46 protein-coding genes and 1 pseudogene (1 of these 47 running past the window's edge) are annotated in these 57671 nt (G+C 59.9%); 15 read left to right on the top strand and 32 right to left on the bottom strand.

Translation table 11 applies throughout. The annotated features are described in order from the left end of the window. The 4 genes in view from ACIQ17_RS02025 to ACIQ17_RS02010 are tightly spaced (at most 44 nt apart) and all read right to left on the bottom strand, a layout consistent with a single transcriptional unit that may run on beyond the window. A protein-coding gene (locus ACIQ17_RS02025; RefSeq protein WP_398464841.1) for an ABC transporter ATP-binding protein crosses the window boundary here: on the bottom strand, positions 1-741 show its 5' portion. Its footprint begins 27 nt before the window's first position; the window shows 741 of its 768 coding nt (coding positions 1-741); the start codon lies at positions 739-741; its stop codon lies off the left edge, out of view. Next, the gene (locus ACIQ17_RS02020; protein WP_398464839.1) at positions 738-1733 is read right to left on the bottom strand and encodes a branched-chain amino acid ABC transporter permease; all 996 of its coding nucleotides are present in this window, start codon (positions 1731-1733) and stop codon (positions 738-740) included. The genes ACIQ17_RS02025 and ACIQ17_RS02020 overlap by 4 nt, the downstream gene beginning before the upstream one ends. After that, positions 1730-2581, bottom strand: coding sequence for a branched-chain amino acid ABC transporter permease (locus tag ACIQ17_RS02015; protein WP_398464837.1), 852 nt, complete (start codon positions 2579-2581; stop codon positions 1730-1732). Before ACIQ17_RS02015 ends, ACIQ17_RS02020 begins: the two co-directional genes overlap by 4 nt. A 44-nt stretch (positions 2582-2625) precedes the next feature. After that, a complete protein-coding gene (locus ACIQ17_RS02010) occupies positions 2626-3657 on the bottom strand; it encodes a glycoside hydrolase family 88 protein (RefSeq protein ID WP_398464835.1) in 1032 nt (343 codons plus the stop codon). Positions 3658-4076: 419 nt separating this feature from the next. On the opposite strand from ACIQ17_RS02010, the gene ACIQ17_RS02005 reads away from it, so the two are divergent. Genes ACIQ17_RS02005 through ACIQ17_RS01995 form a run of 3 tightly spaced genes read left to right on the top strand, consistent with a single transcriptional unit; the run spans position 4077 to position 7103 of the window. Continuing rightward, positions 4077-5231: a CaiB/BaiF CoA transferase family protein gene (locus ACIQ17_RS02005; protein ID WP_398464833.1), complete on the top strand. Its 1155-nt coding sequence runs from the start codon at positions 4077-4079 to the stop codon at positions 5229-5231. Further along, positions 5207-6385, top strand: coding sequence for an acyl-CoA dehydrogenase family protein (locus ACIQ17_RS02000; RefSeq protein ID WP_398464831.1), 1179 nt, complete (start codon positions 5207-5209; stop codon positions 6383-6385). Before ACIQ17_RS02005 ends, ACIQ17_RS02000 begins: the two co-directional genes overlap by 25 nt. Further along, on the top strand, positions 6372-7103 hold the full coding sequence (locus ACIQ17_RS01995; RefSeq protein WP_398464829.1) for a TetR/AcrR family transcriptional regulator: 732 nt from the start codon (positions 6372-6374) through the stop codon (positions 7101-7103). Before ACIQ17_RS02000 ends, ACIQ17_RS01995 begins: the two co-directional genes overlap by 14 nt. 23 nt (positions 7104-7126) lie before the next feature. On the opposite strand, the gene ACIQ17_RS01990 is transcribed toward ACIQ17_RS01995, so the two are convergent. The 4 genes from ACIQ17_RS01990 to ACIQ17_RS01975 form a co-directional block, all read right to left on the bottom strand. Next, the gene (locus ACIQ17_RS01990) at positions 7127-10636 is read right to left on the bottom strand and encodes an indolepyruvate ferredoxin oxidoreductase family protein (protein WP_398464827.1); all 3510 of its coding nucleotides are present in this window, start codon (positions 10634-10636) and stop codon (positions 7127-7129) included. Between the two features lie 46 nt (positions 10637-10682). Then, positions 10683-11876 carry a CaiB/BaiF CoA transferase family protein gene (locus ACIQ17_RS01985; protein WP_398464825.1) on the bottom strand — a complete coding sequence of 398 codons (1194 nt, stop codon included), beginning with the start codon at positions 11874-11876 and terminating at the stop codon, positions 10683-10685. Between the two features lie 39 nt (positions 11877-11915). Beyond that, positions 11916-13079, bottom strand: a complete 1164-nt coding sequence (locus ACIQ17_RS01980) for an acyl-CoA dehydrogenase family protein (RefSeq protein ID WP_398464823.1) — start codon at positions 13077-13079, stop codon at positions 11916-11918. An 88-nt stretch (positions 13080-13167) separates the two neighbouring features. Next, complete coding sequence (locus ACIQ17_RS01975; RefSeq protein WP_398464821.1) at positions 13168-13974, bottom strand: enoyl-CoA hydratase/isomerase family protein; 807 nt, start codon at positions 13972-13974, stop codon at positions 13168-13170. Positions 13975-14157: 183 nt separating this feature from the next. Between ACIQ17_RS01975 and ACIQ17_RS01970 the strand changes: the two genes are divergently transcribed. The 3 genes from ACIQ17_RS01970 (at position 14158) to ACIQ17_RS01960 (ending at position 16178) form a co-directional block, all read left to right on the top strand. Further along, positions 14158-14445 (top strand): DUF1330 domain-containing protein, encoded by a 288-nt coding sequence (locus ACIQ17_RS01970; protein WP_398464819.1) that lies wholly within the window; start codon positions 14158-14160, stop codon positions 14443-14445. A gap of 36 nt (positions 14446-14481) precedes the next feature. Next, complete coding sequence (locus ACIQ17_RS01965; RefSeq protein ID WP_398464817.1) at positions 14482-15435, top strand: dihydrodipicolinate synthase family protein; 954 nt, start codon at positions 14482-14484, stop codon at positions 15433-15435. A 95-nt stretch (positions 15436-15530) separates the two neighbouring features. Further along, the gene (locus tag ACIQ17_RS01960; protein ID WP_398464815.1) at positions 15531-16178 is read left to right on the top strand and encodes a TetR/AcrR family transcriptional regulator; all 648 of its coding nucleotides are present in this window, start codon (positions 15531-15533) and stop codon (positions 16176-16178) included. A gap of 20 nt (positions 16179-16198) precedes the next feature. On the opposite strand, the gene ACIQ17_RS01955 is transcribed toward ACIQ17_RS01960, so the two are convergent. The 9 genes from ACIQ17_RS01955 to ACIQ17_RS01915 form a co-directional block, all read right to left on the bottom strand. Then, complete coding sequence (locus ACIQ17_RS01955) at positions 16199-17845, bottom strand: AMP-binding protein (protein ID WP_398464813.1); 1647 nt, start codon at positions 17843-17845, stop codon at positions 16199-16201. Between the two features lie 56 nt (positions 17846-17901). Beyond that, positions 17902-19053: an ABC transporter substrate-binding protein gene (locus ACIQ17_RS01950; protein WP_398464811.1), complete on the bottom strand. Its 1152-nt coding sequence runs from the start codon at positions 19051-19053 to the stop codon at positions 17902-17904. A 35-nt stretch (positions 19054-19088) separates the two neighbouring features. Further along, positions 19089-19835, bottom strand: a complete 747-nt coding sequence (locus ACIQ17_RS01945) for an ABC transporter ATP-binding protein (RefSeq protein ID WP_398464809.1) — start codon at positions 19833-19835, stop codon at positions 19089-19091. 10 nt (positions 19836-19845) lie between these two features. After that, positions 19846-20607 carry an ABC transporter ATP-binding protein gene (locus tag ACIQ17_RS01940; RefSeq protein ID WP_398464807.1) on the bottom strand — a complete coding sequence of 254 codons (762 nt, stop codon included), beginning with the start codon at positions 20605-20607 and terminating at the stop codon, positions 19846-19848. Then, positions 20604-21590, bottom strand: a complete 987-nt coding sequence (locus ACIQ17_RS01935) for a branched-chain amino acid ABC transporter permease (RefSeq protein ID WP_398464805.1) — start codon at positions 21588-21590, stop codon at positions 20604-20606. The genes ACIQ17_RS01940 and ACIQ17_RS01935 overlap by 4 nt, the downstream gene beginning before the upstream one ends. Continuing rightward, a complete protein-coding gene (locus ACIQ17_RS01930; protein WP_398464803.1) occupies positions 21590-22444 on the bottom strand; it encodes a branched-chain amino acid ABC transporter permease in 855 nt (284 codons plus the stop codon). The genes ACIQ17_RS01935 and ACIQ17_RS01930 overlap by 1 nt, the downstream gene beginning before the upstream one ends. Positions 22445-22561: 117 nt before the next feature. Continuing rightward, on the bottom strand, positions 22562-23332 hold the full coding sequence (locus ACIQ17_RS01925; RefSeq protein ID WP_398464801.1) for an SDR family NAD(P)-dependent oxidoreductase: 771 nt from the start codon (positions 23330-23332) through the stop codon (positions 22562-22564). Positions 23333-23388: 56 nt separating this feature from the next. After that, entirely contained in the window at positions 23389-24180 is a 792-nt protein-coding gene (locus ACIQ17_RS01920) for a 3-ketoacyl-ACP reductase (RefSeq protein ID WP_398464799.1), read from the bottom strand. A gap of 8 nt (positions 24181-24188) precedes the next feature. Further along, a complete protein-coding gene (locus ACIQ17_RS01915) occupies positions 24189-24653 on the bottom strand; it encodes a MaoC family dehydratase (RefSeq protein WP_398464797.1) in 465 nt (154 codons plus the stop codon). A 121-nt stretch (positions 24654-24774) separates the two neighbouring features. Here ACIQ17_RS01915 and ACIQ17_RS01910 point away from each other — a divergent pair, with 121 nt between their 5' ends. Further along, positions 24775-25602 (top strand): shikimate dehydrogenase family protein, encoded by an 828-nt coding sequence (locus tag ACIQ17_RS01910; RefSeq protein WP_398464795.1) that lies wholly within the window; start codon positions 24775-24777, stop codon positions 25600-25602. A 4-nt stretch (positions 25603-25606) separates the two neighbouring features. On the opposite strand, the gene ACIQ17_RS01905 is transcribed toward ACIQ17_RS01910, so the two are convergent. Next, complete coding sequence (locus ACIQ17_RS01905) at positions 25607-26629, bottom strand: NADP-dependent oxidoreductase (RefSeq protein WP_398464793.1); 1023 nt, start codon at positions 26627-26629, stop codon at positions 25607-25609. A 528-nt stretch (positions 26630-27157) separates the two neighbouring features. Here ACIQ17_RS01905 and ACIQ17_RS01900 point away from each other — a divergent pair. Beyond that, the gene (locus tag ACIQ17_RS01900) at positions 27158-27442 is read left to right on the top strand and encodes a hypothetical protein (RefSeq protein WP_398464791.1); all 285 of its coding nucleotides are present in this window, start codon (positions 27158-27160) and stop codon (positions 27440-27442) included. A gap of 276 nt (positions 27443-27718) precedes the next feature. Here ACIQ17_RS01900 and ACIQ17_RS01895 read toward each other — a convergent pair whose 3' ends face one another. The 3 genes from ACIQ17_RS01895 to ACIQ17_RS01885 form a co-directional block, all read right to left on the bottom strand. Beyond that, complete coding sequence (locus tag ACIQ17_RS01895; protein WP_398464789.1) at positions 27719-28009, bottom strand: phosphatase PAP2 family protein; 291 nt, start codon at positions 28007-28009, stop codon at positions 27719-27721. 23 nt (positions 28010-28032) lie between these two features. Continuing rightward, a complete protein-coding gene (locus tag ACIQ17_RS01890; protein WP_398464787.1) occupies positions 28033-28476 on the bottom strand; it encodes a phosphatase PAP2 family protein in 444 nt (147 codons plus the stop codon). Positions 28477-28779: 303 nt separating this feature from the next. Continuing rightward, on the bottom strand, positions 28780-29754 hold the full coding sequence (locus ACIQ17_RS01885) for a phosphatase PAP2 family protein (protein WP_398464785.1): 975 nt from the start codon (positions 29752-29754) through the stop codon (positions 28780-28782). Positions 29755-30012: 258 nt separating this feature from the next. Between ACIQ17_RS01885 and ACIQ17_RS01880 the strand changes: the two are divergent. Then, positions 30013-30796: pseudogene (locus ACIQ17_RS01880) on the top strand (IS3 family transposase); the annotation flags it as partial. A gap of 120 nt (positions 30797-30916) precedes the next feature. Here the strand turns inward: ACIQ17_RS01880 and ACIQ17_RS01875 are convergent. The 4 genes from ACIQ17_RS01875 to ACIQ17_RS01860 all read right to left on the bottom strand — a co-directional run bounded on the left by ACIQ17_RS01875 (position 30917) and on the right by ACIQ17_RS01860 (position 34480). Beyond that, positions 30917-31264, bottom strand: coding sequence for a flagellar biosynthesis repressor FlbT (locus ACIQ17_RS01875; RefSeq protein WP_398464783.1), 348 nt, complete (start codon positions 31262-31264; stop codon positions 30917-30919). 107 nt (positions 31265-31371) lie between these two features. Further along, a complete protein-coding gene (locus ACIQ17_RS01870) occupies positions 31372-32967 on the bottom strand; it encodes a flagellin (RefSeq protein ID WP_398464781.1) in 1596 nt (531 codons plus the stop codon). 631 nt (positions 32968-33598) lie between these two features. Next, positions 33599-34060 (bottom strand): hypothetical protein, encoded by a 462-nt coding sequence (locus tag ACIQ17_RS01865; RefSeq protein ID WP_398464779.1) that lies wholly within the window; start codon positions 34058-34060, stop codon positions 33599-33601. A gap of 48 nt (positions 34061-34108) precedes the next feature. Next, positions 34109-34480, bottom strand: a complete 372-nt coding sequence (locus ACIQ17_RS01860) for a hypothetical protein (RefSeq protein ID WP_398464777.1) — start codon at positions 34478-34480, stop codon at positions 34109-34111. Between the two features lie 154 nt (positions 34481-34634). Here ACIQ17_RS01860 and ACIQ17_RS01855 point away from each other — a divergent pair, with 154 nt between their 5' ends. After that, a complete protein-coding gene (locus ACIQ17_RS01855) occupies positions 34635-36329 on the top strand; it encodes a type IV secretory system conjugative DNA transfer family protein (protein ID WP_398464775.1) in 1695 nt (564 codons plus the stop codon). Positions 36330-36345: 16 nt separating this feature from the next. On the opposite strand, the gene ACIQ17_RS01850 is transcribed toward ACIQ17_RS01855, so the two are convergent. The 3 genes from ACIQ17_RS01850 to ACIQ17_RS01840 are packed head-to-tail and all read right to left on the bottom strand — an operon-like array spanning position 36346 to position 38076. Further along, on the bottom strand, positions 36346-36894 hold the full coding sequence (locus ACIQ17_RS01850; protein ID WP_398464773.1) for a hypothetical protein: 549 nt from the start codon (positions 36892-36894) through the stop codon (positions 36346-36348). After that, entirely contained in the window at positions 36891-37610 is a 720-nt protein-coding gene (locus tag ACIQ17_RS01845) for a hypothetical protein (protein ID WP_398464771.1), read from the bottom strand. The genes ACIQ17_RS01850 and ACIQ17_RS01845 overlap by 4 nt, the downstream gene beginning before the upstream one ends. A 4-nt stretch (positions 37611-37614) precedes the next feature. Then, on the bottom strand, positions 37615-38076 hold the full coding sequence (locus ACIQ17_RS01840; RefSeq protein WP_398464769.1) for a hypothetical protein: 462 nt from the start codon (positions 38074-38076) through the stop codon (positions 37615-37617). A gap of 117 nt (positions 38077-38193) precedes the next feature. Here ACIQ17_RS01840 and ACIQ17_RS01835 point away from each other — a divergent pair, with 117 nt between their 5' ends. The 4 genes from ACIQ17_RS01835 to ACIQ17_RS01820 all read left to right on the top strand — a co-directional run bounded on the left by ACIQ17_RS01835 (position 38194) and on the right by ACIQ17_RS01820 (position 45763). Next, positions 38194-38562 carry a hypothetical protein gene (locus ACIQ17_RS01835; RefSeq protein WP_398464767.1) on the top strand — a complete coding sequence of 123 codons (369 nt, stop codon included), beginning with the start codon at positions 38194-38196 and terminating at the stop codon, positions 38560-38562. Beyond that, on the top strand, positions 38562-41417 hold the full coding sequence (mobF, locus tag ACIQ17_RS01830; protein WP_398464765.1) for a MobF family relaxase: 2856 nt from the start codon (positions 38562-38564) through the stop codon (positions 41415-41417). Before ACIQ17_RS01835 ends, mobF begins: the two co-directional genes overlap by 1 nt. A gap of 1983 nt (positions 41418-43400) precedes the next feature. Then, complete coding sequence (locus ACIQ17_RS01825) at positions 43401-44807, top strand: cytochrome P450 (RefSeq protein ID WP_398464763.1); 1407 nt, start codon at positions 43401-43403, stop codon at positions 44805-44807. After that, positions 44804-45763, top strand: coding sequence for a lysophospholipid acyltransferase family protein (locus ACIQ17_RS01820; protein WP_398464761.1), 960 nt, complete (start codon positions 44804-44806; stop codon positions 45761-45763). The genes ACIQ17_RS01825 and ACIQ17_RS01820 overlap by 4 nt, the downstream gene beginning before the upstream one ends. A gap of 8 nt (positions 45764-45771) precedes the next feature. Here ACIQ17_RS01820 and ACIQ17_RS01815 read toward each other — a convergent pair whose 3' ends face one another. From ACIQ17_RS01815 to ACIQ17_RS01800, 4 genes are all read right to left on the bottom strand, one after another. Next, positions 45772-46527: an SDR family NAD(P)-dependent oxidoreductase gene (locus ACIQ17_RS01815; RefSeq protein ID WP_398464759.1), complete on the bottom strand. Its 756-nt coding sequence runs from the start codon at positions 46525-46527 to the stop codon at positions 45772-45774. Positions 46528-46571: 44 nt separating this feature from the next. After that, positions 46572-47840 carry an aminotransferase class I/II-fold pyridoxal phosphate-dependent enzyme gene (locus tag ACIQ17_RS01810; protein ID WP_398464757.1) on the bottom strand — a complete coding sequence of 423 codons (1269 nt, stop codon included), beginning with the start codon at positions 47838-47840 and terminating at the stop codon, positions 46572-46574. Positions 47841-47926: 86 nt separating this feature from the next. Next, on the bottom strand, positions 47927-55348 hold the full coding sequence (locus ACIQ17_RS01805; RefSeq protein WP_398464755.1) for an SDR family NAD(P)-dependent oxidoreductase: 7422 nt from the start codon (positions 55346-55348) through the stop codon (positions 47927-47929). A gap of 608 nt (positions 55349-55956) precedes the next feature. Next, positions 55957-57030, bottom strand: coding sequence for a polysaccharide biosynthesis/export family protein (locus ACIQ17_RS01800; protein WP_398464753.1), 1074 nt, complete (start codon positions 57028-57030; stop codon positions 55957-55959). Between the two features lie 382 nt (positions 57031-57412). Between ACIQ17_RS01800 and ACIQ17_RS01795 the strand changes: the two genes are divergently transcribed. After that, positions 57413-57671 (top strand): hypothetical protein (locus ACIQ17_RS01795; RefSeq protein ID WP_398464751.1); only part of this gene is annotated, 259 nt, incomplete at its 3' end.

Here is a 57671-nt window from a genome sequence, read left to right as displayed (position 1 = left end):
ATAAGCCGTGACCACCTCTTCGTCCTGCACGACATCCTGCGGATCGCCCTCGGCCACGATCTGGCCGCGCACCAGCGCCACCATGTGATGGCTGAGCTCGGCGACGAATCCGACATTGTGTTCGACAAGCAGGACGCCGATCTGATCCGAAGCGGCGTGGCGGATGGCGCGCGCCAGCAGCGCACGGTCATGTTCGTCGATTCCGGCAGCCGGCTCGTCGAGAAGCAGATATCTGGGGCTGCTTGCCAGAGCCCGGGCCACCTCCAGCAGACGCAAACGACCGAGCGAAAGCGCTCCCGAACGCTGATGCGGATCCGTCGTCAGCTCGAACTGCGCAATTAATCGTTCCGCCTGCGCCCGCAACTCCCTGTCACGCTTCTGCCGCGCCGGCATCGAGACAAAGCTGCTGAGCAGCAACGGCTTGTTGCGGCTGTAGAAGCCCATCATCACGGCATCCAGCACACTGGCATCAAGGTCGAGCCGCGGCGTCTGGAAGCTGCGGGAGACACCGAGCTGGATGCGCTGATGCAGTGGGAAGCTTGAAATGTCCGCGCCGTCGATCTGCACCGTCCCCTCCTGCGGCCGGGCGACCCCGGTGAGGCAGTTGAACAGCGTGGTCTTGCCGGCGCCGTTGGGTCCGACAAGCCCGGTGATGACGCCAGGACGAACCGACACACTCACGTCTTTCAGGACCTTAAGTCCTCCGAAGGCGATACTGATGTTCTGTGCATCGAAGCTCATCGCACCGCTCCCGTCGTCTGCACGGCCGGACGCACCTCCGGCGATACCGATGCCGGGACTCTCGGGCGTCGCTGCCACCGGCGCGGCACCAGCGTCATCAATCCATCAGGAGAGAACAGCAGCACCAGTATGAGAATGCCGCCAAAGAAGATGCCCTGGCTCTCGGTCCCCGGCAGGAAATCGCTCGCCAGCGTGAAGATCGCCGCGCCGATGATCGGCCCCAGAACCGACTTGCGCCCGCCAAGCACCACCATGAACAACACATTGGCGGACACGGCGATCGACAGCGAGTCGGGTGCGACGTAACCGAGTGTATGGGCGTAGAACCAGCCGCCCAGCCCGGCCACACCGGCCGTGATCGCAAACAGCAGCGACAGATCGAGCGCAACATTGACACCCATGGCTTCGGCCAGCAGATGGTCGGTGCGCACCGCATTCAATGCGCGTCCCCGCAGGCTCGACATGAAATTCACATAGGCGATGACCAGCAGCAGCACCACCGTCCAGATCACGAAATGCGCGCGGATGCGTGACGTGCCGACGAATGGCAAAGTCGGAATGCCATTGATGCCGTTGAAGCTACCGGTGAAGTCGCCGCCTCGCTGCAGCGCCACTTCGACCACCGTGCCGATCGACAGGGTCACGAGAGCGAGGGACAGTTCGGGCAGGCGCAGGATCGGCTTGGCGATGATGAACGCGACCAGCGCCGGGAGGACGACGGCAGGCAGCAGCGACATCATGGGTGACAGGCTGTACCGCGTGGTGATGATCGCAGTCGTATAGGCGCCGATGGCGGCAAAGGCGCCTTGCGCCAGCGACACCGTTCCACCCTGGCCATAGAGCAGTCCGAGCGGGAGAGCCAGCAGCGCAAAAATACCGACCGTAGTGGAGGTGGAATAGATCGAACTACGGAACTCAGCGAGCAGCGACACGCCGGCAATAGCCAATATCAGGACGCCGACGCTGCCAAACCATTTGAAGCTGTCGTTCATGGGCGAGCTCCCGAGAATGCGGCCGATGGCAGACGACCGGATGCCAGGATGATGATGATCAGCGCCGCAGGAACGGCATGGGCCCAGCCATTGGGAAGAAAGGTCTGACTGAACGACTCGGCGAGCCCGATCAGCAGCCCGCCCAAAAATGCCGGCAGCGGACCGCGCTGTCCGAGGACTACGGCACTGCTGAATGCGATCGTGGTGAACGTGAATGCGCTCGCATAGGTCATGCCGATCGACATGGACGCCAGAACGCCGCCGATCCCGGCAATGGCCGCGCAGAGCAGGAAGGTCAGAAACTGGGTGCGCTTGACGGCGATGCCGGCCAGGGCGGCATTCTTGGCGGAAATCGCGCAGGCCTTCATGCGCAGCCCGGCCGGTGACCACTTCAAAGCCGCGGTCAAAGCCAGCATCAGCACGACACTGAGCGCGAGATTGAACAGGCCCTGATACCCGATTACGGAATCTCCGAGCAGAACGATCCCGGGAATGCGGTCGACAAACTGGTTGTCGGTACCGACAACCACCAGCACTGCGGATTCGACCAGGAGCATGAAGGCAAAGGTCGCCAGCACGATCGGCATGGCATCTTTCATGGCGCGCAAGGCGTGAAAGCCGAGAAAGATCGTCCCGGTGACCACGCCGAGCGCGACCGCCGCGGCGACGCCGAGCACGCCGCCATACGGCAAGCCAAATGCTGCCGCCACGACGCCGGCAACGACGGCGTATGCGCCCACCGAGACGTCGATGACGTCGGTTGTCACCCAGATGACGCTCATCGGCACCGCAAACAGTGCGTAGATGGCGCCCAAAAAGAGACCGTTGGCGAAGATTTCAAGATACACGTCGTTGCCCGTCCGTTGTGTTGTTGCAGGACCAGTCGCGTCGCTCAGTTCAGGCGATGTTTGAGTTCGGCCGCCGCCTGCAGGAAGAAGCCCTGCCCATACAATGCGGCGGCGAAAGGCACGCCGGGTCCTCCCGGTGGCACCTGAACGCCTGGCACGGCGCCGTCCGGCTCGACGGAGCCGGCCACGATGCGGAAAGCGCGCTCCGCCTTGTCCAGATATTCAGCGTCGAGCCAGCCCATATTCACCGCGCGCGCCGCGCTGTAGGCGAACATCAGCGTCCCCGATGCTTCAAACTTGGAATGCCGGTCATCGAGAATGTTGCGGAAGAAGCCGCTGCGGTCTTGATGCGCGGCAATGGCAGCGAACACCTTTCGTCCAAGCTCACGCAACGGCTCCGCGCGCGGATGGTCGCCGATCTCGGCAAGCAGATCGACCAGGCAGCACGTCAGCCAGCCATTGCCGCGGCACCAGAATGTCGATTGAAGAAAATGATTGGGGCTTTCGCTCCAAGCATGACGAGCCAGATGCTCATCCTTGTCGACGAGATGGTGAACATAGACATCGACCTGGTCGAGGGCCTCGTCGATCAACTTGCTGTCGCCGGTGAGACGGCCGAGGCGGGCCAGAAACGGGCACATCAGATAGATGAAGTCGATCCACAGTTCCGGACCTTCATCGCGCACCCAGAAGCCGCCGCGACGCGTGCGCGGCGCGGCCAGCAGCGCCTTCGCCTGCAAGTGCGCGGCCTCGAGCAGACGCGCTTCCTTGTTGCGCTCGTGATAAGCGAGCACGCAGTACCCCAAAGCGGATGACAGTGCAGCGGTTGGCGAGAACACGCCGACATGCCCCTTGGCGAGCTCAATCTGCTCGTCATAGCTCAGGAAGCCACGCGTCGACTGCACGTCGACAGCGCGATCGACCCAGGCCTTGGCGCCGTCGATCGCCTTGCTGTCTTCCCAGCGCAAGATGCCGGTGATCGCCGGCGCCTTCTCCCAGACATCACGTTCATAAGGATGCGCAAGGATATAGCTCGTGACCTGCTTGACCAGGGCATCGAGATCGAGACGGCTCATGGACTTCTCCTGACAATCAAACGAACAAGCAGTGACGGCGTCCATCTCCAGACGAACGCTCAGGTGAGGGAAATCGGTCAGCGCGGCTTGCGCTGTTGACGACGATCCAGTGCATCAGCGTCTTGCGACATGCAGGATGCGGACGCTTCACGCGCGCAATGGATGTGAGATGGTTGGATCGGGCGCCGCAGCGCGCCCCTCATGCAATCAGCAAAGCGGCAAAACATTTGCTGCCGTCCTCCCTTGCGTTTGTCCCTGGGTCCGACCAATACTATCCAGCCGGTATTTTTTATTTGATCGGATCGTACATAGCGGATTTCGAGGACGCAAGAGGTCTTCTAAATCTCGATGCAACAAATTGAAGCGATCGATTTGCGCATGCAGTGCGCGTTCGCATCGCAACAGTCAGGATCAAGATGATGCGTTCATCAGCCCAGCGCCCTCTCTCGGGAATTCGCGTGGTGGATCTCACACGGCTTGCACCAGGGCCTTACGGCACGATGCTGCTGTGCGATCTCGGCGCGGAAGTTATCGTTGCCGGCGGCGGCCGTGCCGGCCCGCCTGTCTCGACCTTCGCGCGCGGCAAGACGTTCATCACGCTGGACCTCAAGTCGTCGGAGGGGCGGGATGCGCTGCAGCGGCTCGTCAGCACAGCCGACGTTCTGATCGAGGGATTCCGACCCGGCGTTGCCGATCGGCTGGGGGCTGATTATGCGGCCATGTCCGCGATCAATCCCCGGCTGATCTACTGCTCCCTGACAGGCTATGGACAGAGCGGCCCGCGTGCACAGGACGCCGGGCACGACATCAACTACCTTGCCTATACCGGTGTGCTTGGTTCCATGGGCCCGACCGACGGGCCACCTGCACTTCCGCTCAATGTCATCGCCGACATGGCCGGCGGCGGCATGGTCGCCGCTATTGGAATTCTTGCTGCGCTGCACGAGCGATCACGCACCGGACTGGGGCAGCACATCGATGCTGCGATGGTCGACGGCTGTCTGTCGCTGATCGCGATGCATTTTGCCGTATGGGGAACCGAGGCGATGCCGGGACGCGGCGACGGCCTGATCGCCGGCAATGCCCCCTTCTATCGTTGCTACACCTGCGCCGACGGCGGGCATGTCGCGGTCGGCTCGCTCGAACCGCAATTCTTTCAGGCACTGTGGACCACGCTCGAACTCGGCGACCTGCCCGACCATATGGACCGGCGCACCTGGCCGGACATCGAGGCACGTCTCGACGCTGCATTCCGGTCGCAGACACGCGAGCACTGGACTGCGGTGTTCGAGGGCAAGCAGGCCTGCGTCACCCCCGTGCTGACGCCGCATGAAGTCTGGCAGGAACCGCAGATCCAGACGCGCATCGATCCGGCCAGCGGCGAGTTTTCGGTGCCGGCAATTCCCCGCTTCAGCCGCACACCTGTGGCTGCCGGCCCTACGGATATGCGCGACCAGAGCGTCGAGGTGCTGTCCTCGCTCGGGCTCGACGACGACCTGATCGCCAAGGCAAGCCCCGCCCACGAACGCGGGCAGACCATCGGTCTCGGATGGCCGCCGGTGTTCAACGGCTGAATCAACAAAGGAAAGGGAGAGCGATGCGTATTGCAGAGGAAGACAAGTATCAGACATTCCGTAACAATCTGAGGCGGTTCGTCGCGCGTAGCGTCGCGCCGCATGCGGCGGCCGTCGATCGCGAGGGTCGCCCGCCGCTCGAAGCGATCGATGCCGCGCGCGCGCTCGGCCTTCCCGGCCTCGCCTTTCCGGAACGCCTCGGCGGATCCGATGGCGACCTGTTCGCGCAGGTCATCACCACCGAGGAACTGGCCCGCGCCTGCGCGGCGACATCACTGACCGTGACCAGCGGCTGGGTTCTTGAAGGCGTCGTTCTCTACGGCTCAGAAGCGCTGCAGCAGCAAGTGATCCCGCCGATCTGCAACGGCGAGATGCGGGGCGCATGGGGCCTGACCGAGCCGCAAGGCGGGTCCAACCTGATGGGTGCCCGCACGACCGCAAAGCGCGATGGCGACGGATGGGTGCTCGATGGCACCAAGCGATTCATCACCAATGCCGGCTGGGCCGACTGGTATCTCATCTTCGCGCGCACCGGCGACAACACGTTCGGCATCTTCATGGTCCATCGCGACGATCCCGGCATCCGCTTCGGCAAGGCCGAGGACAAGATGGGCATGCGCGGCAGCCCGACCGCCGATGTCATTCTGGAACAGTGCCGCATTCCGGACGGCCGACAGGTTGGCGACCCGCACAAGGGCGGCAGCTACATCACAGAGATGCTGCACAATTCACGTCTGACCATCGCCGCCCATGCGCTCGGCATCGCCCAGGGCGCGCTGGACGAAGCGCTCAAATACACCGAGGACCGCAAGCAGTTCGACCAGACAATTTCGCGATTCCAGGCCGTCCGGGTGATGATCGCCGACATGGCGTTGAAACTGGAGGCGGCGCGGTCGGTCCTGTATCAGGCCGTCGACTATCGGCTCCGCAACCATCCCGATTCGCGCCGCTATGCCTCACTAGCCAAGACGCTGTGCAGCGATGCAGCCATGGCTGTTTCGACAGATTCTGTACAACTACACGGCGGCTACGGGTACCTTAAGGACTACCCGATCGAGCGCATGATGCGAGACGCCAAGGTCACGCAGATCTGGGAAGGCACGAATCAGATCCAACGTCTTCTGATTGCAAAGGAAACCTATGCCTACCGCTAAACCCTCCAGGGCGACTCCCGCCAGCGCACGATCGCCTCGCGATTCGGCAAAGCCGCGGGGCGGACGCCCCGCCCGCGAGCCTGCCAAGGCAAAGCCCGAGCAACCGGCGGAAAAAAAGGCTTCAAAACGCGATCAGAGTCTGGCGCGGATCATCGATGCCGCTGTCCGCCTTTTCGCAACGCAAGGCTACTGGAACAGCACGCTCGAGGAGGTGGCCTCTGCCGCCGGCTTCACCAAGGGCGCGGTCTATTACCATTTCAGGAGCAAGGAACACCTGCTCCTGAAAGTGCTGGAAACCATCGAGTCCCGCTCCATCGACGCCACCATCGAAGGCGTCAGGCAGCGGGGCGGGTCACCCAGCGAGCAACTCGCGTCGCTGGTGAAATACCAGACCCAGTGGGCTGCGCGGCATCCCGAGGACCTCGCCGTCATGATCCTGATGTCCGTCGAGGTCTCCCGCGCCAAAGGCAAGATCCGCACGCAGATGTTTCGCATCTACCGCAAGCTCTCTAAGCTGCTCGAAACCATCATCGACGCGGGAAAATCGACCGGCGAGTTCAGCACGAACCAGATCACCAAGGACATCGTCCTGTATCTGGAGGCCGTGCATGACGGAAACATGCTGCTGTGGTATCGCAGCGGCAACGATCCGGAAATCGGGCGCAAGCTAACGCGAGCAACGCTCAGCGGCTTCGCTCATGCCGTGCAGGGCACATGAGAGATCCTGCCTGATAGCACCCGTCACCTTGACGCGACCACCTTGAGCATGGCTCCGCCAGCAGTACACGCTGCCTCGTGCTCGAATGTCTGCATCAACTCTGTCCTGCGCTGGCCTGCCGCAGCCACGTTCTGCTCCTTCACATGGCCAAACCCCTTGATCATGTCCGGCAGGCCAGCCAGTTCGACTGCGGTGGGATAGTTGCCGGGCGTGAGACGAGACAGGAGCCTATCGACATCGGCGATGTAGCTGTCGATCAGTTGCCGCTCCATCCGGCGTTCCGCCGTATAGCCGAACACGTCGAATGGCGTCCCGCGCAGACGCTTGAAGCGAGCCATGATCCGGAACGCGGTGAGGACCCAGGGGCCGAAAGCGCGTTTCTTGAGATGCCCGGTGACCGGATCCCTGCGCGCCAGCAAGGGCGGCGCGAGATGGATCTTCAGCCGGTAGTCGCCCTCGAACTGCCGCTCCAGTTTCTCGCGGAACGCTCCGTCGGTATAAAGCCGGGCCACCTCATATTCGTCTTTGTAGGCCATCAGCTTGAACAGGTTGCGCGAGACCGCCGCCGTCAAAGCGAAATTCGGATCGAAGCGATCGGCCTGTTCGACCCGGGCCACGACATCATGATAACGTCGCGCATAGGCATCGTCCTGGTATCTGGCGAGAAACTCCGCATGGATCGTGCGCTGCTCCTGCCATGAACGCGGCTTCTCGCCTGGTGCGGATGCAGGACGAGCCTCGGCCTCGACGGCTTCCGGATCATGCGCGGCCAGCCGTCCCCATGCGAAGGTCCGCTTGTTGGTCTCGACCCCGCCGCCGTTCAAGGTGATCGCCTGATCGAGGGCCTCGTAGCTGACCGGCAGCAGGCCCTTCTGGAATGCGTAGCCCAGCAGGAGCAGGTTAGTGGCGATGGAATCTCCCATCAGCGCCGTCGCGATGCGCGATCCCTCGATGAAATCGATCCCGTGATCGCCGACCGCCTTGCGCAACACGCGATGCATCACATTGGCTTCGAAGTCGATATTGCCGTCGGTGACAAAGGCCGCCGTCGGCGTCAGCGAGGTGTTGACGATGGCGCGGGACACACCGTTTTCGAGGCGTGACAGCGCGACCGGTGACGCCGCGACCACCATGTCGCAGCCGAGCAGCAGGTCGCAAGCGCCGGCGGCAATGCGGACGGCCGCAATGTCGTCCGGCTTCGGAGCAATGCGCACATGGCTCATGACGCCGCCGTTCTTCTGTGCAAGCCCGGTGAAATCCAGTACCGAACAGCCCTTGCCCTCGATATGCGCGGCCATGCCAAGCAACGCACCGATGGTGACGACACCGGTGCCGCCGATGCCGGTCATCAGGATATCATAGGGCTGCAGCAGCGCCCGCGGCTCCGGCATCGGCAAGGACGCGAAGGCGTCAGACGATGCAGACTGGGCCTTTGGCTTGGCTGGTCTGCGCAGACCGCCGCCATGGACAGTCACGAAGCTCGGACAGAAGCCCTCGACGCAGGAAAAATCCTTGTTGCAGCTTGATTGATCGATGGTGCGCTTGCGACCGAGCACTGTTTCCAGCGGCTTGACCGATACGCAATTCGATTTCACCGAGCAGTCGCCGCACCCTTCGCAGACAGAGTCATTGATGAACGCGCGCTTCGGCGGATCCGGATAGAGGCCGCGCTTGCGGCGCCGGCGCTTTTCCGCGGCGCAGGTCTGGTCATAGATTAGGACCGTGAGACCGGGGGTCTCGCGCAGCTCGCGCTGGACTGCGTCGAGTTCGTCACGGCCATGGAAGGTCACCCCGCGCGGAAACTGACCGGGATCCGTGTATTTGCTGGGCTCGTCGGACACCATCACGATGCGCTTGGCGCCTTCGGCGGCGACCTGCGCTGCAATCTGCTGCACGGTGAAGCCGCCTTCGGCCGACTGGCCGCCGGTCATCGCCACCGCATCATTATAGAGGATCTTGTAGGTGATGTTGATCCGTGCCGCAGCCGCGGCGCGGATCGCCAGCAGGCCGCTATGGGTGTAGGTGCCATCACCGAGATTCTGAAAGACGTGCTTTTCCGTGGTGAATGATGCCTGGCCGATCCAGTTGGCGCCCTCGGCGCCCATATGGGTAATGGTGTCGGTGTTCCGGTTCGGCATCCACATTGCCATGCCGTGGCAGCCGATGCCGGCCATGGCGCGGCTGCCTTCCGGCAATTGCGTGGAGGTGTTGTGCGGGCAGCCCGAACAGAAGAACGGCGCCCGCTGCGATTTGATCTGCGGCGTGCGAGCGATGGCTTCGAAGGACTCCAGACGCGCGATCCGCTGCGCGAGATTGGCGTTGCCTTTGCCCTGGCGCTCGAGACGCGACAGGATGGCGCGCGCCACCAGCGTCGGCGACAATTCACTCTCGCTGCGCAGGAGGACATAACCATCTTCATCGCGCTTGCCGACCAGCGATGGGCGCTCTGCCGGGTCCATATTGAAGATCGCGTGGGCGAACTGGGTTTCGATAAAGCCCTGCTTCTCCTCGACGACAAGAACGTCCTTCAGGCCCCTGGCAAACCGGCGCGCGCCCTCGACCTCCAGCGGCCAGGTCAGCCCGACCTTGTAGACCCGCAGCCCAAGATCGCTGCAGGCCTGATCCGACAGGCCGAGGTCGGACAGCGCCTGACGGACGTCGAGATAGGCTTTGCCGGTGGTCAGAATGCCGAACGTTGCCGCCGGAGAATCAATGGTTGTCCTGTCGATGGAATTGGCGCGGGCAAAAGCGGCCACCGCCCGCATCTTGGCGCCATGCAGGCGCGCTTCCGCTTCCAGCGGCGGATCAGGCCAGCGAATATGCAGTCCGCCCGCGGGCGGCTCGAAATCCGTTGGCGTGATGAACTGCATGCGATTCGGGTCAGCCTCGATCGATGCCGAGCTTTCTGCTGTTTCCGAAATCGCCTTGAACCCCACCCAGCAGCCGGAGAACCGCGACAGCGCGATGCCATAGATGCCGAAGTCGAGATACTCCTGCACCGTCGCCGGATTGAGGATCGGCATCATCGCCGCCTGGAACACCTGCTCGCTCTGATGCGCGAGGGTCGAGGATTGGCAGCCATGATCGTCGCCCGCCAAAGCGAGGACGCCGCCGAAGCGCGAGGTGCCGGCGACGTTGGCATGCTTCAGGGCATCGACCGACCTGTCGACACCCGGACCCTTGCCGTACCAGATGCCGAACACGCCCTGCACGGTCGCGCCCGGAAACATGCCGACCTGCTGGCTGCCCCACACCGATGTGGCTGCCAGATCTTCGTTCAACCCCGGCTGGAACTGGATATTTTCAGCGGCGAGATGCTTCTTTGCCGACCACAGCGCATTGTCATAGGTGCCGAGGGGCGAACCGCGATAGCCGGAGATGAAGCCGCCGGTGTTCAATCCAGCCTTGGCATCGCGGGCGCGCTGCATCAAAGGCAAGCGCACCAGCGCCTGAATCCCCGACAAATAAATACGTCCGGACGGCAGCGTATATTTGTCGTCCAGCGTGACCTTGTGGAGTTCTGCGGTCGTCATCTCAATCACCAGTTTTGAAGTGCGGGTCGTGACAAGCTGAAGGCTGTCAGGCGGGCACCGGTCCATGCACGACCTTGGCCGCGATCAATTCCTCGATGGCAGCATCGCTCAGACCCGCCACATCGCGCAGCACCTGGCGGGTGTCGGCGCCGAGTTCCACCGGCATACGACGCAGGACCGGCGTCTCGCCATCGTAGCGAACGGGATGTGCAAGCACTGTCGCCGTCCCGTTCTTGATCGGAATTTCCATGAAGCAGTTATTCGCAACCACCTGCGGGTCGACGCGGATTTGGTCGTAATTCTGCACGCGCTCGAACCACAGCGCATGCGGCGTCAGCGCGGCCTCAAGACGTGCGTAGGTCCAGTCCTGCAGTTCGCGTGCGAGGATGCGGGTGAATTCATCCCGCATGGCCATCCGGTCCTTGCCGAGCGCGATCAGGTCGGCAGACCCGATCGCCGCCGCGAATTGCTCGATATCGCCGCCCAGGCTGATGACCGCATGGCAATCCGCAAGCTTGTAGACGCCATAGGGTGCATCAAGATGCCAGTTGGCGAGTTGCGGATGGCGCTGGAAATGTGCCGGTGTTCGCTTGCCGGAGAAATACACCGCCATCGACTCGACCTGCAGATCAAGCCCCGCATTCAGGAGATTGGATTCGACACGCGTCCCCTCGCCCGTCGCCAGCTTCTTGATATAGGCGGCCATGATGCCCATCGCGAGGAGCGCCGCGCCGTGCTGATCGACCAGCGGCACGCCGGGAACGGTCGGATGCTCATCGAGATTTCCGGTCACGGCCACGAGACCGCACCGCGCCTGGACCAAGAGGTCCTGGCCGGGCTTGTCGGCCATCGGACCTTTCGGTCCCCAGCCGCTCGCCGACGCGTAGATGATGTCCGGCTTCACCGCCTTGACCGCATCATAACCGAAGCCGAGCCGATCGAGCACGCCGCCGCGATAGTTCTCCGTCACCACGTCACAGGTTGCGATGATGTCGTAGAGAATCTTCTTGGCACGCGGGTTCTTCAAGTCGATAGCAATCGACTTTTTGTTGCGATTGACCGCAAAATAGCTCGCGCTCAAGCCGTCCACATAGACATGGCCGCCCGTATGATTGCGCTCGAAGGCGCCGGTCAGCGGCTCCACCTTGATGACTTCAGCGCCGAGGTCGGCCAGATATTGCGAACCGGCGGGGCCCTGAACGAAATGCGAAAAGCTCAGGACGCGCATCTTGTTTAGCATGATCTCTCTCGATTCAAATCAACCGACGCGACGATGGCGTCAGACCGGATGGGTGCCACTCTTCAGCAGGCTGCGCGCAATCACCATGCGGTGGATGTCGGACGCACCATCAAAGATCCGGTAGACGCGCGCGTCGCGATACATCTGCTCCAGCGGCATCTCCCTGCAGTAACCCATGCCGCCAAAGATCTGCACCGCCTTGTCGGCGACCCGCCCGAGCATTTCCGACGCGTAGTATTTCACCATCGATACTTTTTCGCGGGGATCCATGCCCTGGTCGGTCTCCCATGCAGCGTTGAGCACCATCATGCGCGCGGCGAAGATTTCCGTTGCCATGTCGGCGAGCATCGCCTGCACCATCTGGAATTCACCGATCGACTTGCCGAACTGCTTGCGCTCGTTGGCGTAGTCGATGCTCATTTTCATCAGCTTGCTGGCCATGCCGACCGCGCGTCCACCGACCATGCCGAGGCGAACGCGATTGATGGTCGACAGCGCCTGATAGAGCCCCTGGCCTTCCGCGCCGAGAATCTGCTTCTCAGACACACGGACATTGTCGAAAGCGAGCTCGCAGTGATTTGTCGCGCGCAGGCCCATCATGTACTGGATCCGCCCGACGGTGAAACCAGGCGTATCGCGGTCGATCAGGAACGCCGTAATGCCCTTCGCGCCCTTGCCCGGATCCGTCACTGCCGTGATGATGAAGGAATCGGCGAGATCGGCGTCGCTGATGAAATGCTTGGAGCCGTTGATGACAAAATCGGATCCATCACGCTTGGCCGTGGTCTGGATTCCCGCCGCATCCGAGCCCGCATTCGGTTCGGTCATGCCCAGCGCGACCCCGATGTCGCCCCGAACCGCCGGATAGAGATAACGCTCGCGCTGTTCGCCGACGCAGTTTTCAAGCGCAGCGGGGATCGCTCCGAAGGCACGCCGCACGAGCGCGTCCTTGGTCCAACCGAACTGCTCTTCGCACAGGCACATGTCGACGGCGCTCAGTCCGCCGCCACCGCATTCGGCCGGCATGCCGAGCGCGAACAGGCCCAGTGATTTCGCCTTGGTCCGCAGTTCCAGCGCGAGCTCCGGGCGAACGAACTGCTTCTCCTCCACCTCGGCTTCGTGAGGTTTGAGCTCGGTCTCGATGAAACGCTTGAGCGTTTTGAGCACCATGGTCATTTCTTCGGAAATCGAAAAGTCGATCACGGATGGTGTCCTCTGTCGTTGTTGCGCGCGGTCGGCCCCGATCGGTCGCGGCGCTGCGGATGAAGTCGATGATGGATTGCAAACGCCGTCAGCGCCGGTCGCCGAAGACGGAGATATCGAGACGGCCCTCGAAATTGGCAGGCTTCTTCTGCGTGAAGGCCGTGACGCCTTCGATGAAATCGGGAGTCTGCGACAGGCCTTCGCTGAGACGCAACGAGCTCGCGATCGCCTCGTCTTCCGGGCAGTTCATCGCGTCCTCAAGGGCCCTCTTACAGGCATACATGGCCTGCGCCGGACCCGCAGCGAGCCGTGCTCCCAATTCGATGGCGGCGGTGAGCACTGTCCCCTTGGGCACGACCTTGTTGACCAGGTGCCACTGCAATGCCGTCTGCGCATCGATCATGTCGCCAAGCATCATCATTTCCTTGGCGAGGGAGAGGCCGATGCGCTGCGTGACTCGCACCGTGCCGCCGCTGCCGGGAAAGCCGCCGAGCTTGATCTCCGGCAGACCGAGCCGCGCATCGTCCGAAGCGACGATGAGGTCACAGCCAGCCGCCAATTCGAGCCCGCCTCCGAGTGCAAGCCCCTCGATCGCGGCGATGGTCGGCTTGGGAAAATGGGCGACCGCGCCATAAGTCTCGTTCTCGAAGCCGAGTTTGCGCGTCACAATCGCCTTGTCGGCGATCAGACCGGGAAATTCCTTGATGTCGGATCCGGCGCAGAAGGCGCGGTGCCCTTCGCCCGTCAGCACCAGCGCACCGACCTCTGTGTCCGCTTCGAGCTCCTTCAGCGCCGCATTCATCGCGCGCGTCAGATCAAGTGTGACGACATTCATCGGCGGATTGTTGAGGACGAGCACCGCCACCCGGCCGTGTTTTTCGATTCTGATCGTCATGTTTCCCCCGAGACCACGCTCGTTTTTTGGCAAAGTGTCATTTACTGACGTGCAGGTCAATAAAGATTCCACAACTTGCGCGTTGTTGCTGAATTTCGCGTGCCCGACGCCTCGAACCGCATTGACTTACAGGTATGTCAGTGACAGTTTGCTGTCAAATTTTTTAGGGAAGGAACGGACGGGATGGCGGCGATTGTGGTGGCACAGGTGAAGGTGACCGACCCGGAGGCCTATGAAAAATACAAGCCACTGGCCAAGGAGGCGATCGAGTCGTTCGGCGGGCGCTATCACGTGCGGGGCTCGATGCCCGTGGCGCTGGAAGGCGACACGCCCGACCGCCGCTTTGTCATCGTGGAGTTCGACAGCGTCCAGCGCGCCAAGGACTTCTACAACTCGACGATCTATCTGAAGGCGCGCGAAGCCCGTAGCGGCGCCTCGATTGCCGACATCGTCGTGCTGGAAGGCGTCTGATCCGCACCGAGACATGCGTTTGACAAGGAGAGCAAAATGAGCCGCACCAAATATGATTGTTCGGGCGTTATTCCCGCCTGCCTGCTGCCCCTCAAGGACGATCTGTCGATCGATGAAGCGAGCTATCGCAAGCATCTGCGCGACGTCACCGGCGTCCGCGGCATCGCCGCGATCACCGTCAACGGTCATGCGTCCGAAGTATCGTCATGCACCTTCGAGGAACAGCAGCGCATTCTCGATGTGACGATGGACGAGGTTGGCTCCAAGCTGCCGGTCGTGAACGGCGTCTATGCCGAAAGCGCCATCGAGGCCATCAAGATCGCGAAAATGGCAGAGAAAGGCGGCGCTTCGGCCCTGCTGGTCTTCCCGCCCAATCTGTTCATGCTCGGCGCGCGCCCGGACATGGTGGTCGATCATTTCAAGCGCATCGCCGATGCCACCGATCTGCCGCTGATCATCTTCCAGTTCCCGATCGCAACCGGGCTTTGCTATCCGCATGACACGCTGGTGCGAATGCTGGCCGAAATCCCGTCGATCGCGGCCATGAAGGATGCCTGCGGCGATCCCGTCCGCCATGAGTTCACGGTCCGCGAACTCCAGAACGGCCCACGCCCGTTCAACGTCCTGACCACCCACAGCGCCTGGCTGTTCAGCTCACTCGTGACCGGCTGCAACGGCCTTCTGTCGGGTGCCGGCAGCACCATCGCCGACCTCCAGGTGGCGCTCTTTGAGGCCGTGCGCAACAATGACATGGCCGCCGCCAAGGCTGCTGCGGACCGCATCTATCCGACCACGCACGCCTTCTATTCGGCGCCCGGTGTCGACATGCACAACCGCATGAAGGAAGCCCAGGTGCTGCTCGGACGCCTCCCCTCGGCCGCGGTGCGGCCGCCCTTGCAGAAGCTGCCGGTAGACGAGGTCGCGCGCATCCGCAACGCCATGATCCGTGCCGGGTTGCTGCCGCACGGTCAGGTTGACGCAGCCGCCTGACGCCGCGAAACAATTGCGATTTCAGCACAAAGCTGAGACAATCGGGTGCCATGAATTTCCGGATTCGTGGCACCCTTTCAATTTTCGGACCGACTATGCGTGACAAGATCAAATCGACGACCGCCGATCTGTTGGTAAAATACGGCTATCGAGGCGTTAGTTTTCGCGAGATCTCGGAGATTCTCAGCACCACCCGCGCCAATCTGCACTATCACTTCGGCAACAAGAGTGGCCTGGTCGAGGAAGTGCTCGAAGACTATGCCCGCGGGACGATCGAACGCTACACCGATGTCTGGACCGATCCCGAAACGACACTGCGCGAGAAGATCGCAGCAACCGTCGCTTTCAACCGCGAGCGCTACAACAAATTCAATCCCAATGGCGACAAGGGCCATCCGTGGAGCCTGATGATCCGGCTTCGGTCGGACCGTGACGCCCTCACGCCGAAGATGCAGTCGATCCTGCAAAGCACATCGCATGAGTTCGAAAGCCTGGTGCGGATCGGAGTCGGGCTTGCCGTCCGCGCCGGCGAATTCCGCGAGAACGCCCCGCAGCAAAAGATTGTCATTCAACTGGCGACGATCATTCACTATGCGGGCTCCGTGACCCGCGACTCCGGCCGGTTCTCGCGCCTGTCGGAACTTTGGGAAGCAACGCTATCGACCATCGAGGCTGCCTATGGCACCGGCGCGAAAGCTGAACCTGCCGCCAGGAAGCCGGTCAGAAAGAAAGTGCCGTCCTGATCCATCGACCGTCCGTTCGATCAGCCGTTGATGATGTCGCGCAGCGCGATGCCGGCTTGCTTGCGATCCCATGTCGCAGCCGTAATTCCGGCCAGTCGCATCACCGCCTTTTGCACCTTTTTCGTCGGCGTGCGGGGCAGTTCGGCCACGATCTCGATATAGCGCGGCACCATGTGATGAGGCAGCGCGCGCGCCAGCGGGCCGAGAAGCTCCGCCGGACCGATCGTGCTGCCCGCGCTCAGCACCACACACAGCTTGATGTCGTCATCACCGGCGAATTCCGACGGGATCCCGACCGCTGCGGCATCGACCACGCCCGCGATCTGCTGCGCGGCATATTCGATATCATAGGAGGAAATATTTTCTGCCCGCCGCCTGATCCTGTCCTTCAAACGATCGACGAAATAGACCCAGCCATCGCGGTCGATATAGGCGCTATCGCCGCTGTGGAACCAAAGATTGCGCCAGGCCTCGACGGTCGCTTCCGGCTTGCCGAAGTACCCCTGCATCAACGTTGCGGGATATTTTGGCCGCACAACGAGTTCGCCGACTTCGCCGGCCGGCAGCGCCGCGTCATTCGCAGGATCGACGACCAACACCTCGAACCAGTCCGACAGCGGCTTGCCACAGGAACCCGCCCGTAACGGCTCGTCATAGGGGTGCCAGCAAGGAATTCCCACCTCGGTCATCCCCCAGGTTTCGATCCCCTTGAGGCCAAACCGTCGCTCGAATGAAGCGGCGATATGTTTCGGGAAAGGTGACGTGCCGAGGCGCGTCAGCGGATTGTCCGCATCATCAGGCCGCTCCGGCTGCGCATAGATCATTTCAAGCAGCGGGCCATGGCCGATCGTCACGGTGGCCTGCGCGCGCCGCACGCGATCGAGCCAATGCTCGGCCTTGAAGCCGCGGTCCAGCGAGACCCGGGCGCCGACCAGCAACGCCGCCGTGAGGGCACAATAGCGCGGCGACATGTGAAACAGCGGATGCGCAACATAGTAGACATCGGTATCGACAACGCGCATGCCCTCGACCGAATTCCGCGCAATCAGGATCGCCTGCGCATGCGGAACCATCACGCCTTTCGACGGCCCCGACGTGCCCGAGGTCATCAGCACCGAGGAGATCTGATCGAAAGTCGTGACAGGCGCGTCCCAGCCCTCCTCGCCGCCGGCGATCGAAACATAGGGCACCAAGGCCAGTCGTTTGAATCCTGCAACCGCGTTCACCGGCGGCTCCAGGTCACCGAAATGCACGACCTGCTTCAGCGTGGTCAGGTCATGCTCGATGTCGCGCAAGGCCGGCAGCAACTCGTCTTCGACGATCGCCATGGTCGCACCGAGCATGTTGAGCGCATGCACAAGAGGCTGGCCGCGAAATGCCGGATTGATCGGCGCATCGGTCGCGCCGACCAGATTGATGGCAAGCCACGCATGAACGGCGATCAATCCATTCCCGGCGAAGATCGCCACACGATCGCCCTGTCGCACGCCGGACCGGGACAAGCCCGCCGCCAGCCTGCTGACGTCATCCCAAAGCTCCGCAAATGTCTGGTAGCTGCCGCCTTCAAAGCAAAGGAACGGGCGATCCGGCGTCACCTGCGCGCGCCAGCGTAGCAACCGGTCATAGGTCCAGTCGGTGATGGGACGGTCGAGAAAGGATGGCGTCATCGAACGAGGCGCTCCCACTGTCCCGCGGATCGCATGGCCCGCGGGATCTTCTGCGCTTACTTGACAGTCTTGAACTTGCCGTTCGAGATCTCGACAGTCACCAGCGAATCCTTGGAGAAGCCTTCATGCTGATCCTTGGAGTAGCAGATCGTACCATCGATGAAGGTGCCCTTGAAATCGCAGATCGTCTCGATCGCGTCGCGGATCGCGGGACCCGTCGGCTGGCCATCGATCCGCTTCAGCGCCTCGACGAGGACGAGAAAGCCGGTGGAGCTCAGGAGCTCGCCATAGCCCGATGGCTTCTTGCCGGCGGCGCGCAGAATGTCGCCAAGCGCGTTCTGCTTCTCTGACGGATCGTCCCAGTTGCCGAGCGATACCACCTGGACACCCTCACCGGCCGGACCGGCCGCGTCGAGGAATGGCCGCTGGTTGAGGCTGCCCGAGCCGATGATCGGCGCGTTCAGTCCGACTTGTCGCGCGGCGCGCACGAAGGCAGCCCCGAGCGCAGGCGCAGAGGTCTCCAGCAGCACCACTTCGGGATTGGCGTTTCGGATCTTGGTCGCCGCCGAGGTCAGGTCGATGGCATTGAGCGGCGCGCCAACCGATGCGACCACGTCGATGTCCTTCTCCTTGGACAGTTTGAGCGCATATTCCATACCGGCCTTGCCATAGGCATCTTCCTGATACATTACGGCAAACTTTTTGCGCCCCGGCACGAAAACGCCACGCTCCATGATGCCATCAAGGATGACCTCCTCGGTAGGCGCCGACCTGAAAAGCCACGGCCAAAATGCGTGCTTCTTCGAGGTCGCGTCGATGGTACCGATCGGGGCGAGAACCGGAACCTTGTTGTTCATTGCGATCGGCATCAGGGCCAGCGTGCCGGTGCCCAGCGTCGAGCCGATGATCGCCTGCACCTTCTCCTGCTGGATCAGCCGCGTTGCGCCGCGTGCGGCTTCCGTCGGATTGCTCTGGTCATCGTGAAAGATCACCTCGATCTTGCGACCCTTGACGCCGCCTTCCGCATTGATCTTGTTCGCCAGTATCTCGACGGCATCGCGCTCGGGAATGCCGAACGGCGCCGCCGGCCCGCTCAGACTGAGGATGCCGCCAACCTTCACCACCCCATCGGCCGCGATTGCCGGCCCCATCAGGCCGGCGCACAGCAATGCCGCTACAGCAACCGATTTTTTCAAAAGTCCTGTCATGCTCACTCCCCTCAAATATCTTGTTGTTTGGTTTTTTACTTACTGCCTAGAAACACCTCGGCGATGTCTTCCGGATTGGCGAGATCCGACCCTGGTCCCTCGCGGACGATGCTGCCTTGCGACAGGATGACGAAACGGTCCGCGACGCGGGCCGCGAAAGGGACATTCTGCTCGGCCAGGATCATCGCGAGGCCGCGTTGCTTGAGCGCGCTGAAAGCGTGCTGCAGCGTGTCGAACACCGCGGGCGCTAATCCCTGCGTCGGTTCATCGAAGATCATGACATCCGGCTTGCGGCCAAGCGCTAGGCTGATCGCCAGCATCTGCTGTTCGCCGCCGCTCAACATGCCGGCGCCCGCGGCCTGCCGCTCCTTCAGGATCGGAAACAGCTCCATGATGAAGTCGCGCTGGGCCTCGCGCTCGGAGAGCGGCAGCAGACGCAATCCGAGATCGATATTCTCTTTCACCGTCATCGCCGCGAACACATTGCGGCGCTGCTCCGGCACCAGGGACAGACCGCTGATGGCACGTTTGTGGGAGGGATAGGACTCGACCTGCCGCCCGTTGATTTCGATCCGGCCGCTCCCCGAGACAGTGCCCGCGATCGAGCCGAGCAGGCTGCTCTTGCCGGCGCCATTGGCGCCGAGTACGGCGATCATCTCGCCCGGGACCACATGGAGCGTCACGTTGGACACGACGGTGATCCGGCCATATCGCGCAGAGACATTTGCGCACGAGATCACGGGCCGCCCTGCCGGCACGAGATTGGATGACATCATGTTCATGGCCGCCCCATCACCGTCCGCTGCTGCCGAGATAGACATCGATAAACGCCTTGTCGCGCGCGATGTCTTCGGCCCGGCCCGACATCAGCATCGCACCGCGATTGAGCACGATGACATGCTCCGCGAGTTCACGAATGAGGTTGAAATTGTGCTCCACCAGGAGGACACCGACGCCCGTCTCGGCGAGACGGCGAACCTCGACGCTGAGCATGGCCTGTTCGTCGCGCGCCAGTCCCGCCGCCGGCTCGTCCAGCAGAATATATTTCGGATTGTTGGCGACAGCCCGGGCGACCTCGACAAGCCGGACCTGCCCCATGGGCAATTCGCCCATCTTGGTCGCGCGATACTTGGTCAGCCGCAACTCTCGCAGAATCTCGCTGCACCGGTCACTGAACGTTTTCTCTTCGCGCGCGACACCGGGCGAGCGCAGCAACGATGACAGCATGCCGGGCTTCGCGACCGGGTAGAACCCGCACAGCACCGCCTCTTCCACCGTGATATGCGGATCGAAGCGCGGCGTCTGGAACGTTCGCGCCAGACCGAGCGCGATGCGACGATTGGGGGCCATGTTGTCGATGGACACACCGTCGACAGCGATCTTGCCTCCGGCCGCCGCGACCATGCCGGTGATGGAATTGAACAGCGTGCTCTTGCCCGACCCATTCGGGCCGATCACCGCAAGAATCCGGCCGCGCTCCAGTTGCAACGACACTTTGTTGAGCGCCGTGACACCGCCAAAGGCGACACTGACCTCGTGAACATCTACGCTCATGCCGTGCGCTCGCTCGTGCGCGTCACATCGGCGATCGGCGTTTCCCGCTTCTTGCTCCGCGACAACAGTTTCAACCAATCGGTTCCAAGAATGCCGCGCGGTGTGACCAGCAGCACGAACACCAGGGTCGCACCGAAGATCATGCCCTGCGCTTCCGACGCCGGGAGATAGAGTGTCAGCATCGTCAGGAAGGCGGCCCCCAGCACAGGCCCAAGGAAGGTCTGCGCGCCGCCAATGACCGTCATCAGCATGGTCTTGATGGACACATGAATGGTCAGCGAGTCCGGCCCCATATACATGAGATGATGCGCGTAGAGCCAACCGGCCACGCCCGCCACAGCCGCGGAGAGCGCGAAATAGCTTGCAAGGATCTTGGGCACATCGACGCCGTCGGCGGTGGCACGGAGAGGATCATGCCGGGCCGTCTTGACGGCTCGGCCGATCGCCGAATGCGTGAGATTGGCATAGAGCGCGATCACGACGACCACGATCGCCCATGACAGGACATGCATGGCCTCCAGGCTCGATGCGAATGGCAGGTTGGGGATGCCCGACAGCCCGATATAGCCGCCGGTGAAATCGCCGCCCTCACGGATGGCGATTTCCAGCACCATGCTCAGCAGCAAGGTGGCGATCGACAGCGGCATCGGCGACAGCCGGGTGATGGCCCGCGCCATCGGATAGCCAAGCAGCATCGGAAGGACAATGGCGAGTAGCAGACCAAGCAGCGGCGACAGGCCGTAATGTGCGGTGACGATGCTGGTCGCATAGGCGCCGACCGACGCAAATCCCGCCGTCGCCACCGACAGGATGCCCGCTTGGCCGTAGGACATGCCGACGGACAACGCCATCAGCGAGAACACGGCGATCAGGATCGAATTGTCGAGCCAGAACGGCTTGCCGACAATCAGCGGCGTCAATGCGGCGATGATGACAAAGAGAATGAAGGCCGGACGCAGCCGGTCACGCATGCGCAACATCATCAGACACGTCCTCCGGTCGCGGCAATTCGGTTCATGGGCCCGAGCGCCAGAACGACGAAGATGAAGATCATGGGAGCGGCAGTGACCCAGCCGCCGGGCAGATAGGCCGAGCTCAGGACCTGCACGAGCCCGGTGACAAGGCCGCCGGCGAAACCGCGCAGCGGGCTGTTCATGCCAAAGATGATCGCCGCGCCAAATCCGGAAATGGTGAGTTGCAGGCCGGTGCTGTAGTCCGCACCCGTGGTGAACAGGACAAGAATGCCGGCCACGCCGGCCAGAAAGCCGCCGAGCAGATAGGTGCAGAACCAGATCGTCTGCACCGGAATGCCATTCAGCGCGGCACCGAGCGGATTGATGGCGCTGGCCCGCATCATGCGCCCGAATGGCGTGCGATACAGCAGCACATAGAGCGCGACCAGCAGCAGAATACAGACGATGATATTGATCAGGGCCTGCGGGCTGATGCGGACACCGAACACGTCCCAGAAGGTATCGAACACCTGTCTGGCCATCGGATCCTTGCCGTATACCGTGAGGATGAAGGATTCGAGGAAAGTGGCGAGGCCGAAAGTGCCGAGCACGGCCGTGATGTGATCGAACGTGCCGGGCCGGTTGAGGCGCATCGAGATAAAGCCGACGATCGCCGACGACAACACCGCGGCGGCTATGCCGAACACGATGCCGGCCGGGCCGCCGACCGCCCAGGCGATCGCGACCGCGAGCACCGTATAGGCGCCGACAGCGAGATCGACCGACCCGGTTGTCGCGAAAACGAGGCTGATGGGAAACGCCAGGAGGCCGTAGATGACCCCCAGAAACGCCCCACGGACGACAAACTCCATCAGCTCGTACACCGTTCTCTCCCTGAACCTTTCACACCGGCTTGGCCAGTTTACTTACCTACAAGTAAGTTTAGTTTATTATTTCTGTCAAGCTGTCGCGTGAGCCCCGGCTGGACAGAAATGACGCAGTCAGTTCATCCACAGGCCGCCGGTGACATTGATGCCCTGCCCGGTCATGTAGCTGGCCTGATCCGACAGCAGGAATGCCACGACATTCGCGATGTCTTCCGGCTCGCCCAGCCGTCCCAGCGGGATTGTATGCGCGCGCTCGGCCGCGGTCGGCAGCCCTTTGGCCACCAACTGTTCATCCGCAACCTTGCGCATATGGGTGTTGGCGATCGCACCCGGGCACACCGCATTGACACGAATGCCATGCGCCGCAAGATCCAAGCCCATCGATTGGGTCATGCCGAGAATGGCAAATTTCGACGCGTTGTAGGCGAGCGAACTCGGTCGGCCGACTTTGCCGAACCACGACGAAATATTGATGATGCGCCCCGATTTGTTCTCGACCATGGTGGGCACGACTGCATGGCAGCAATTGAAGGTGCCGGAGACGTTCAGTCGCATGGTGAAGTCAAAATCCTCGGGCCGGTCGTCGATGATGGACGCCACCTGCCCGGTGCCGGCATTGTTGACGAGTATGTCCACGCGGCCCCAGCTTTTGATGACATCGGCGACACCGGCCCTCACCGATGCCAGATCGGTGACGTCGATCACGGCTCTGGAGACCGCGCCGCCTGCCGCGCTGAGATCGCCAAAGGTCAAGTCGAGCGCTTCACTGTTGTTGTCCCACAGCGCCACATGGCACCCTTCCGCCGCCAGCCGCTTTGCGATGGCGCGGCCGATGCCCCTGGCAGCGCCGGTCACGATGGCAACGTTTCCTTGATAGTCGTACATCATAGCCTCAATGGATCGGGACGTCCGCCGCAGCGGATCTGCAGGAGCAACGGGCGTTAGGTGCGACGGATATGCATGCCGCCATCGACAAAGAAGGCCTGGCCTGTCGAATAAGGCATCCGGCCGGACGCGAGTTCGGCGACAGTCCGCCCCACATCGTCGGCCTGCCCCCAGCGCGCCATCGGGAAGCCGCCGGCTTCCACCCAACCATTATATTTGTCGAACACGTCCCTGGTCATGTCGGTCTGGATGATACCCGGGCGTACCTCATGCACGGCGATGCCATATTCCGCGAGCCGCAACGCATAAAGCGTGCTCATCATCGCGACGCCGGCCTTGGAGATGCAGTATTCTGCCTGCGCGGCAGTGGCGATAACGGCATTGCCCGAGGAGATGAAGATGATGGTGCGCTGCGGCTGCGTCCGGTCGCCAGCATCGTCGCTGCGCATCTGTTTGGCGACACGCTGGGTCAGGAAGAACGAGGCCCGCAGATTGATCGACATCAAGCGATCGAAACTCTCCGCAGGCGTCTCCAGGATGTCGCCGCGGTGCCTGGTTTGCACACCGGCATTGTTGAGCAGACAAGTGAGGGGACCAAAGGCCGCGCGGGCCTCGGTGACGATGCGCTCGTGCTCGCCCAGGTCAGACAGATCGCCCCGCACGAACACAGCCTTGCGGCCTCGCGCCTCGATTCCCTGCAGCGTTTCCGCGGCTGATTGATCGCGTTCGAGATCGTTGATGACGATATCGAAGCCGTTGTCGGCCAGCGCATAGGCGCTGGCACGGCCGATACCCCGGCGCCCGCCGGTCACAAGGGCAACGCGCCCTGCCTCGCGTGACATGGACATAGCCCGCCTCAGGCCGCATTCTTTGCGGAGGACGAAACAGGCACCCATTTCATGATGTGCACCGCCGCTGCCACCACTTCACCGCGCTGGTTCCTGACCTCGACATTGGAAAATGTGCGGTCCTTGGCGCCGTCGAGCCGGTCGATCGTGTAGCTCACCGTCACCGTGTCGCCGAAGAAGACCGGGCCGACGAAGCGGACGCGATCATAACCCAACGAAACCGGTGTCAAGCCGACATACTTGGCAACATAGGGCGTGAACATCACGGTCGAGGCTGTCGACATGAATCCCATCGACAGAACGCCATGCGCAATGCGGTGACCGAAAGCCGACGTCTCCATATATTGCTCGTTGCAATGCACGTCGGAGAGGTCACCGGTGATCCCGGCGAAGAGATAGACATCGCTCTCCGACACCGTCTTCGAAAAGCGGATCGACTGACCGACCGTCACCTGAAAATCCGTATCCTGCACGCGTAAACCTCCCGTCGCTTGCCTTGTGGCTTGCCAGTGATTTATCGCTGACTTACAGGTAGGTCAATAAACTTTATAGCCGCGGGGACCGTTTTCGGACGGACGAGATGAGGGGACGATCATGACAGGAGATCAATTCGCGCCGCAAAGCGTCGATTATATTTCAGGCAAGACCCGCCTGTTCGCCATTGTCGGCGACCCCATCGCGCAAGTGCGATCACCCGAATTCGTTACCCATGAGTTCGTCAAGCGGGGCATCGATGCGATCGTGCTCCCCATGCATCTCACGGTGGATCGCTTTGACGACCTGTTCCCCGCGGTGATGGCGATCGAGAATCTCGACGGCTTGATCATCACCGTCCCCTTTAAAAAACGCGCAGCACCGTTCATGCGGCGACTCGGACCGCAGGCACAGATCACCCGGACGGTCAGCGTGCTATCGAAGCGCCGCGACGGATGGATCGGCGAAATGTTCGATGGCCTGGGCTGCGTGGCGGCGCTGCGCCGCAGGGGCGTACAAGTCGCGAGTGCGCGCATCATGCTGCTCGGCGCGGGCGGCGCAGGCGCTGCGATCGCGGTCGCCCTGGCGTCGCAACGGCCGAAATCGCTCCGCATCGTCGATCCGGATGTCAGCCGCGCCGCCGCAGCCGCGCACATGATCGCGCAGGCCTTTCCCGAGCTCGATGTGGCCGCCGCTGCGGCATCGCTGGATCCGGACCTGTTCGACGTCCTGATCAATGCCTCGCCGGTCGGCATGCTGGATAGCGATGCCTGCCCGCTGCCCATCGACCGCATCTCGCCGCATCTGGCGGTCATGGATATCGTGATGATGCCCGACGAGACACGGCTGCTCCGGATGGCGACGGCTGCCGGCTGCAACGTGATCTATGGACGGGAGATGCTGGGGTCCCAGGTCTCCGCCGTGGTCGACTTTCTGACCACGAAATAGCTCGTCACGCGGCAGATCCCGCGACCCGAACGATGAGCTTTCCGAAATTCTGCCCCTTCAGCATGCCGATGAAAGCTTGCGGCGCATTCTCCAATCCATCGACGAACTGTTCGCGATGGACCAGCTTGCCTTCGGCGAGCCAGCCGCCGACATCGCGCTGGAAATCGTCCATCTGCGCGATGAAATCGGTGACAATGAAACCGCGGATGGTGAGCCGCTTCACAAGCGCCGTGCGCATCAATTCCGCCTGAGCAAGCCTGTTGCTCTGCCCGGCACCAGCATCGTTGTATTGGGAGATCAGGCCACAAACCGGGATGCGGGCGAAATCGTTCAGCAGCGGAAAGACGGCGTCCCACACAAGGCCGCCGACATTTTCGAAATAGATGTCGATGCCGTTCGAACAAGCCGACCGGAGTTTTGCGGCCATATCGGGATCGCGATGATCGATGGCCGCGTCGAAGCCAAGCACGTCGACGGCATAGCGGCATTTCTTCAGGCCGCCGGCAATGGCTACCACCCGGCATCCCTTGAGCCGGGCGATCTGTCCAACCAGAGCGCCGACCGGGCCGGTGGCCGCCGCAACCACGAGCGTCTCGCCTGCCTTGGGCTGCCCGATATTGAGCAGCCCCGTATACGCAGTGAGCCCCGGCGACCCGAGAATCCCGAGCGCCGCCGAGGGCGGCAACTGGGTGTTGGCGATCCGGCGCAGGTCCGTTCCATCGGACAGGGCGAATTCCTGCCAGCCGGAGCGTCCGACCACGAGATCGTCCTCGCGGAATTCCGGATGCCTGGATGTGACCACGCGGCTCACGGTGCTCCCGACCATCACGCCGCCAAGGGCAACCGGCGGCGCATAGGACGGACCCTCATTCATCCGCCAGCGCATGTAAGGATCAAGGGAGAGAAGTTCTGTCTTCAGCAGCACATGCCCGTCATCAACCGCGGGGATACCGCGTTCCTGCATGGCAAAATCGGACGACTGGGGCTCACCCACCGGGCGACGCGCGAGGACGATCTGGCGATTCATATGGTTATCTCTAGCTCCCATTTTTCTTGCAACAACGAAGCCACCCCTGCGCAGGTTGGTCTGATGCAATCATTGATGTTTTCCCGCCTACAGGAAAAGGCACAAACAGGCAGGGCGCCCCGGATTGCGTGGCCGGGCGGAGGAAGCGCACCCCAGCCGGATCACCACCTAAGAAACTGATATCACTATTGAATTACTGCATCACTCTATCGTGTAGCAGTATTGTGCATCACATCACAAGAGCAGCGTTTTCGTGCCCTGCAACTTGCCTTGCCGGTCTGAGCTGCCGTCGGTTTGATGGACACCGAGATAGGGTGTTTTATGAATCAGGAGAGAACTGCGTCCCGATAGCCTCCGCCGCCTAGTCAAATCCTTCGACCACAAGGCTGACGCAACCACGGGCGGCAGCTTGTCAGCCGCCATCGGCGATCGCGGCGGCTCGCTCAAAATCAAGAAGATGGAAGGCGCCTCCCAAGAAGAGCGGACGTCCCGCGCAATGCAGACCCTCCCTCTTCCAAGGGGTAGGCTGTGCTGTTTCCGCTGCAGAGGCAGGACGGCACTGTCGAAATCCTCGATGACGAGTGGGGATTCGCCGAGATGGCGAGTTATCACCGCATCGGGGATTTCTTGCCCTATCAGGGGCTCGTCCGGCGTGAGACCTATATCGACCCCCAGCCACGTCGAGGTTGTGCCGCTGGCCGACATCGAACCGCTGCGCCGCGACTTGGGGACGCCGCTCACCACTGTGACGCGCCGCGCTATGTGGTCGATTTCCAGCTGTCCGCGGCGCTGCTGCTGATCGCGAGCTCGTAGGCCACAAAACGATCGAGGCGGTTTGACAGCAGCCGCTCGAGTTTGCGCTCGCGCCACGTTGAGGGCCATGAACCATGGCCGCTGGGCCACTCCTTCGCATCGTAAAGCACCCCGTCTTGTAACTAGCACGTGTCAGCCGGTGGCTCTTTCAATGCGGCGATCGAGGTTCGCTTTGCACCACAAGCGGCATAACAGACGACTTCGCTAGTTTCCGAGCTCCGTTTGTGTGGAGCGCCGCGCTGACGCCTATCTGTCGACCCGCAGATGCGGGTTCCTTTACGTGAGCATCGTCTGCGGAAGCGCTGCAGCGTTTTCCACATCCGAACGGTTGGTGTCTCCGTTCTCCGGAAATCCGGGACGGGTTATCTTCTCAGCGAGTATGAAGGCAACCGCAGCAATTGCCGCACCGGCGAAGACGTCGCAAACGTAGTGGCCGCCTTCCGTTATCGCGCTTGCGAACATGATAACATTCGCGACGCAGGCCGCTGGAAACACACCTTCGATGCCGCGCAGAGCCCAAGGAACGAACACGGCAACCGCGGCATGGTAAGACGGAAAATTGATCATACCTCCCAAAACGTCAGGAATGATTACTTGGCCGAAGCGCGCAAAATCTCCAAATGCTGCAGTGGAGTCGCGCCGCTGAACTGCAGTACCGAGAAGTTTGCTCCAAATTGGCCTCCGACAAGGCCTGCCGCCGGCAGGAGAGATCCTATAACAACCGTTAGAAGGATCGCCAGGCTCATGCCCGCCAGATATACGCGAAGCCGGTTTAGGCGGTTGAGAAACGCTAACACTAGGATCGGCAGCGCGATCTGAAACCCAATCGTTGCGTGAACGAACTCTAGAGTACGTGCGATGATCGGGTTGAGATCGGTCCAGCAAACGATGGAGTGCCAGTCGAATCCTAGTGATCGATCGATAGCAACAAAGGTAGCGTCCTGCAGTGGAAGCTTCAGAGTCTGACCTATATATGCCGTCATCGCGCCGAAGCTCGAAACCGTCACGGCAAACAGCACGCTGAGGCTCAGCACACGTACAGTTCGCATTATAGGGGTCTCAGTCTGGCAAGAGCAGACGAGATCAATAGCAACAACACCTGCAATCAGCAGTGCGAATGTTGGCGGCTTCTAAAAGACGACGCCGTTGGTGACCCACTGATATGCGACGATGGCAATAAAAATGAGGAGAACACCGAAGCTCAAAGAAGAAACTGGACTAGGCCGATCGTGAAAAAGCTGCGCCTTTGCCCCCTACAGGCGATTCTGACGACTTCCGAACTTCTCGTCTGAGCTGTAGGCGAAGCCAGTGACATATCTCCTAATGCATCCCGGCCTTCACGGAAGGTCGCCTGGCCGCTCCGGCGAAATCCATTCGGCGGATGGACCGCCCGTTCGTGAGAAAACCGCCATGACCGCCCAGAAGATCGGCCCTGCGAGTTTCTGCTCCGACTCCACCGCGCGCTCACGGCTGCCGATCCGGTCGGCAGCATGTATGGCGAGCACGGCGACTGCTACGCCCGCCAGCACGTCGATAAAGTGGTGCCCGCCAATTATAGGTGTCGCAAGCAGCATACCCCCATTAGCGATTGTCGCCAGCGGACGAGCCCACCAAAGGCGCCATAGTCCCCAGAGAGACAGAACCGCAGCTGCGGCGTGGAAGCTAGGAAATGCGATCACGCCGCCGAGACTGCCGACCTGTAGAACTCGCAGCGTTCCGTCTCGTAGCCGGGGCAACTGCTCGATCTGCACAAGATAGCCGCTCGGGCGGAGCACCCCAAAATCTGGCGACACGCCGTAATGGTGATAGGTGCCCAGCGCCGGCACAAAGATCGAGATCGCCACCGTCATCACCACTGTCAGAACGCAGGCGAGCGTAAAACGATTGAGGTGATCGACATAGCCCGCAAAACCGAGCAAGGTCGGAATGACAATGATCGGCCAAGTGATCATGGCATAGCCCAGGTAGAGGTAGGGAACGAGCGCAGGGCGATCATAGATGAACTGGAAATACTCGAGCCAGTCGAGCCCGAGCAATCTGTCGATGGCAGCAAGAGGCCCGTCCACGAACGGGAAACTAGCTGAAGCGACGATATGTGTGAGTGCAGGCGCCAACAGAAAAAGGATCATCAATTGCGCGATTGCCGTCAACGCATGGGCTTGGCGGGCAAAACTGGTTTGTCGCGCTATATGCCCGGCTCCCATTAACGCTGCGATCGAGGCGACGCTGGAGCCCAACGCGCCGTCGAGCCGAAACGAAAAATCGGTCGTCGCCAGACCGACTCCAAGGGCCACAAACAGGCCCGCTAACAATCCCCAAATTGTCCGCGTGGCGACACTAGCCGTTTCATACCTTCCCATACACTCCCCCGTCCGCACGTTTGACGTGCTTCTGTTGGATGTATCTACCGGCCCACGTTAAACTTTTCTTTATGCGCTTGCTTCGAAATTTAGTGATTGCCTTTCGCGCGCTTACCACGCCGAATAAGCGCCGCCCTTGTGCAGGGTGTCGCTATGGGCACCATCTGATCAATCCGAGCGAGGAGAAAGTCGCTGCTGCCTCAGCGCCAGACGCTCGGCGTCTCTCGGTCGGGCTTCCAACCGGGCTGAACCGCGCGCCTAGCGCCAGATCCCGCAGCGACGAAGTCGTTGCGGTGCGAACCAAGGCGAGTTTCATCGTCAGCGACCGCACCTATTGGGCCAGGCGTGTCTGGCGCGACCTGCTGGCCGAGGGGATCGATTGCAGCCTGGCGCCAGCAGGCCTTGCGGGAGCGACCGCCACGCCGAGGTCTGCTGAAGGACAACGGTGATCGCCCGATTGTATCCCTACCGTCCAATTTGCTGGACCGGCAGTTTGCGGCCGAGCGCCCGAACCAGACGTGGATTGCCAACTTCACCTAAACCTGGACGGCCGAAGGCTGGCTCCCTGTATCGGCCGTGATCGATCTGTTCTCCCGGCATGTGGCGGGCTGGTCGATGAGCGCCGGAATCACAGCGCAGTTGGTCGCTGAGGCTCTGGTGATGGCGGTCTGGCGCCGTGGCAAGCCGGCGCGCTGATGCTTCGCTCCGGTCGCGGTAGTCAGTATGCCAGCGATCAGTTTCAGAGCCTTACGGCCGACAGCGGCATCACTTGCAGCATGAGCCGGTCTAGCAATGTCTGGGACAACGCTGCCATGGGGAGCTTCTTCTCGTCGTTGAAAACCGAGCGTATCGCCCGAAAATGCTATCGCAAAAGGAACGAGGCCAAGGCCGATGTGTTCGGCTATATCGAGCGGTCCTACAACCCAACACGATGACACTCGGCATCGTATACATCAGCCCCGTTGAGTTCGAGCGGAAGCTAGGTTTAGCTTAACTGGCTGTCCACTGAACGGGCAGCAGCTGAGCTACACACGTTCAGAAAAGGTATTGCGCCCCCGCTGCCCCGCAAGTGAAATCAAAGAAAGACCGTTTTGCGATTTGATGCCAGTGAACACTACCATACGTCGATAAGCTTGCGGTATTCACGCAGAGCTCCGTACACTGAGCCTTTTGCCATCTGGCGATTCGCCTTCGACACAGTCTCTTCCAAGCCCGGCAGATCCTTCAGTAAATTCGTCGCGGCCTGATGATACTCGGACATTTCAGTTGTCTCACCGAGATAGAGCCGCTGCACCGCAAGGTACGTTTTGTTCGCTGGCGTCGTAGCCCGCTCTACAGTCATCGTGTGGGCCTGACGTAGTACAGGGGCTGCCCCCTCGATTTGAAGAAACGCCGTCTCCAGACCGATGTTCACGACTTTCGTGGTCCCAATCATAAGCCACTCTTGCGGCTCGACCGTCATTCTCAATGGCATGGTGTCCCCCAGCGATTAGTTACACGGACATCTGGTTAACAAAATAAAAACGGCGAGGTTGCCCTCGCCGTTTTCCTCACTTGCGATCGTTCTGATTAACGGAGCAACTGAAGCACGCCCTGCTGCGACTGGTTGGCGAGCGACAGCGCCGAGACGGCGATCGACTGACGGGTCGACAGCGCCTGGCTGTTGGCGGCTTCCTGGTTGGTGTCAGCGAGCGTCAGATTGGACGCGCCGGTCTGCAGCACGTTGATCATCTGCTTCGAGAAGTCCTGACGCATCTGCACGACCGACAGGTTCGAACCGAAGGCCGATGCCTGCGAACGCAGCTTGGAGCTGGCATCGTTCAGCTTGGTCAGGATCCCGTTGGCTGCCGAGTTGTCGAGGAAGTCAGTTTTCGCGGTCAGCTTGTCCAGCCCGAGGCCGAGGGTGTCGAAGGTAACGCCGGTGATGCTCAGCTTCGACTTACCGGTTTCGTTGAAGGTCAGAGCAAGCGTGTCACCATTCAGCAGGTTGACGCCATTGAACGACGAGTCTGCAGCGGTGGTCTTGATCTGGTCCATGACCGTGTTGTACTGCGCAACCAGGCCCGCACGAGTGTTCTGCGCGTTGGCGTCTTCCACGGGAGCAGAAGCCGTCTTGCCGTTGAACGCGTTGCCCGTCCCGGTCACCGCCGTCCCGCCGAGCGTACCGATGGTCTTCGAAGCGTAGTCATTGGTCGTGGTGATGGTGAGCACACCATCGGAGCCGAGCGAGGCCATCATGTTGTTCTTGGCCAGCTCGGTGTTCAACTGGTCAAGGGTTTTGACTTGGCCGTCCGCGCTACCAAACGTGATATTGGTCGTCGCGCCGCCGCCCGTCGGCTGAATTGTGAGCGTCTGGCCCGACAGCCCGCCCGTGGTGGAGGCTGGGATAAGATCGGCGCCGTTGGTGGTCGTGGTGGAAGCAGCGAAACCGCCTTTGTTCGTCGTTCCTGCAGCGACGTCGAAATTCGACGCAACGCCCGTCGCCGAATTTGTCAGAACAATTTTGCCGTCTGCCGACTTGGTGGCGGTGATCGTTTTGCTCGCAGCAGTCAAAGCGCCATTGATCTTCTCAATGGCTTCATCGATCGTATATTTGCCACCGGCGGTGTCCGCGATATCGGTTGTGCCGTTCGATGCCTTGCCGTCGAATGTCACGACCGTGCCGTCGATCGTCAGCGTATCATTGTTCGCTGGCGTTGCGGTGTCGGCCGTAAATTCAGCGCCAGCATACACGGCCGCTGCGGTCGTCGAACCAGAAGCAGCGGGCGTTTCCGGCACAGTCGTGCCGCCCAGCAGATTGTCAGCGGTGGCGCCGGGGATGATCGCGCTCTTGACCTGCGATTTGGTCGAGTAGCCAGTGGTAGCCTGCAGCGCCTGGTTGGCAATCGACTTGGCCGAGTCAACCAGCTTCTGCAGCGAAGTAATGCCGGTGTTGGCAGCCTGGAGGATCTGCACGCCGTTGCCGATGCCATCAAGCAGATTGTTGATGTCGCTGGCGCGGTTGTTCAGGCCCTGAGCGGTGAAGAAGTTGGTGGGATTGTCGAGCGCCGAGTTGACCTTGTTACCGGTCGAAAGGCGGCTCTGGGTGGTGGAGAGAAGATCCGCAGTCGACTGCAAGGAAAGCAGGTTCTGACGGACGGATGCACTGAGGGTAATGCCGGACATGTTTGAAACCTTCTGTTCAAAACGATCGCCAAATTCTTTTGGCTGTCCGCGAACATCGCCGGCAAACTCTAATAAGTGATGAAGGTGGTATTAGAAACTCGGAACGTTCCAGACAAAATGCCGATCGATCGCTCAATGATTAACAAATTTGCACCAAAATCGTGCGTGTTGTTGCTTGAGGAAACGGACAGAAGCGCGTTATTCTTCGCGACCCAATGAGCTCTCAGACAGCATTTTGCTGGCGAACTTCCTGAGAGCGTTAGTTTTCTTAACAATTGGTACTGCAAGATGCGAATTGAACATTATCGATCCGCAACAGGGAGTATCCAACGTGTAAATGCGGGGCTCGCTCTGGAGGGAAGCGCCGAACTGGACCTTATGTTCTAGACTAGCCGGGCGGTCGATGACGCGCCACGCAAGATCAGCGGCCACGATTGCCACCGCAAAATCAGCGCAGCTCGACTTTCGGGCGCCTTGCGATGCGGAAGCGATGATCTAGCCTGCTCTCGATGCGATCGAATGCGACATTGGCGCTGTGTCGGTGCCTGTGCGATTACTGCCATCTGCAGGCACACTTCTTCGCCGCCACGAAGCCACCTTGCCTGACGTTGCCACGATCATCCAGCGGGTCTTATTTGACGAAGCTGCGTTTGAGAACGCGTCGCCCGAATGCTGATAATCTTCTGACCACATGGCATAGCCAGCGTCCCATTTTGCGCGGGACTTCAGGCTTTTGAACGTCGCGCAACCAGGTCTGCTGGGCATTCGGACGGAGGTTCGGATTGTGCTGCCGGTAGCCTCGATCCGCTAGGGCGGGCCCTAGTCGCCCTAATGCCAAGCTGATAACGACTGGCACTCGATCTGCATCTGCGCGCTGTTCAATCGTTGAAGCGAGCTTCGCCATGGAAGGCGTTTTCCAATCCACAACTTGCTTCGGCAGAGCATCGTATAGGCAAAGGCAAGGCTGCGCGCCGTACATTTGATGGCGACTGCTAAGCTTGACGCAGTACCAGGTCGCATCGGTGTAACTTTCGGGGCTTTCAGGGAGCTCTCCACTCCGAATAAATTCGTAGATGTCAGGAACTTGAATCATCGTCATTCCGGTGCAGAAAAACCTCAATCGAAAAATCGGCCTTGACGTTTAAGTCGACTGAACGCCCGCTTCTGGCTCCTGTTCGGCCCCCCTGCTCTTGACGAGTCCTTTAATGGCAACGATGGCTTGGTTCAGTAGCGGCGTCGGCAGATGGACGCCGTGTTTAACAAGCTCAGACGCCAGTTCGCTTGCCCCCCGAAGCTTCAGCCCCAATTCACGCCGCGCTTCATTCTCATCGATCTGTTGGACACCGCCGAATGAAGGGATCTGCCACAGTCCGTACATGATCCCATGCGCGAATTGCAGCGCCGCATGATCGGCATACTTGTAGGCAGGGTCACTCGCGTCCACCTCACACATCGACTGCAAATCCCGGCGCAGCCGCTTTTCCAATTCGTTCAATTCATCTTGTGACGTCATCTTTATGCGATCTCCTTGATGGAGGTCGTACTATCAAAGACGCCCTAACAAAGCGGGCTGCGAATGTCTAAAAACTGCGCCAATTGACGGCATCTTTCATTATTTCTGTGTGCTTTATAGGGACATCTGACTCGGCGAAAGCAACTATCGAATCATGAAGTTCACCCCAGGCATAAAGCAGATCTACGCAGTCATTACTCTTGTGTTCGTCGTCATTGCACTGGGCTATCCGACAGCTTTCGTTGTTCACCACGGTTGGCAACCCGCTGCATGGCCAGCGGAGCTTAACAAAGTCGACGCTACTGCGTGGTTCGACGGATTTCTCAAGTGGGGTCTGAACGTTCCGCAGATCGTCACGGCTTATTGGCACATGGCGAGAGGTGAGGCTCCGGCGTTCTCGGGTGGTGGCTCAACCGAATTCAAAGCAATCGCGAGTCTCCTCCTCTTCTTCTGTGCAACAATATTGCTCAACGGAAAAATTCAGTCGATCCGCGATCGGAGCGGGATCTATGGCGACGCTCAGTGGTCGTCCTCGGATGTTGTCGCAAGCCTGATTCAAGGTCTTGAGATCGGGATCGATCCCATGACGCAAAAGGCCGTTCGGATACAAGTCGAGGGCAACCTCCTGACGATTGCCCCGCCTCGGACGGGCAAGACCGGTGGCTTCATCATTCCAAATCTCGCTTTTCCGGATGTTGGCGCGTGGGCGGGACCTGCAGTCGTGATCGACCCCAAGGGCGATGCGCACCGAGCGCTCAAGCGGCGACGGGTCTCGATGGGCCGTGTCGTCCGGTGTTTGGACCCCCTGGGACTAGCCGGTGGAGATGACCGCTGGAATCCGCTTCTCCACGTTGATCCAAACAATATCCTTTATCTGCAAACGATGGCGCTCGCCTTGCTCCCGCCCGCAAAGGACGTCACTGACGCCAATTACTTCCAAAGCCGGGCAAGCGATCTCATTGTTGCTGCGATCCTCGCCACAATCCGAAATGGCAGAGCCGATGCGGTCGGTGCCGCCGAGTTACTGATGCATCCCGATCGACTGCTGGCAGCATTGAACAATGCGCTCGATCACCCCTCCCTAGCAGCGGCGTCAATCCTCGAGATGGATTCCAAATCACGCGACAGCATCACGTCGACCGCACAGCAGGCCACCCAGTGGCTACGCGATAGCCGGATGCAGCGTATCGTCCAAGACCATACATTCGACCTGTCGGATCTTGCCGAAGGTCATGTCGATCTGTTCATTGTTCTGCCTGCCGGCGACGAAAAGAAAATTCTCGCGCCATATGTGCGATGGTTATTGGCTGACTTGTTCGCCTCTGTCCGCACCCATCGCCCTACTGAGCGGATTATCGCATTTATCGACGAGGCCTTCGTTCTTGGCAGATTTGACGCTATCCTAACCGGTGTCGGTGAGTTGCCAGGTTATGGCCTTTCTCTTTGGACATTCTGGCAGTCTCGCTCGCAGCTTGTTGAAACCTATAACCAGAACGGAGCCGACACGCTGATTGCCACTGCCGAGATGACCAATCTGTTCAACATTCCGGCGGCTCTTCCCGATGAAAACGAGCACTGGTCGAAAGCCATCGGGACCTTCACGGGCATCAAAACCACCACCACGACAGATGCAAAAACCGGGAAAGTGTCGGAGACGAAAGCGGCGGAGCCGCTCCGATTGGTGCCGGCATCGGATATTCGAAAGGTCCTTCAGCGAAGCCAAGTCGTATTCCTCAATAGCCCGTCGCACCCTCCCCATCCGTTAAAGTTGAACAAGACGATTGCCGATCGAGACCCTCGCTTCCAAGCACTCGTCGACTTCCAAGCTCCGGTCGGCAAAACCGGTTGATCCCGGCGTGTGCCCCTTATTCCACGGCAACTTTCGCCGTGGCATATCCCTGATTTGGAATCCAATTGCGAAGTAGGAAAGATCCATCAAAATTCTTGATCAGATCAAGGCGCGTCCCGGGAGCGATCCGCTGCTGAACGACTTCCCCCGTCGGCATTCTCCATTCGACAGAAATCCCGTTCGGGATCGCTATCGTCCGGGCGGTATTGAGCCAACTCAGGTATCCCGCCGCGCCCAGAGGGGTAACGATGACAAATCCATAGAAGATCACAACCGATCGACGCAATCCCCACCAGCGGAGCGCGCGCATGGCATTGCTTACGCGCCAATTGAGAGACCAAAATAGAGGCGCCCGCATATCGACACGAAGCGATTTACGCAGTTTTTGCCGATCCGCGATCGACAAATCTGGATCTTCGAACGCTTTGAGGCGCTCGGCCGCTGGCCGATTGAGCCATTCGGATAAGCGCGTTTGGCTGAGCTTGGCAACTTTACTGTTGGCTTTTGCGAAACGAGCTTGCGCGTCCCGGAACTTGGCTCTGAGTTGGGCGCGTCGGCCGGTCATCCGACCAGCCACTCTGCGGCTGGACGCACCGCTTCCATCGCATCCGTTCGGAAACGTTCGAGATCACGGTGAATGCGCAGTGCCGGCCCGATACCGTACTTTGCGCGCAACTCTGTGGGATCGATCCGCCCTATGCTGGCGAGGCCCCCAGCTTGGAGAATCTCGTCGGCCCCATTTTCGAGTATCTGATGGTCGAAGGACGTCAACGCATCGACCTGGCAATGTGCTTTGAGCCAATCGGCTGGTACATTTTCATGCAGGCGGTTTTCAATGAGAAATTGTGCGGCCGCCCACGGTTTCGATACCGCCAGAATTGAGGAGGCTGCGGCCATCGCTGCATGTTCTGCAGTTACGACTGCACAAATGCCGAACTCGGATCCGCTTTTTGCCAATACTGGCGCTATATCCGAAATCACACTTAGGAGCGTCAGCGACGTGTTCGCTCCGACATCGACAATCGTCGCGATTTTCGAAGATTCGAGCTCGGTCAGAAGCGCATCAAATTCGGAGCGGGCAGCCTTTCCGCCAGATCGCTCGATGGCCTCGCGGTCGGCACGCATCTTGAAAAAAGTAACCCGGTCGCCGAGTTCGATCATGCGGGCGCTGGAGTCAATTTCAATGATCGGGGCGCCGTCGATGGCCTCCGCCAATGCACGCGCGAAAACCGTCTTACCGACGCCGCCTTTTTCTTGTGTGACAAAAAGTATGCGCGGCATCGTTTTATTCCTTTTTCAAAATCGACTGCAATTTTTCGAAAGCCGCGGCGCGAAGGTCGTGCTCGCTCGCCGCTGGCTCGACTGGGGTGCTAGAGCTGGAAAGCGCAACCGCGTCTTGCAAAAGCCGCGGCTTAACCCGCTCCACCTCGATCGTCGCCACGGTATCCCCTCGAGGGCGGGCGTTTTTCTCCGACCTTCGACGGTCTTGGCTCTCGATCTGATTGACCAACGCCGTCAAGCGATGCGTGGTGATCGGCACCCGATCTTTGCCTTGAACAACGCCTTGTTTGGCGAGTGCGTCTGCGATTGCCGACCACGCCACGCCGTCGTTGCGAAGTTCGTAAATGATGGGAAGAGCGGCGCGAACCGCGGATGTCGTGCCTATTGTCTCCCGCCCAGGCGCAGCGAGACGCGCCTGCTGAAGGCGTTTGGCGTCACTACGGAGTTTCTTTGGATCAAGAGGCATCCGGGCCTCTATATGCCCGTTAGCAACGAACTAGCCAGTGCTAGTCGTGCTAGTGGATACTAGTCATTTAACTAGTTTGAGATCATTTATTTCAGATTCCACACCATACGCACTAAAATGCTTAAGGTCATTTTGCGGACAATCGAACGGGCGCTTGCAGCTCCCGCGAAGTGGTGCGACCCGTTCGCGATCGCCAATTTGGAGATCGCTGTGCCAACCGTGCAATACACCGTCTCTCTCGACAAAGTCTTAGCTGACCGCATTGATCATGCGGCAGGAAAAGCCGGAATGACCGGCTCTGCCTTCGTCGCTGAATGTGTCGTCCAAAACTTCGAAACGACCTCCCGGTTTCTTTTTCTGATTGATCGTATGGAGCTTGTCGACCAAGGATTGATCGATCTTGCGACTTTCGTTGGAGAGGCTCTCTCAGGCAACGTCCACTCCAATGCGTCCGAGAGTGGTTCGTCGCACACATCGGCAGAGTGATGACGGCCTCCCTCCATGCGCTGTCAACTGGGAGAGACGCTGGCCTCTACTACGTCAACGACCCCCAGCGTGAGAGCCGCCCTCACCGACGAGACGAGTATTACTCAAAAGACGGTAACGGTTTCTGGTGGACCACGGGTGAGAGCGTCGTTCGAAATGGGAAACCCATCGATCGAGACAGTTTCCGCGACCTATGTGCCGGGATAGATCCGCGAAATGGTAAAGGCCTCGTTCGGGCGTCCGGCGCTTCGCATCGTGCAGGTTGGGATTTCACATTTTCAGCCCCCAAGAGTGTCTCGATTCTCTGGATGGCCGGAGATCAGGTCCAAAGAAATCAGATTGTCCAACTTCATAGGGGGGCTGTAGACCGCGCCCTGCACCTATTCGCAACCGAGCGACTCCTTGATGTTCGCCTGGGACAAGGCGGTTATATCCGCCAAGCTCCAACCGACATCATTGTCGGCCGCTTTCCTCATTTCACCTCTCGAGAGGGTGATTGCAATCTTCACGAGCACTGTGTTCTTATAAACGTCCTTGGTTGTCGGGACGGCAAATGGCGCACTGCCGAGACCGAACGTGCTTTCGCAAACCTTCTGGTTCTAGGCGCTGCCTATCGAGCGGAACTCGCCAGCGGGCTATGTCGAATGGGCTTTCATCTCCGTGAAGCCGGCCGAGGGCAGTTTGAAATTGCAGGAATTCCTGAAAGCCTGATCAAGCAGTTCTCAAAGCGATCGGCTCAAATAGAAAAGGAAGTGGGGCGCGACGCAAGCACACTGCAGAAAGGTGTTGCTACATTGGCAACAAGAGCGTCGAAGGAAGAAGTCCCCATCGGCGTCGCGCTCGAGGAGCGATGGAAACAAGAGCTAAGCCAAACCCGAGCCGCGCCTTGGGAAAATGCGCTTTCGTTTCGCCCGCGCTTCACGCCATTTCCCGAGCCAGAATTCACCCTCGATCCTGCGCCAATTGAGAGCGACGGGCCAGTGTCAAAAGCCGCGTCAGAACGCTTCCGACATCAGAGCGTCATCGAGCGAAAAGACCTGCTTAGAGATGCGTTCGTCAATGCCACATGGGAGGCAAAGAACGTTGACGACGTTTTCGTTGAGCTCACCTCGATTGAAGAACGCGGCCAGATGATAGCACTCGCCGGCACGCAACACGCCTCTTGTTGGACAAGTCCAATCATTGCAGAGAAAGAGGCCAGCCTCCTGCGTTCTGCTGACAGACATCACGAGCGCGAATGGCTTGACCCGGACCACGTCACCAACGCGATAGTACAAGCTGAACACCTTTCTGAGGAGCAAGCGGCCGCCATACGTCTCGCCTGCGGCCGTGATGGCGTGACTATCTGCGAAGCTGCGGCGGGAACGGGCAAGACAACACTTGCGCGCGTCATTGTCAAAGCGGCGCATCACTCCGGTTTAGAGATTTTAGGGCTCGCTCCGACCTGGGTGGCGGCTGATGAACTTTCGCGATCGACAAAAATATCGTCGCAATCAATCGCTAAGTGGCGATTTGACAACCGACGAGGAGATACAAAAGCTCTGACGAGCAATAACCTCATCATCATCGATGAGGTGAGCCTCTGCGGCATGAATGACCTTGAGGACGTTTTGCGTAAAGCTGCCGAAGCCAAAGCAAAGGTCATTTGCCTTGGTGACCGACGACAGCTTGAAGCCGTTGCTAACGGCAATCCGCTCAAAGCACTTCACGAAATCACGAAACGATCGGCGACCATGTCCGAGGTCCGTCGTCAGCATGTCGGCTGGCAACGCTCTGCATCAATACTCATGGCAAAAGGTGACGTCGCGTCGGGTCTGAGAGCCTACGCTCGAAACGGCAAAGTGAAGCTCATTGCTGGCGACAAGAATGTGCACGCACAGGCAATTCAGTATTGGAGCGAGTGGCGGGCGCAATTCGGAGATGACGTCATTCTCGTCACTCGACGAAACGTCGATGCAAACAGTCTTAACCAAGCGGCGCGATCAGTTCTACGTGCAGAAGGGAGACTGCTCGGGCCTGACGTCACTGTCGAGGCTGTCGATAGAGAGAAAAGGCGCACGACAATTGCAATAGCACGAGGCGATCGCATTCGCTTCAGCGAGAATTTGCCTATGTTTGGGATTAGGAATGGCACGCGGGGCACGATCTTGGAGATAGAAGCCGACAAGTCGGATCCGAGCATGTCTATTCAGCTCGAAGATGGAACCTTGATCAATCAGGTGTGGTCGGCCCTGGCAAGGGATCAGTTTGGTACACGTTCTCCGCCCCGGGTGAGCCTCGCTTATGCTGGCACAGCCTATTCCGTCCAAGGTCGCACAGCGTCCGCTGCGATTTTGGTCGTGACGAAAGCAACTGATGCCAGGGAAATCTATGTCGGACTCACGAGGCATCAACGGGATGCTATCCTTATTGCCGAACGAGATCGCCTTCTTTCTGCTGGCATAGCCCGCCAATCATCCATCGCCGTTTTATCGGATCAAACGATGGCTCTCGAGCAACTGTACTCCGAGGCAAGTCGCTACTCGGAGAAAGCAAACGTCGTTGACTATGTTCGATCACGGCCGGAATTCATCAGGACCGGTATCGTCGATCTGCATATCGCGAGAAAATTGCTCGATCTGCCGAGCATCGCTCGAGCGGCGCGATCGGTCGCTATGCATTCCTCGCTTCGAGAGATAATTGGCACGCGTATCAGGGCGAATGAGGATGTCACTAGGGCCGGCGCGCAGCGATCGGCGATGTCGCGCCAATTCGATAAATTCATCTCTACACTGACGCGCAAACTTCGGCGCATACGGGCAAAGGGAGCTGAGATCGCCCACAACATTCAGCGATCATATGACGTAACGCGCTGATGGCTGCTACATTCACGCAGTCACAGGATTTTACACCCATCACGTAGTAAATGTCGAATTTCCCGGCCAACGACCGCCTTCGCTGCGGCCTTAACAACTTTCATTTTCGGATCTACTATCCTGTCCAAGCATTCAGGGAGGCGCACATGAGTCCCGAAGGTTGGCATCAGCATATTCACCTTCCATCTAACATGGAACATGTGGCGCTCGACAGATGGGATGCTTTCCTCTGGGTTGTATTTGCGTTTATCCCTCACGCACAGATCCGAAAGCACATGTGGCCGGCCAACGATGATTGGCTACTCGACCTCAAATAAATTCCGAGAGCGCACAGCGCATTCCATGAGAGAGAAAATGGCCATCCTGGCCACTTCACTCCTCCCCGACCAGTTTTGCCCAGACGTACTTCCCATTGCGGGCCTATCTCGTCGTTGTTGTTGATCGAGCAGGCCCAGTAGACTGCCCCATCGCAGTTGACATCTGATACCCCCCTCAAGGTCGCCCGTTTGACTTCAATCGCAGCTGCCTTGCTTGACGTATGGTTTTATGTTGCCGGTCCTTTCATGATCGATCCGGAATGAACCGCGTGTTCGATACTGGGCAACTTCGCTGCGCTGGATATGGAGCCGTCGGCAGAATCAGCTATATTGAAATGACTTTGCAGTGCGGCACCGACTGATTGATCCCCCTGTCGATTTTTTGCCAATTTCATTGCCGGCCCCGCTCTTTTGGGGCCGATTTTTTGATCGAAAGCGGATGTAAACCGTTTCTGGAGTCTATTTCATTCCTTCGGTGTTAGCCCGCCACATGGTGGCAAACAATCGCCAAACAGAGCGCAACGTCGTCCAGGCGACTCAGGAACTCGCTTACGTGAAGCTGCTAAACCTCTCTGTGATTAACGCCAAAAATCTGGTGAATGCGGCGCAATACATCAGCAACTAAGTTAGGGCGAGCGTGATTGAAATCCGATGTGACGAATGCGACGACGTGATGGATCAGATTGGGCGCGGACCTTTGAAGGCGGGCAAAGACCTCGTTACATATCGCTGCCGCCTCTGCGCTGGGGTCAAAAAGGTTGAAAGAGATACACGATTTTTGGACTAGAAATTTTCCCTCGACAGCAATTTCAAAAGAAAACTGTCACATGAGCGACCATCTGAGTCTGCTTAAGGCTCGGTTCTGCAGAGCAGTTTTAGTTACCGCGGAACGCAGCAGCCTTGTTGAAGCACGCCGTCTGATCGAAGCCTTGAGCAGCGAACCGTTGACAAGCGGCACGACAAGAGTAGTCGCGACTGCCGAACGAGACGCTTTGGCCGCTATACTTTTATTGTCGGAGCGTTTCAATGATCGAACCGCGGCTATAGTTCAAAGAGAGTGGCAAGTCGCGACGATTGCTGTACTGCGCTGGATTCAATCCGCGAGTTAGCCTGGCTGACTTCATCAAGTTTCTTTGGCTGTAAGCCCCCAACGCCAGCGGTAGGTCTAATGGCGGGAGACTGTTACCCGCTAATCGGTCGAAGCTTCAAAACGGTCGGCGCCCGACAAAAGTTAGAGTTTGCGCTTCAATGCTGCTCAATTAAAGCTCCAGACCAATGCCACCGCATTCTAGTAAACCCGGCGAGAAATGGTGAAGCTAAGATTGGTAGATCACATTGGAACAGACTCGGGCATTCACTGAATCATGCTTCGGCAAGATCGACCAATACTTCGGCACTGTGGGGGCAACGGCGTCACTGTTATCAGTCCTTAAGCGAGTGGCATACTTTTGCGCGTCAATGCCAGTTTCTGTCCTCCCGTTCTCTGCAATTAGATTAGGGGAGAACAAAGATCCAGAGAAATCCATCCAGGTATGCTCACTGGCGATAACAAATATGGGTCCGAGTCAGGAGCGGTCAGCATATTGACGACCGAGCCACCAATACTTCACAACCCTCCTCAAATATTTCGAGGCTGGATTAACATTCAGCAGCAAAAGTGGGCTCGATGAAACCGCAATTTATTCCCCCCTTCCCTGAGCGTTTTCCATCTCCACCTCCAGAATGGAAGCGTTTGCTTGTTGGCCGCAAGAATTTTCTTGCAATGTGGGAGGAAGAAGCGTTCGAGCTGGAATTTTCGTCAGCTCAGGTATTTTGTCGGAAGACTTTTTTATGCAATAGCCCAGATTCGGTGCAATTCGCATTTAGCAAGCATAATGCAAGTTTTGAACGCAAAGCGCCGCAGATGCGGTTTGCGCTGAAACCACTACTTGGGAACGGGCTTTTTATCAGCGATGGGACCACATGGAAGGCGCGGCGTCGTACAGTGGCGCCAATCATTCATGGCAGCAGGCTGCCACTTTTCGCCGATATGATGGTCGACGCCGCAAGCGAATTGGGACAGACATGGCGTTCGCGAATGTCAGGCGTGGGCTACGTTGGCCCTAGCGTACAGCTCGACATGCTGGCGGAGATGGCTCACCTCACTGCCAACATCATTTCGCGAACCGTTTTTGGAAACGAATTGGCGCCAGAATTTTCTGAGGAGATCGTCGCCGGATTCAGCGAGTATCAGGCGGTGATCGGGCAGATCGACCCGATCTCGCTGCTCGGCTTCCCCGACTGGTTTCCGAGATATTATCGTCCGGCAGTTCATCGGACGAGCGAGCGCATTCACGGTGTAATCGGTCGCATTATCGATGACATAAAGGCACGCCGTAGTGTTGATGACAGCTCCTTGATCGGGCAATTGTTGGATGCCCGCGACGAGAATGGGCAGCCACTTAGCCGCGAGGCGATCCGCGATGAGGCCGCCGTGCTCTTCATGGCAGGCCATGAGACGACGGCGAACAGTCTCGCATGGCTTTGGTTCATTCTCTCGCAAATGCCGCAGCATGATACTGCGCTACAGAGCGAGCTCGCGATGGTGTTGAAAGGTCGACAGCCGACCTTGGCAGATGTGCCAAAGCTGGAATTTACACGCGCCGTTATCGAAGAGACGCTTCGACTATACCCGCCTGTTCCTATCTTGCCGCGTGAGGCGCTTCACGACGAGGAATTTGAAGGTGAAGCCATCCCGCGCGGTTCACTCATTTTTGTCGTCCCATGGCTGCTCCATCGTCACAAAAAGCTGTGGGACTATCCCGACCATTTCATTCCAGAACGATTTTTGGGAGAGCGCGCAAGACAGATCTCGAAATTTGCCTACGTGCCGTTCAGCGTTGGGCCACGCGTGTGCGCCGGTATGACTTTCGCTTTGACGGAGTCAATCCTATGCGTGGCGACACTGGCGCAGAAATTTTCGATGAAGCTCACGCCCGGACATGTGGTCGAGCCGGTTTGCCGTCTGACGCTCCGGCCCGCGGGCGGTTTGCCGATGATCGTGTCGTCGCGCGATGCGGCGCCGTCCGCATGACGTCTTCGCCGACAGCACCGCCGTTGCGCTGGCTTGTGGGGACCCCCGCGCAGAAGGCCGCCGCGCGAAACTATTGGATTCGAGATCCAGTCGTCGGGGCGCTCGAATACCTGATTCACTACTCGGTGCGAGCGCTGCCTATCGGTCTTGGCTCTTGGCTGGGCGCGATCGTCTCAAAAGGTACTCGCCATCTCTACCCGCATAGCGAGGTCCGGGCGCGATTGGTCTGGAATACGTTACACCCGGACAGATCGGACCCCACTTCAGTCACCACTGCGATGGATCGGCTGTGGCGCAATGTCAGCCGCACCATGTTTGAGTATTCATTCCTCGATCGCCTTTGGAGGGCTGGCCGCATCCGGGTCACGGGAGGCGATGTGCTCGACCGCGCGCGCGATACGGGACGTCCAATATTGGTGGCGGTCGTCCACCTCGGTAATTGGGAAGTCGTGCTTGCCGCCGGTGTCGCGCTCGGACATCAGGGATCAGGAATCTACCTTGCGCCGGAGAACCGGTTCGAGCATGCGCTGGTAAAGACCGCGCGGACACGCTACGGCGCACGTTTTGTCGCCGCAGGGCCAAGCAGCATCCGAAAAGCAGTTGCAGAACTGAAAGAAAGGGCTGGACCATTCATCATCTTCGTCGATGAGGAAGCAAGAGGACGCGTGCAGGCACCGGCCTTCGGCCGACAACTCAACGCCGATTCCAACATCGGTTATGTGGCGCGTCTGGCTAATCTCACCAATGCCGTTGTTGTGCCTGCCTATTGCGTCCGACAAGGGGACAGCGCGCGGTTCGAAGTGCATTTTCTAGAGCCGGTTGCCATAGAGAAAACGCGAGACAAGGAGGCAGATCTGCAGAACAATATGCAGCGGCTGAACGCTGTGTTTGAACCAGTGGTCCGAGCGCATATCGACCAGTGGTTTTATGCGTTGGATCTGGACCTTAACTCCTAAAACGCGGACTACTTTGAATCTGTCACATCGAAGCGAAACCAGCGTTCAGTGAATTGACGTACACGGTCGGGCATGACGCCGCCGAGCCACGTGATAAAAGCTAGGAATGTCGGGAACGCGATGACCGATTGGTCGCGGCGAAGACCGTGGAGGATGAGTTCGGCGGCTTTCTCAGCCGAAACTTCGAATGGGCGTGGCCCGATTTCGCGCGCGGCCATGGGAGTCGCGACATAGCCCGGGCAAATCACGCTCACCTTAACACCGTGGCCGCGGAGTCCAGAGCGGAGCGCGAGACCATAACGGAGGATCGCGGCCTTGCTCGCGCTATAGCTCGGGGCATCGGTCACCGGCACGAAGCCGGCAATCGATGACACGATGGCAATCTGCCCCGCCCTCCGCGCGATCATGGCTCCGAGCAATGGCTGGATTGTATTGACAACGCCGAAGATATTCGTTTCCAGCACCTCACGACTGGTGGCAGCGGTCTCGACAGCGCTGTGTGGCGACAAGCCACCGGTCACGCCGGCATTGGCGATCAGGAGGTCGACCGCCTGATCGCGGTCGAACGAGATCAGCCATTCATGCATGGCAGCTGGATCGCGTACGTCGATGGCACCGATCTCGACGATCGCGCCAGCGGCCTTGCAGATGCTCGCGGTCTCGATCAGCCGCTCGCGATCGCGCCCGAGAAGGGCGAGCGTGACGCCGGGCGCCGCGCAGGCTTGCGCAATCGCCCGCCCAATCCCGCTTGAGGCACCTGTCACAACGACACAGCGCGGAGTGGTAATATCGATGTGAGCAGTCAGTTTCAGTATCCGGGGACGCCGAGCGACTTCAGTAGCTCGGGCATTTTTGTGAGTTCTTCGGCGGTGACGTCGAGCGCCTTCTCGATGTCATCTTCGCCATGGGTCGCGTTCAGAAAGAAGCGCAGGCGCGCCGCCTTGGCGGGAACGGCCGGATACAACACCGGCATGACATTGACCCCGCGCCGCAGAAGAGCGTGGCTCAGTGCGACGGCCGGGATCGAGTCGCCGATAATGATCGGGCTGACCGCCGTCGGAATCTCGCGAGCCACAGTTAGCAGCCTCTTGGCACGCGCTCGTTCGTCGAAAAAGCGCGCACGGCTGTGCAATCTCGTAACCCGTTCGGGCTCCTTGTGCATAGTCTGCAGCGCGAAGTTCGCAGCGGCGGCGATCACTGGCGGCATGGCGACGCTGTAGACGAACACCGAGACTAGGCTCTTGATGTAATCAACGAGCTCCGCCGAGGTTGCGATATAACCGCCGCAGCCGGCCAACGTTTTCGACAGCGTTCCCATCCAGATATCGACATCGCGGGGATCGACGCCACAATGCTCGAAGCTGCCGGCACCGGTGGCGCCGATCACGCCGAGCGCATGCGCTTCATCGACCATTAGCCAGGCCGAATAACGCTTCTTCAGTTCGATCAAGCGCTTCAGGTCCGGGACGTCACCGTCCATACCGTACAGCCCCTCGACCACGATCAGAGCGCGACCGAATTTGCCGCGGTTGGCTTTGAGCAGGCGCTCGAGATCGTCGAGGTCGTTATGGGCAAAACTGCGGCGCGCTGCGCCCGATAGCACGCCGCCCATGGTCGCGCTGTTGTGGATGACTTGATCACAGATCAGGATGTCTTTCGGCCCCACCAACTGGCCGATGACGCCGAGATTGGTGGCATAGCCGCTGACAAGGACGACGCAGTCTTCCGATGCGTAGTGCGCCGCCAAATTGCGCTCTAGCTCGCGATGGATTTCGCGCTCGCCGGCGACGTGGCGGCTGCCGGTCGCGGATACGCCGTAGCGATCAATTGCGGCCTTGGCCACATCGGCGAGACGATCGTCCGCATTGAGTCCGAGATAGTCGTACGACGAGAAGTTGATAACCTCCTGCCCATCGATGACGGTACGGGATCCAGGGCGCCCGTCATGGGCTCGAAAGTAAGGCGATGACAGGCCGATCCGATCGCCGATCAAGCGCTCATATTTCAGCTCCGCGAAGCCGGGCAGCGTCCCATAGTTCAGCGAAGGAGCGTGGGCTCCTTCGAATTGTTGCTCCACCAACGCGGCCTGATGTCCTTTTTTGGCGGCAGCTGCCAACGACAAAAGATGACGCCGACCGTCCGGATTCAGTCGCCCATCGTCGCTCATGACGACAGCGCTCCCTCGGCATTCGCCGCAACCTCGATCGACCGGGTAAAGGCGGCGACGTCCTTCATGTCGACATGGCTGGTGTGATGGGCCGCGATCGCTGGCGAATGCGGATTGACGTCGGCATCGTCGTGGACATTCGCTTGCTCGATGATTTCCTCGACAAGTCCAGCGACCGTCAGTTCCGCCGAACTGCCGCTTAGCGCCAATTGGAGCCCGAAGCTCTCTTCAAGAGCCATGAACAGCTCGATCGACATCAGTGAATCCAGACCGAACTCGGCGAGCGGCTTGCGCGCCACGATGTCTTCAGCCTGGAACTGGAGAATTGCGACGAGATGCTTGGTGACGATTCGCATCACCGTGTCGCGTACGACCTCGATGTCGTCCTTCGTGACCATGGCTTTCAGATCGATCTTTTCGACTGCCGAAGCATCCACCCGCGAAATATTGGACAGCACGGCGAAAGTCGGCGATTTCAGCAGCGGCAGACGATCGGAATTAAACGCACCTTCATGTGCGGCGATGGTGATCACGGCGAGCGACGGATCGGCTCCGCACACCGCCAGCGCATCGCCCATCAAGTCGAGCGCCTCACGGGCCATCATGCCGCGCACGCCTCCGACCTTCTGCAGGTCGCCCTTCAGCCGCTTGGTGCGCGCGACCACGCCGACATCCGCGATCGGTCCCCAGCCGATGGCGAGCGAGGGCAGTCCGAGCTGGCGGCGCCTCCGGGCCAGACCTTCGAGGAAGGCATTGGCGGCCACATAGGCACCTTGTCCGGGATTGCCGAAAAGCGTCGTCACCGACGAATACATGACGAAGCAGTCGAGCTTCACACGGCGTGTGGCATAGTCGAGATTTATCGCGCCGTCGATCTTGGGCTTGAACACGCGATTCAACTGATCGGCGGTCATGTTGGCTATGGTAGAATCGTCGAGCACCATTGCCGAATGGAATACGCCGGCAAGCGGCGGCATGCGCTGCTCGATCGTAGCGAAAAGCTTGCCGACAGCATCGGCATCGGCCACGTCACAGCGCATCGCGAGGACCTTCACGCCGCGATCGACGAGCTCATCGACGAATCCCCGCGCCGTCTCAGAAGTGGCGCTGTTGCGGCCCACCAGCACGAGATGCTTGACCCCCCTGTCGGCAAGCCACCGCGCAGTTTCCATACCGAGGCCACTGAAAGCGCCGGTGACGAGATGGCTCTTAGCGGTACTGAGATGAAATTGCGGCTCCGACGCACGGACGCTCTCAGGAGGTGCCGGTTGCACGACGATCTTGCCGATATGGCCGGACTGCTGCATGAGCGTGAAGGCTGATGCGACATCCTCGCCAGAGAACAGCGAGAACGGCGGCGGATAGAACGTACCGTCGGCAAACTTCTCCATGATCTGGCCGAACAACTTGCGCGCCAGCGCGGGGCGCCCCGACATTAATTGGTCGAGATCGACGCCGAAATAGCTCAGATTTTTGCGGAACGGGCGGAGGCCGAGATTAGTATTGGCGACATAGTCGCGCTTGCCGAGCTCGACAAAGCGGCCGAATGGGGCGAGACAGGCTAGGCTTCGCTCCATCGCCTCACCTGCCAAGCTATTCAGAACCACATCGACGCCCTTGGACGCGAATGTGCGAACTTGATCAGCGAAATCGAGGGTGCGGGAATCCAGCACATGGTCGACGCCAAGGCTGCGGACGAAGGCGCGCTTGGCATCGCTGCCGGCTGTGGCGATAATATTTGCCTTGCGCGCCATCGCGATCTGAATGGCCGCGAGACCGACGGCGCCGGCGGCGCCATGGATCAACACCCACTCATCGGCTTCCAGACGGGCCAGCGTATCGAGACCATACCAGGCCGTTAGAAATGCGACGGGAATTGTAGCTGCTGCGGTGGTCGAGATGTGATCCGGGAGCAGCACCGTCTGATCGGTGGGCACCGTGACGTAGCTGGAGAAGGCAAAGCTCGCGAAGGCGGCCACACGGTCGCCCTTTTTGAAGCGGGTAACGCCCGGGCCAATATCGGCCACAACACCCGCGCATTCGAGACCCAGCGCAGCGCCAGTCAATCCGTCTTCCAGGATGTCGTCGGGCAAGAGGCCCATGGAATACATCAGGTCACGAAAATTCAGGCCAGTGGCCTGAACCGCGATCTCGATCTGGCCCGGGCCCGGGCGGCCCCGCTCGACCGGCAGCCATTCGACACGCTGATAGACGTTGTGCTTGCGCTCGAGCCGCACCGCGGTGGCTGGCACCGCATCGATGCCGTCGATGGCGCTGCTGGCGCTGCGAACTCGCACCGCGCGCATGCTCGACTGGTCGATTTGGAATTCGGTCTCGCTCGAATTCGAGATGATGATCTCAGCAAGTCGTTGCGACACCACATCGATCGGGCAGCCCGTCACCACATCGATCTTGCACACATGCACATTGGGGAATTCATTCGCCAGCGTGCGGGCGAAGGCCCAGATGGCGGTGGCGATCGGGCGGATCGCGCCATGATCGGAGGCAAGCGCGCCTTCGGTGACCAGGAACAACCGCGACGGCGTTGAGCCGAGGCGCATGGCGCAAGACCTCTGGTCGAGGCACCATTTGCGCAGGCGATCGAGATCGCTGGCGTGCTCATTGTCGGCGGAAAACACTTGGATCAGCGCATCGCCTGCCGCCGCCGGCAGCGTCGTCCCAGGCGCGCCGATGCCAAACACCACGGCAAGGCCGGCATCCTCCAACCGGCGTTCCAACAAGGCGAGAAGCTCGGCCTTGTGGCGCTCGATCGGGCCAAAGACGATGATAGCGGCGCGGTCGTCGGCGAGCACGTCGGGCGTTGAGCTTCTAGCGGCCGGCGCTGGCGTCTTGGCTACCAACAGACGACCGCCATCGATGTCAATCGATTGGACGGCGGCAAAGCTGCGGCCCTGTAGGGCGTCGAGCCAGCTCGCTCCCTCAATCGTGGGTCGATAATAGCGCTGGCGGCCATCGCCATCGGCGAGCGACGCGAAATGGAACACCATGTCGCGGAACAGCGAGTCCGATAACGCGACTGCGGCCAGCACGCCGTTTGGCGCGAGGAGATCAACGATATCATCGACGGCGATTTCCGGTGGCAGGCGGCTGAGCCCATCATCGGCCAGAATCACGTCAAACTGGCTGCCCGGCGCCGGAAACGCTTCTAGCAGCGTCGCGGCGTGGGAACGGCCGAACGCTGTCGTAACCGCCTCGCGGCGGCGGAACTCCGGCTCGAAAATGGAGAGATGTGCATGCAGCCCGTCGAGCGGCCGCAAGCGCTCGGAGCTACCGATCTGAAGGATGCGGAGCGCCGTGCCCCGGCCCGCAGCGACGCGGATGCGGCCGAGCAGCAAAGACAGATGATCGCCATGCGGATTGTGCCGCACGTAGAAATCGTAGGCCAGCGCCGAGAGCGGTTTGACCGCGTCGAGGCCCTCCCCGGCCCTAAGCCGCTCGACCAAAGTGGAAATCTCGGCGGCCACCAAGATTTCGCCCGCGAGTTCCGGATGTTCGCGCACGATCGTCGTCAGGATCGACTGCGCCGTAGGCAAGTCTGCCGGACGCTCGATCCGCCAGGCGCCGTCGTCCGGTTGGCACAGACATGCGGCAGCCAATGACGTCAAGCTGCGTGTCAACCAGCCTTTTAGATGCTCCGGCCAACGCTGCATCGCCACCAAGAGCTGGACATCAAGCTTGTCGTCGGTCGCCAATGCTGCGGCGATCTCATAGGCCGCCACCGTACTCCAGGCTTCCAGCAGCTCTACACCTTCGCTGTCGCGGTCCGTCACATCGCCTCGGTAGTCGCTTCGTACCACCGCGACAACGTCGTCCACCGACATCGGCACTCCCGTGGAGCCGACCCAGGTGCCGTCAAGCGGCTCGGCCCGCTCGATCAGGGAGACGCTCTGCAGCACCGTCGGACGACGGACCGGCACGGCCTGACAGCGCACGCCGATCAGCGTGGCCACCGGCTCGTGATCCGCGCCGATAATAGTGAGATCCACCAGAATGGTGCGCTCATTGCGGCTGCGTACAGTAATGCGGGCTTCGCGAACAAGAGTCTGCGGGCGCAGCAGATTGACCTCGTCCATTCGTACCGGGATGAACGCGACGCCGCGTTCCTCGGCTTTTAGGCTTGGAAACAATGCGATGACGCCTTGGGCGCAGCAGTCCATGCGAGCCGGATCGAGCCAGAACTCTTGAGCCACCGCTCCATCCGGTAGATGGACCGACAGATGCGCGTTGTCGTGGACAGTAATCCGCTCGACCTCGCCGAAGCGCGAGCTATAGTGTAGCCCGCAAGCATCTGCCGTGCGGTAGTGCTGATCCCGATCGATAACCTCGCCGAGATTTGGCCAATCGTCGAGTTGCACATCTTTAAACGCGCCCTTCGTGATCTTTCCGCGGGCATGCAACACCAGATTGGCGCCGGACAAGCGTGGGCGACTGAGCACCTCGACCAGACCCGTGGCCTGCGAGATCCGTGTCACTACCTCGCGCGTCTCGTCCTGTGACAATTCCAACGGTCGGAGCAGCTCGAGATCAAAAATGCGCAGATCGTCGGTGCCCAGCCACTGGCGACCGACGCTTAACAATATCTCGATAAAGCCAGTCCCGGGCAGAATAGCCTGACTGCCAAGCCGATGACCGGCGAGATCAGGATAGCGCTCGGTGTCGAGCAGAGCACTCCATTGCAGTACGTCCTGAGATACCCGCGCGCCGGTGAGCGGATGGTTTACTGCCGCCGTCCAGCCAACGCTTTCGATCGTGGGCACGACGCGATATTCCTGCTGCTGCCAAGGATAGAGCGGCAGTGCCACATCGCCATAGACGTCACGCCCGGCGATGGCAGCCAGATCGATGGACGCCCCCTTGGCGATCACCTTCGCCGCCAGTCTCAGCATCGGGTCGATCTCGTCGTCCTGATCTTGCTCTAGGGCGCTAAGATAGTGCTTTGCCGCTGCGCCATCCGGCAGGCTGGCCAAGATGTGCTTGGGCAGCATGCCGCGCGGGCCAATCTCCAAGAAAACCCGCGCGCCGAAATCGGCGGCCGCCAGCACCGCGGCACCGAACCGCACAGGCTCTCGCACATTGCGCCACCAGTAATGGCCGTCGACTTTCGCGCCATCGAACTCTTCACCGGTGACGGTAGAGATGAAAGGCGTGTTTGAAGAAGCGGAGGCGACGTCCGCCAGATCCGCCGCCAGCTGAATTTGGACCGGATCCATCAGCGAAGTGTGGAAGGGATAATCGAGATCGAGATCGAGCGCGGCAACGCCTTTGCGGCGCGCAAGGATAATCAAGGATTTTACCGCTGCCGGCGGACCGGCGACGGTCACCGCCTGCGGGCTGTTGAAGGCTGCGATTTCGAGGCCAGCGACCTCGTCGAGCAACGGTTGCAAAATGTCTGGCTGCGCCAGCACGGCCGCCATGCGGCCCTGTCCGCGTACGGTTTCCTGCGCCAAGCTGCGGAAGTGGATGACCCGCGTCGCTTCGGCGAGCGTCAGCGCGCCGCTGGCTTCGGCCGCCGCGACCTCGCCGACGCTATGGCCGAGATTCGCGACCGAATTGATGCCGAGCGCGCGCAGGGCAGCCGTCGCCGAGCTTTGAATGGCGAAGATCAGCGGTTGAGCGATACTGGTGAGGACAATCCTTTCGGCAAGATCGTCGGCGAACAGCTGCTCGATCAGCGACCAACCGGATAACTTTTGGAATAGGTCATCGATCGCACCAAAGCGGCTACGGAAGACATCGTTGAGGCGATAGGCCTTACGGCCCATGCCGACCCATTGACTGCCATTGCCGGAATAGACGAAGGCGATGGGCAACGGCGTTTCGACTGATTGATCGAGTACCAGCGCTGTATGCGGACTCTCTGCGGCTAAGGCATCTAGCGCCTCGACGACGACCTCGGCTCGCGAAGACGCAATCGCAAGGCGATGCGGCAGCAGATCGCGGCGATGCAGCGCTGCTGCAGCAACTGCCGCAGTTTGAGCATCGTCCATGCCCGCGATACGCGTGCGATAGTCGGCGGCAAGGTTGGCCAGCGCCGCCTTGCTGTGGGCGGAAATGGCAAAGACCGGGGCGCCCTGCGCAGGCGGCACTGGCGCTTCGGGAACGAAATTCGGCCCGGCGACAATGGCGTGGGCATTGGTGCCACCGAAACCGAATGAGTTGACGCCGGCATAAACCTGGCGGGGATCGCTTAGCGGCAGCGCCGCGGTGCAAACATCCAGATTGAGCGCATCAAAATCGATGTTCGGATTCGGCGCCAGATAGTTCACCACCGGCGGCAGCTCACCATGGCCGAGCGCGAGCATTGCTTTGATGACGCCGGCGATGCCTGAGGCCGCTTCGAGATGACCGATATTGGTTTTAATGGAGCCGATGGTGAGCGCCGAATGGGTGCGGCCGCTGCCGAGGCTGCGGCCGATGGCGCCGGCCTCGATGGGATCACCGGCCGGCGTGCCAGTTCCGTGAGCCTCGACAAAGGCGAGCTGGTCAGCATTGATACCGGCGGCAGTGTAAAGGGTCCGCAACAGCCGTTCCTGCGCATCACCAGAGGGTAGAGAGATGCCGTTAGTGCGCCCGTCGGAATTGACGTCGGATGCAACGATATGGCCGCGCCATGACTGGCCGCTTGCACGCGATGCATCGGACCGCATTAACACCAACACGGCGCCGCCTTCGGCGCGCACGAAGCCATCAGCGTCCTTGGAGAAGGCGCGGCACAGGCCAGTGGGCGACAGCATCGACGCCTGTGAGAATGAGATGAAGGATGTGGGCGCAGCAATCACATTGACGCCGGCAACCACGGCCAGATCAATGCGGCCGCTTCGCAGGGCGTCGCAGGCTGCATTGATGGCAACCAAAGAGGATGAGCAAGCCGTGTCAAAAGTAATGCTAGGGCCGCGAAAATCGAAGATATAGGAAATGCGGTTGGCGATGACTGCCAGTGCATTCCCAGTAGCGAAATGCGCGTCACCGGCAGAAGGATCGGCAAAAAAGCCGTGGGCATATTCGGTGAGCGACGCGCCTACATAGACGCCGACTTCGCTTCCCGCCAGCGAAGACGGCTTGATACCCGCATCTTCTAGCGCCTCCCAAGTGAGCTGCAGCAGCAGGCGCTGCTGCGGATCCAGCTGCGGCGCCTCCCGCGGAGAAATGCCAAATGCCAGCGGATCAAAACCATAGATATCGTCGAGCACGCCGGCAGCCCAAGTGAAACTCTTTCCGCGCTCCTGCAGGCGCGGATGGCCATAGTGATCCAGATTGAAGCGATCGGGGGGAACTTGGGAGATGGCGCAGCGGCGCTGGCTGAGCAACGACCAAAGATCGGAAATTGAGTTAGCGCCGGGCATCCTGCACGCCCAGCCGAGAACACCAACTGAGCCTTTGAATTCGATACTGGGCATTTCAAACTTTCATTTGCGCCGCTATCCGCCTCAACATGCTTCAGCGCGTAAATGCCTATAAAAATTGACCGGGTATTCCCAACCTGCGCCCTGAAAGGCGAGTTAACGCGATCTAGTCAACCTTACTACACCCGGAGGAAATACTTCTACTCTCCCTTGTACAGCTAAGTTGCGAGAGTCAAAACAACATGAATGGGGTATGCCATTAATCTAGAGCAACGCTGCCCGCGCAAAATGCATACTTTCCGCGCGGAGCAACTCGAAAGAATGGATATTCGCCGCTTTCACGTTACTGAGTGCTAACCGGTCAAATCTGACGACTATCATGCAACTAAACTGCGCATGCTCGAATGGCGAGCCGAATTTTACTTAACGACGACAAATGGCACGCCATCGCGGCCTTACGTGTCCCAAACTCAGCGATTGCCACCACCCCCAGTAACAAGTTTCGACGAGAACGATTCGCTCTGCTACTAACGAATGACGAGCATGAAGCTGCTGAGCGTCATGCCATTTCCGTTTTCGTATACCGTCTGCGAACGCAGAATCGGACGATACACTTGCCGACAACGCGAACGTAATAAAGGTAGCGATGGCTAAAGCCCGTTTCACTTGATCGTTCCGTATACTGCCATTCCAGAAATCACGGGCGAAGTAACGGTGCCCACCAAAGTCAGGAACTTTAGGACGGGATCCGATGCTGAATTCGCGACGTAAACAATGTCCTTATCCCGGATCGGGAATGATCGGGCCAAGAAAAATGAATTAGCTTGACGTAGATCCAGACGATACACGACGGGTATGAGATCTCCCGCGGAAGGTAGCGGTCGATTGGGAGCAATCCTCGCAGCGAGAGCGGCAGGCTCGAAGCGAAAGAGAAAGATTCCACCAGGATCGGCCCTATTGTCGAGCAACCCTCCGGCTTTCGCCAGCGCCTCTTCTAAAGTAAGACCAGACGCGTCGAAAGGAACTTTCTCACTGCGGCCAGCTGCGCCGAAGGTCGTAAATGTTTGAGGATCGCGCACCAACGTGACGACATCGCCGGGGAGAACGTAGATATTCTCTCCTGGTGCTGCGAGGATCGCATTATAGGCAACTGACACCGTGCGCTTGCCGCGGGTCAAGCGGATAAAGGCCTCGTGTGACCCAATTCGAATTCCGCCAGCGGAAGCGATAACATCTAATAGACGGTCGCCGCGTGGGTTAAGAGGAATACGCCCCGGCGACCCCACTTCGCCGCCGACTACTGCGGAGTTGCTGTAGTTCTTGGTAATCGTGACTACGGCCTGCGGCTCAATCGCCTTGCCTTGGAGGGCTTTGACGACGGCATCCTCGACATTCGTAGGCCGCAAACCCGCCACACGTAGCCTGCCGGCGTAAGGAACCTTAATCGTCCCATCGCGGGCCACAACCTGCTCAGGCACGATGGCGGTGCGCGATCCCGCACTTGATGATCGATCATTTACTCCGGCTGAAAAAAGGCCGCCCGCGGCAGCTTCATAGACGGTGACAACCACGGAGTCGCCGACGCCCACGCGCAGATCCGGCGCCGGAACCTGTCCAAGGAATGTTCGCGAGAACGAATCGCGGGGCTGCGACGAGCTGATGCTCGCGACCTGCTCAGTAATGTCGACGGTGAGATAGCCGCTCGCTTGATCGCTGGAGCCTTCCTGCGAGGCCACGTCGTATGCGATCGGCCCAGAGCTCGGGAGCATGGTGCAAGATGCTGTCGATAAAGCCGCGACTACCCACAACGCCCGAGCGACGATAGTCCAGGGAAGGAACGACACGCTTGAATTTCTTTCTTCAATTAAACTAAACATTCACATACACGCCTACCGACAAATCGACGGTGGCACCACACCAAATTACTTATCACAATGTTCTTAAGTGCTCCTGCGGAAGAGTGAAAAATGCTCCATTCGATGCTAACATTTTTCTGCTGTGCCGATTTCGCAACAACAGCGGCGATTCTCAGAGAGTCGCGGACCCGACACATCCTCCGCTCAGTCCTGTGCAGTTGAAGGTGTCAAAGTTAACAGCTGGGCTGCGGGTTGCAAACAAATGGTGCAGAATTTGACTTTCGACACTTCAGATTCACCGAATCCGCCACGCACCTTGGTCGTGGTCGGGTTCTACGGGCGCGGCAACAGCGGCGACGAAGCTATTCTTCAGTGTATTTTCGAGGCCTTCCAAGACCTGTTTGAGATCCGGATCGCAGTAGATGGCCATGGAGCCTACGGCGGCTTCTGGGACTGGTATCCATACACGCAATCCCAAGTGATCCATCAAACTAATGTGTCGCATTTTCTCCCGCGCGAGC

Origin of the sequence: Tardiphaga sp., from assembly GCF_044340795.1 — a bacterium.
Taxonomy (GTDB): Bacteria; Pseudomonadota; Alphaproteobacteria; order Rhizobiales; family Xanthobacteraceae; genus Tardiphaga.
This window is presented reverse-complemented; position numbering and strand designations above follow the sequence as displayed.

Coding starts and splice junctions, on each gene's coding strand:
- ACIQ17_RS01920 (WP_398464799.1), bottom strand. CDS start 24,180: ATGTCCATGTCACGCGAGGCAGGGCGCGTTGCCCTTGTGACCGGCGGG.
- ACIQ17_RS01855 (WP_398464775.1), top strand. CDS start 34,635: ATGAAGTTCACCCCAGGCATAAAGCAGATCTACGCAGTCATTACTCTT.
- ACIQ17_RS01995 (WP_398464829.1), top strand. CDS start 6,372: ATGCCTACCGCTAAACCCTCCAGGGCGACTCCCGCCAGCGCACGATCG.
- ACIQ17_RS01875 (WP_398464783.1), bottom strand. CDS start 31,264: ATGACGGTCGAGCCGCAAGAGTGGCTTATGATTGGGACCACGAAAGTC.
- ACIQ17_RS01970 (WP_398464819.1), top strand. CDS start 14,158: ATGGCGGCGATTGTGGTGGCACAGGTGAAGGTGACCGACCCGGAGGCC.
- ACIQ17_RS01955 (WP_398464813.1), bottom strand. CDS start 17,845: ATGACGCCATCCTTTCTCGACCGTCCCATCACCGACTGGACCTATGAC.
- ACIQ17_RS01905 (WP_398464793.1), bottom strand. CDS start 26,629: ATGAATCGCCAGATCGTCCTCGCGCGTCGCCCGGTGGGTGAGCCCCAG.
- ACIQ17_RS02005 (WP_398464833.1), top strand. CDS start 4,077: ATGCGTTCATCAGCCCAGCGCCCTCTCTCGGGAATTCGCGTGGTGGAT.
- ACIQ17_RS01985 (WP_398464825.1), bottom strand. CDS start 11,876: ATGCTAAACAAGATGCGCGTCCTGAGCTTTTCGCATTTCGTTCAGGGC.
- ACIQ17_RS01910 (WP_398464795.1), top strand. CDS start 24,775: ATGACAGGAGATCAATTCGCGCCGCAAAGCGTCGATTATATTTCAGGC.
- ACIQ17_RS01820 (WP_398464761.1), top strand. CDS start 44,804: ATGACGTCTTCGCCGACAGCACCGCCGTTGCGCTGGCTTGTGGGGACC.
- ACIQ17_RS01870 (WP_398464781.1), bottom strand. CDS start 32,967: ATGTCCGGCATTACCCTCAGTGCATCCGTCCGTCAGAACCTGCTTTCC.
- mobF (WP_398464765.1), top strand. CDS start 38,562: ATGACGGCCTCCCTCCATGCGCTGTCAACTGGGAGAGACGCTGGCCTC.
- ACIQ17_RS01925 (WP_398464801.1), bottom strand. CDS start 23,332: ATGTACGACTATCAAGGAAACGTTGCCATCGTGACCGGCGCTGCCAGG.
- ACIQ17_RS01805 (WP_398464755.1), bottom strand. CDS start 55,348: ATGCCCAGTATCGAATTCAAAGGCTCAGTTGGTGTTCTCGGCTGGGCG.
- ACIQ17_RS01865 (WP_398464779.1), bottom strand. CDS start 34,060: ATGATTCAAGTTCCTGACATCTACGAATTTATTCGGAGTGGAGAGCTC.
- ACIQ17_RS01975 (WP_398464821.1), bottom strand. CDS start 13,974: ATGACGATCAGAATCGAAAAACACGGCCGGGTGGCGGTGCTCGTCCTC.
- ACIQ17_RS01940 (WP_398464807.1), bottom strand. CDS start 20,607: ATGAGCGTAGATGTTCACGAGGTCAGTGTCGCCTTTGGCGGTGTCACG.
- ACIQ17_RS02020 (WP_398464839.1), bottom strand. CDS start 1,733: ATGAACGACAGCTTCAAATGGTTTGGCAGCGTCGGCGTCCTGATATTG.
- ACIQ17_RS01935 (WP_398464805.1), bottom strand. CDS start 21,590: ATGATGTTGCGCATGCGTGACCGGCTGCGTCCGGCCTTCATTCTCTTT.
- ACIQ17_RS01945 (WP_398464809.1), bottom strand. CDS start 19,835: ATGAACATGATGTCATCCAATCTCGTGCCGGCAGGGCGGCCCGTGATC.
- ACIQ17_RS02000 (WP_398464831.1), top strand. CDS start 5,207: ATGGCCGCCGGTGTTCAACGGCTGAATCAACAAAGGAAAGGGAGAGCG.
- ACIQ17_RS01950 (WP_398464811.1), bottom strand. CDS start 19,053: ATGACAGGACTTTTGAAAAAATCGGTTGCTGTAGCGGCATTGCTGTGC.
- ACIQ17_RS02010 (WP_398464835.1), bottom strand. CDS start 3,657: ATGAGCCGTCTCGATCTCGATGCCCTGGTCAAGCAGGTCACGAGCTAT.
- ACIQ17_RS01990 (WP_398464827.1), bottom strand. CDS start 10,636: ATGACGACCGCAGAACTCCACAAGGTCACGCTGGACGACAAATATACG.
- ACIQ17_RS01850 (WP_398464773.1), bottom strand. CDS start 36,894: ATGACCGGCCGACGCGCCCAACTCAGAGCCAAGTTCCGGGACGCGCAA.
- ACIQ17_RS01825 (WP_398464763.1), top strand. CDS start 43,401: ATGAAACCGCAATTTATTCCCCCCTTCCCTGAGCGTTTTCCATCTCCA.
- ACIQ17_RS01895 (WP_398464789.1), bottom strand. CDS start 28,009: ATGATCAATTTTCCGTCTTACCATGCCGCGGTTGCCGTGTTCGTTCCT.
- ACIQ17_RS01960 (WP_398464815.1), top strand. CDS start 15,531: ATGCGTGACAAGATCAAATCGACGACCGCCGATCTGTTGGTAAAATAC.
- ACIQ17_RS01965 (WP_398464817.1), top strand. CDS start 14,482: ATGAGCCGCACCAAATATGATTGTTCGGGCGTTATTCCCGCCTGCCTG.
- ACIQ17_RS01860 (WP_398464777.1), bottom strand. CDS start 34,480: ATGACGTCACAAGATGAATTGAACGAATTGGAAAAGCGGCTGCGCCGG.
- ACIQ17_RS01835 (WP_398464767.1), top strand. CDS start 38,194: ATGCTTAAGGTCATTTTGCGGACAATCGAACGGGCGCTTGCAGCTCCC.
- ACIQ17_RS01845 (WP_398464771.1), bottom strand. CDS start 37,610: ATGCCGCGCATACTTTTTGTCACACAAGAAAAAGGCGGCGTCGGTAAG.
- ACIQ17_RS01840 (WP_398464769.1), bottom strand. CDS start 38,076: ATGCCTCTTGATCCAAAGAAACTCCGTAGTGACGCCAAACGCCTTCAG.